The organism is Qipengyuania profundimaris (genome assembly GCF_030717945.1).
Taxonomy (GTDB): Bacteria; Pseudomonadota; Alphaproteobacteria; order Sphingomonadales; family Sphingomonadaceae; genus Qipengyuania; species Qipengyuania profundimaris.
In genome coordinates this window covers 394,817-450,527 of sequence record NZ_JAVAIM010000001.1, presented here as the reverse complement: position 1 = coordinate 450,527, position 55,711 = coordinate 394,817, and the positions used below count along the sequence as shown (strand labels likewise).

The window sequence follows — 55,711 nt, the reverse complement described above, 5'->3', positions numbered from 1 at the left end:
CGACCAGTCCGGCGAGCGCATTGAGCCGCGCGATCTCCGCCCCGCGCCGCGCCTCGTCCACCTCGGCCAGCCGCTGGCGCGCCGTGGCGAAATCGCCAGCACCCCAGAACATGGTCGCGCGGGCCGGATCGCCGTCACGCCCGGCGCGGCCCGTCTCCTGGTAATAGCCCTCGATCGACTTGGGCACGCCGACATGGGCAACGAAGCGCACGTCGGGCTTGTCGATCCCCATGCCGAAAGCGACCGTGGCTACGATGACCATGTCCTCGCTCGCCACGAAGGCGGCCTGGTTGGCAGCGCGGGTCTGCGGGTCGAGCCCTGCATGATAGGGCAGCACCGCCCTGCCCGTCGCCGCCCCTAGCTTCTCCGCGAGATCCTCGACCTTGCGGCGGGTCGGCGCGTAGACGATGCCCGGCCCCGGCTGCTCGGCCATCAGCGCGGCGAGCTGGCGAACCGGATTGTCGCGAAGGCGAATGGCGTAGCGGATGTTCGGCCGGTCGAAGCCCGCCAGCACGAGCCCGCCGTCGGGAATGCCCAGCTGCGCCATCACGTCGCGGCGCGTCTGGCTGTCGGCAGTGGCGGTCAGCGCGAGGCGCGGGACGTCCGGAAAGGCGTCCATCAATCCGCGCAGCATGCGATAGTCCGGGCGGAAATCGTGCCCCCATTCGGAAACGCAATGCGCCTCGTCCACCGCGAATAGCGCGAGCGGGGCGGTGCCCAAGAAGTCGCGGAAGGCTGGCTGGCTGGCGCGTTCGGGCGCGACGTAGAGCAAGTCGAGTTCACCGGCGCGATAGGCGTCCTGCGTTTCACGCCAGTCGGCATCGGCGCTGGTCATCGTGGCCGCGCGAATGCCATTGGCGCGCGCGCTGCGCAGCTGGTCGTGCATCAGCGCGATCAGCGGGCTGATGACCACGCAGGTGCCATCCAGCATCGTCGCGGGCAGCTGGTAAGTGAGCGATTTGCCCGCCCCGGTCGGCATAACCGCCAGCGTCGACTGGCCGGAGAGTACGCGGTCGACTACTTCCGCCTGTCGCCCACGGAAATCGTCGAAGCCGAAGATGGCTTTCAGGCGCTCGCGCGCGGAGTCGAGCAGGGGAATGGCGGTTTCGACCATATCCCCTGATCGCTGCCTGCGGCTTCCGGCGCAACCGGCGCGCGGGCATTTTCCCCTTGCTCCGTATGCGGGAGTCGCGCTTAACACCCTGCGACTTCCAACGCTTCTTAGAGGAGACACCACCATGAACCTGCGCATCGCCTTGGCTGCGACCGCCACTTTCGCCCTTGCCGCCTGCGGCAGTTCCGAAGACGCATCGACCGAAGCCGAAGCCGACACGGTCGAAATTCCCGCCGACGAAGCGCTGCAAGGCGTCGATGAAGAGCCGGTGGAAGACCCGGCCGCCATGGAATCCGACCCCGCTCCCGTCACCACCGCCGGCGATGGTGACGCCGCCGAAGCGGAAGCCGCATCGGTACAGGAAGCGGGCGACAATGCCGCTGCCACCGCCGAAGCCGCCATGGATGCGATGAGCGAAGACGACTTCGAAAATTGAGCTTTCGGCGCGGGGGTGTGGCACGCCGTACCCCCGCCAGGCCGGAGTTACGTAACGTTCTTCGCATGTCGCCCCCGAGCAGCTAAAGCTGCGGTATGATCCGACTCGCCCTCGCGCTTTGCAGCACCGCCGCCCTGACCGCTTGCTCAAACAACGAGCCGCAGGACTTGCGGGCGATATCCGCCAGCGAGGCCGAAGCGCTCGACGACGCAGCCTCGATGATCGACGAGCGCCGCCTGCCGCCCGAAGCCTTGGGCGAGGAGGCCGATACCGAAACGGCAGACACACCGCAGGAGACCCCGACCCAGTGACCGTAGCAGCAGCCGACAACCCCGGGATGGACCCGGACACCTTCGACCAGTTCCTCGAACAGCTCGACCGCTATGTGCGCGAGCGGCTGATCCCGGCAGAGAAAGACGTCATCGAAAACGATGCTTTGCCGCCGGTGATCATCGACGAGATGAAGGAGATGGGGCTGTTCGGCCTCACCGTGCCGGAGGACTATGGTGGCGCGGGCCTCAACGTCACGCAATATGCCAAGGTCGTGCAGACCATGGCCTATGCCGCGCCTGCTTTCCGCAGCATCTTCTCGATCAACGTCGGCATGTTCAATTCTGCGATCAAGAACGGTGGTACCGATGCGCAGAAGGCCGAATGGTGGCCGAAGATCGCCGAAGGCGCGATCGCCTGCTTCGGTCTGACCGAGCCCGGTAGCGGGTCCGACAGCGCGGCCATGGCGACCTTCGCCAAGCCCGATCCCGACGGCAACGGCTGGATCCTCAACGGCACCAAGCGCTACATCACCAACGCGCCCTACGCCGATGTCGGCCTGATTATGGCGCGGACCGAAAAGGATGCGCAGCCCAAGAACGCGCATGTCAGCGCCTTCATCGTGCCGATGGACGCGCCCGGCGTATCGGTCGGCAGCCCGGACAAGAAGATGGGCCAGTCGGGCAGCCACATCGCCGACATCATGCTCGACGATGTTCATGTGCCGGGCGACGCCCTGCTCGGCGGGGAAACCGGCCAGGGCTTCCGCTTCGCCATGATGAGCCTCGACAACGGGCGTATCTCGGTCGGCGCGGCGAGCACCGGCTATGCCCGCCGCGCGCTCGACAGTGCGGTCCGCTATGCCAATGAGCGCAAGGCCTTCGGCGAACCGATCGCGAACTTTCAGCTGATCCAGCAGATGCTGTCCGAAAGCTGGACCGAGATTTACGCCGCCGAAGCGATGATGGCGGACGTCACCGCGCGCGTCGATCGCGGCGAGAATACGGTGAAGCACGCCGCCGCCTTCAAGGTTTTCGCCAGCGAGATGTGCGGCCGCGTGGTCGACCGGGTGGTGCAGGTCTATGGCGGCGCTGGGTATCTCGCCGAATACGATGCCGAGCGCTTCTTCCGCGATGCGCGCATCTACCGCATCTATGAGGGCACGACGCAGATCCTCCAGCTCCAGATCGCCAAGCACATGATGCGGGATTTCGCGAATAGTGTCTGATCGGCTTGGCTGACGGCTCGGCTGTTCCGTCCCGCTCCCCCACCCGGCCACCCATAAAATACCGTGGCGTGGGTGGCCGGGTGGGGGAGCGGGATGGAACAGCAAGGGCTGGACGGATGTCCAGCCCGCACGCAACAAGGACTCTCCCATGTACGACTTCCTCTCCGGCCTCTCCGTCCTCGAAGTCTCCAGCTTCGTCGCCTCGCCGACGGTCGGCCTGTACTGCGGGCAGTTCGGGGCCGAGGTCATTCGCGTCGACCACAAGGAAGGCGGGCTCGATTACGATCGCTACATGCTGGCGGACAACGGCCGTTCGCTCGCGTGGGAGAACCTCAACCGCGCGAAGAAATCGGTCGCGCTGGACTTGCGCAGCGGCGAGGGGCGGGAGCTGTGCGTCGAGCTTGCCAACGCCGTGGGCCAGTGCGTCACCAATTTGCCGGAGAGAAGCTTCCTCAGCCACGCCGCCATGGCGAAAGCACGCGAGGATATGATCTCCGTCCGTATCATGGGCTGGCACGACGGGCGCCAAGCGATGGATTTCACCGTCAATGCCGCCAGCGGCTATCCGCTGATGACCGGACCCGCAGACTGGGATCCAGAGACCGCGCCCCCAGTCAATCAGTTGGTGCCGGCCTGGGACTTTCTCACCGGCGCCTACTGCGCCTTCACCCTGCTCGCGGCGCTGCGCCACCGTGACGCCACCGGCGAAGGCGCGGAAATCCGCGTGCCGCTGGGCGACGTCGCCATCGGCACGCTCGCCAATAGCGGCACGATCGCGGAAATGCTGTTCCGCGGCGGCGACCGGGAGCGGCTCGGCAACGCCATCTGGGGCGCATTCGGCAGCGACATGATTACGCGCGATGGCGTACGTTTCATGGTCGCGGCGCTGACCGCCAAGCAATGGCACGGCATCGTCGAGGCCTTCGGACTTTCCGACGAAATCGCCGCGCTCGAGGCAGAGCTCGGTGTGCGCTTCGCCGCTGGCGACACGCCGCGCTTCCAGCACCGTGACCGGCTGCTCGGCCTGTTCCAGTCCGTTGCCGGCCAGCACGATTATGCCGAGCTCGAAAAGCGCATGGCGGCGGCAGGCACGACCTACGAACGCTACCGCACGCCTTACGAAGCGGCGCAGGACCCGCAGTTGGTCGGCGACAATCCGCTGTTCGGGCGCACGCCGGACAATCCCAGCGGTTTCGATTATCCGGTCGCCCGCAGCTTCGCCAATATGCCCGACAAACCGCGCGGCGAGCCGCAGCGCGCGCCCTATCTGGGCGAACATACCGAACAGGTGCTCGCCGACACGCTCCGCCTGTCCTCCGGGGCCATCGGCAAACTGATCGACAGCGGTATTGCCGCCCCGAGCGACGAAGCCCACGACTACTCGAAAACCAGGATTATGCCATGACGTCACCCAGCCAGTCCCTCCGCCGCGTCGCCATCTGCAAGCCGCTGCGCACGCCGGTGGGCAAGTTCCTCGGCACGCTCTCCCCGCTGGAGGCAGGCGAGCTCGGCGCGATCATCATCAAGGCGCTGGTCGAGCGCAGCGGTGTCGATCCGATGCGCGTGGACGATGTCGTCTTCAGCCAGGGATACGGCAGCGGCGAGGCACCGGCCATCGGGCGCTGGAGCTGGCTGGCGGCAGGCTATCCGATCGAAGTGCCCGGCTTCCAGCTCGACCGGCGCTGCGGCTCCGGCCTGCAGGCCGTCGCGACGGCAGCGATGATGGTGCAGACCGGCGTCGCCGATTGCGTGCTGGCGGGCGGCGTCGAAAGCATGTCCAATGTCGAGCACTATACCACCAAGGCCCGCATGGGCGCGCGCATGGGCGACATGGTGCTGTGGGACCGCCTGACGCGCGGGCGCCTGATGAGCCAGCCGATCGAGCGCTTCGGCGTCATCACCGGCATGATCGAAACGGCGGAAAATCTCGCCAAGGATTACGATATTTCGCGCGAGGCCTCCGATGCGTTTGCCGTACGCAGCCACCAGAACGCCGCCAAGGCCTGGGAGGAGGGCAAGTTCGACGAGCAGCTGGTACCGGTCGAGATTCCGCAGCGCCGCGGCGATCCGGTCGTCTTCGCCAAAGACGAAGGCTTCCGCGCCGATGCCGACATGGAGACGCTGGGCAAATTGCGCGCGATCGATCTGAAGCGCGATCCCGATGCCATCGTGACGGCAGGCAACGCCAGCCAGCAGAATGACGCCGCGGCGGCCTGCCTCGTGGTGGCGGAGAACAAGGTCGAGGAACTCGGCCTCGAACCGATCCTGTGGTTCAACAGCTGGAGCGCGGCGGGTTGCGACCCCAGCCGCATGGGCATCGGCCCGGTGCCGGCGGTCGAGAAGCTGTTCGAACGCACCGGCATGAACTGGGACGACATTGGCCTCATCGAATTGAACGAAGCTTTCGCGCCGCAGGCACTCGCCGTGCTGAATGGCTGGGGTTTTGCCGAGGACGATAGCCGCCGCGAAATCGTCAACGTCAACGGGTCCGGCATCTCGCTCGGCCATCCGATCGGCGCGACCGGCATCCGCATCCTCGCCGACATGGCGCACGAGATGCAGCGCCGCGAAGTCCGTTATGGTCTCGAGACCATGTGCATCGGCGGCGGACAAGGCATGGCGGCCATCTTCGAACGCGCTGCCTGATGGGCGACGCCGCCACGCATGACTGGTCCGGCTGGCTGGGTCGCGAGCAGGTCTCGCACGACCTGCTCGACCCGGCGCTAGCGGCCCGCTGGGCGGGCACCTTCGACCTTGCGGCTCCTGACGCCGGTGCTATGCCACAGGGGATCCACCTGTGCCTGTGCACACCCGATGCACCGTCCGCGGCCTTGGGCGAGGACGGTCACCCCGAGCGCAACGACAGGGCCGACAGTTTTTTCCCGCCGGTGCCGCTCCCGCGCCGGATGTGGGCGGCGAGCAAGATGCAGTTCCATGCGCCCTTGGTCATTGGCGCGCAAATCGAACGCGTGTCCCGGATCGCATCGATCGAGGAGAAATCGGGCCGCAGCGGCACTCTCGTCTTCGTCGACGTCGATCACCGCACCAGTGCCGACGGCGCGCTGGCAGTTACCGAGCGACAGACGCTGGTCTATCGCGAGGCGGCCGCAAGCGATGCTCCGCTCAGCCCGCCGCCCGCGACAGTCGATCAATTCGACCCAGCGGATTGGGACACGCATCATACGCTGGTGCCAGATCCCCGCTTGCTGTTCCGCTATTCGGCGCTGACCTTCAACACCCACCGCATCCATTACGATGCGCCCTATGCGCGCGATGTGGAGCGGTATCGCGGGCTGGTGGTGCATGGGCCGCTGATGGCGAGCCTGTTGCTGCAACTGGCGGCGCGCGAGTTCGGCGACAATCGCCTCGCCAGCTTCGGCTTCCGCGCGATCAGCCCGGCCATTGCCGACGAGCCGCTCCATCTGGCGCTGCGGCAGGGTGAGGCGGGCATCGAACTCGCCGCGATCGCTGCCGACGGGCGCGAATGCTTGAAGGCCCGCGCCAGCCTCACCTAGTCGAGCGGATAGGGCGCGATCGGCTCCAGCACCGAGTAGCTTTCTGCGGAGGGATCGCGGCCCAGCCCGGGAAAATCGATCGCGGGCGGATCGACATGTGTGTCGGGCAGGCGGTCGAGCAGGTCACGCACCAGCGTCAGCCGGCCGCGTTTCTGGTCGTTGAAATTCACCAGCGTCCAGGGCGCATGCTCGGTATGCGTCGCGGCCAGCATGGCCTCGCGCGCCGCCGTATAGGCATCGTATTTTGCGCGCGCGGCGAGATCGATCGGCGACAGCTTCCACCGCTTCAGCGGATCTTCGAGTCGTTCGCGCAGGCGCTCTTCCTGCTGCACCTGATCGGTGGTCAGCCAGTATTTGAACAGCAGGATGCCGTCGTCGATCAGCATCTTTTCGAACACCGGCGCCTGTTCCAGAAATGCATCGACCTCGGCCTGCGAGGCATAGCCCATCACTTGCTCCACCCCGGCGCGATTGTACCAGCTGCGGTCGAACAGGACGATCTCGCCTGCGCTGGGCAGGTGCTGGGCATAGCGCTGGAAATACCACTGCGTCTGCTCGGCCTCGGTGGGCTTGGACAACGCGACCACGCGGCACTGGCGCGGATTGAGCCGTTCGCGAACCGCCTTGATTGCGCCGCCCTTGCCTGCCGTGTCGCGGCCCTCGAACAGCACCACGATGCGCTGCCCGGTCGTGCGCGCCCAGCGGGCCATGCCGACGAGCTCTTCCTCCATCGGGTCGAGCGCGGCTTCGTATTGCTTGCGTTTCATCTGGCGATCTCCGGCTTCGTTTGAACAAAGGACGCAAACCCAGTATCACCGGTAACGATATGGCAACACTTACAGATAGCGCACAGGCCGATTCCGACCAGGACTTTAGCCGGCTGCCGCACCTTCCGGCAGATGTATTCACCGCTCCGCTAAAACGGCCCGAGCACGTCGGCGAGGACTGGCTGGAGCCGAAGCAGACCGAATACGACAGCGAAGACGATGCGATCTGGGACGATCTCTTCGCGCGCCAGATGAAGGTGCTGCCCGGCCGCGCGGCGTCGGCCTTCATGGAAGGCACCGAAAAGCTCGATCTCGGCCGTGGCGGTGTGCCCGAATTCGGCACGCTGAGCGAGGAGCTGGACAAGCTCACCGGCTGGAGCGTGGTGCCAGTGCCGATGCTGATCCCCGATCACGTTTTCTTCTGGCACCTCGCCAATCGCCGCTTCCCGGCCGGCAACTTCATTCGGACGCGCGAGACTTTCGACTACATCCAGGAGCCGGACGTCTTCCACGACGTCTTCGGTCATGTGCCGATGCTGACCGATCCGGTCTATGCCGATTACATGCAGGAATATGGCCGCGCCGGATGGAAGGCGATGCGCTACAACCGACTGAAGGCGCTGGGCGCGTTGTACTGGTACACGGTCGAATTCGGGCTGCTGCTGGAGGCGCCGGGCGATATCCGCGCCTATGGTGCCGGTATTCTCTCCGGCCCGACGGAAGTGGTCTATGCGACCGAGGCGCAGAGCCCCAACCGCATCATGCTCAACGTCGACCGCGTCATGCGCACCGATTACGTGATCAGCGATCTGCAGCCGACCTATTTCGTGATCGAGAGCTTCGAGGATCTCTACCGCCAGACGGTGGAACGCGATTTCGACAAGCTCTATCGCAGCCTGGGCCCGGGCTTCACCTATGCCAATACGGCGGTGATCGACGTCGATTACGTGGTCAACGAAGGCACGCTGGAATATACGCTACGCGGCGGGCGCGGGAGCGGTGCCGACGCGGTCTGACGCAAGGCGAGACAGCCACTTCATGCAGCAAAAAAGGGGCGCCGGATCGCTCCGGCCCCCCTTGATCAGCGTGACGCTGAGATGGACGCTTACGGCGTGTCCATGTCGTCAGCGGTTTCTTCCATGCTTTCTTCCATGGCGTCGGTCTGATCGTCCATGGCGTCGGCCTGTTCGTCGGTGATTTCACCCGAAGCTTCCATGTCGTTGACCATCGCGTCACGATTGTCTTCCATCTGCTCCGCTTCTGCTTCCATCGCGTTTTCCTGCGGGCCATCGCAAGCCGCGAGGCCAAGGCTCAGCGCGGCGGCCGAAGCGACGATCGAGAATTTGTTGAACTTCATGTTTATTCCCCTTGTATTGGCGAGCCGCTGCAGCATGCGACAGCTCCTTTCGTGGTACGATTGCAGTCTATCGTTCAATGATAGGCGCGTTGGCGCACGAAATTGAAAATGCCGATTGCAACGGCAGCTCCGACAACGGCCCACAACAGGGCGATGCCGCTGACCGCGCCGACCACGGATCCGCCGCTGGCAACGAGGCCGGCGAGCAGTGATCCGAGGACGCCGACACCTGCGTTCATCGCAATGGTGCGGCCGTCTTCGATCCTGAGAACGATGGTCGCCAACCATCCGAGGATGGCACCGACGACGATCAGGATGAGAAGACCCATGACAGGCGTTCCTTCGTGACTACATTCGCGAAAGAAAGTCTTCTCGCGACAAAAGGTTCCGCAATTGTGTCAGGAAAATGTCGCCTGCTGGCCGAATTGCCACGGTGTCAGAAGAGCAGCAGCAGCGCGGTTCCCAAGATAACGCGATAGACCACGAACACCATCATCGATGCCTTCTTGAGGAAATTCATCAGGAACATCATCGTCGCAAGAGCCGCGAAAAAGGTCATCACGCCAGCGCCGAATGCATCGAGCTGCATCTCGCGCGTTGCTTCGGCCAGGTCGAGCGCGGCGATCAGGCCCGCCCCTGCAACTGCGGGTATGGCGAGCAGAAAGGAGAAGCGCGCCGATTCCACCCGATCGTATCCGAGGAAGCGGGCCGCGGTCATGGTCGCGCCGGAACGGCTGGTGCCCGGAATCAGCGCCATCGCCTGTGCCACGCCGACGATGATGGCATCGCGTAGGCTCAGGTCTTCATAGGTTTTCGTTGCCTTGCCGATCCGGTCGGCGATGCCGAGCAGGATGCCGAAGACGATGAGGTTGATTGCCACCAGCTGCGTCGAGCGCAGGCTTTCGAGATGCCCGCCGAGCTTGAGATAGAGCCCTGCGATCACCGCCGGGATCGTGCCTGCCAGCACGAAGAGGAACAGTCGCCGCTGCTCCGGATCCTCGCCCAGCCCGACAGTGGCGAAGCCGCCCCGCGCGAGACCGATCACGTCCTTGCGGAAATAGAGGATGATCGCCAGCAGCGAGCCGACATGGACCGCCACGTCGATCAGCGGACCCTGGTCAGGCCAGTCGGTCAGCTTCGGAATCAGGATCAAATGCCCCGAGGAGGAAATCGGGAGGAATTCCGTGATCCCCTGGACGATGGCGATGATGAATTGCTGCAGGAAGGTCATAGCGGGCCAATGGAGAAAGGGCGGGACAAGTCAAGTGACCCGCCCCGCCCGTTCGATGTTTTTGCGGCAAGCCGCGCTATTACCAGATGCGGATGCGCTCTTCCGGCGGCAGGTAGAGATTGTCCTCCGGCGTCACGTTGAACGCTTCATACCATTCGTCGAAGTTCCGCACGACACCGTTCACCCGGTAATAGGGCGGGCTGTGTGGATCGGTGCGCAGCTGCTGGCGCAGCGCATCGTCGCGCTGGGCCGTACGCCAGACCTGTGCCCAGGCTAGGAAGAAGCGCTGATCGCCGGTCAGGCCATCGATCACCGGCACGTCCTTGCCCTCGGTCGCCAGCTTGTAGGCGCGGTAGGCCATCGAGAGACCGCCGAGGTCCCCGATGTTCTCGCCCAGCGTGAGGCGGCCGTTGACGCAGGTTTCGCCATCGTCGAGCGGGCAGAAGCCGTTGTACTGCTCCACCAACGCATCGGTAAGGCCGTCGAAATTGTCGCGATCCTCGTCCGTCCACCAGTTCTCGAGCGCGCCGGTGGCGCTGAACTTCGATCCCTGGTCGTCGAAACCGTGGCCGATCTCGTGCCCGATCACGCCGCCGATCGCGCCGTAGTTGACCGCGAGGTCCGCATTCGGCCCGAAGAACGGCTGCTGCAAGATACCGGCGGGGAAAACGATCTCGTTCTTCAGCGGGTTGTAATAGGCGTTCACCGTCTGCGGCAACATACCCCATTCCGTCCGGTCGATCGGACCGCCCAGCTTGTCGAGCATGTCGCGCCACGCCCAGTGCGCCGCTGCCATCCGGTTGCCGAGCGGATCGCCCGCCTTCACATCCAGACCCTCGTAAGTCTCGAGATTGTCGCGGTATCCGATCTTCGGATCGAAGCTGTCGAGCTTGGCCATGGCCTGCTCTTTCGAAGCTTCGCTCATCCAGTCGATCTCGGCGAGCGATTCGGCGAGTGCGATGCGCAGGTTCGCGACCAGTTCGTCCATCGCTTCCTTGCTGGCGGGCGGGAAATACCGCTCGACGTAGGATGCGCCGAGCAGTTCGCCGAACTGGCTTTCCGTCTCGCCGATGGCGCGCTTCCAACGCGGGCGCTGTTCGGGCGTGCCGCGCAGCAGCGTGCCGTAGAACGCGAAGTCGGCTTCATCGATGTCGGAGCCGAGGATGGCGGCGTTGTTGTCGAGGAACTCCTTGATCGTCCACGCCTTGAGCGTGGCGAGGTCGGTCGTCCCGAGCAGTTCGAGCATCCCGGTGAAGCCCTTGCCGAGCTTCGCCATGGCTTCCGCGTCGAGGCCGATTTCCTCGGCTCGCTCCGCACTCGGGCGCAGGTTGGTCACGACGAAGCGATCCGCTTCGCCGAAGCCCGAGGCCTCGATCATGGTCTCGATCGGAAAATCGCCCGCAAGCTCGCCGAGTTCGGCGGGGGTGAAGGGATTGTAGAACAGGTCGACATTGCGGCTGGCCGCGCGGTCGCTCGAAATCGTGCGGGCGATGGTGTCCTCGAAGGCATAAACCGCCATCGCGGCTGCACCGGGATCCTCGTAACCGGCCTTGCCCATCAGGAAGGTGAGGTACTCCTTGTACTTCGCCTTGATGTTTTCGCCCTTCTCGCTGGTGTCGGTATAATAATCGCGATCGGGCAGGCCGAGGCCGCCGGAGCTGAGATAGACCGAGTAGCGATCGGTTTCCTTGGCATCGACATTCACGCCGCCGCCAAGAGGTGAAGGGTATCCCGGAGTCGCCCACAGCGTCAGCAGAGCGTCGATGCTGTCGGCGGCCTGGATACGCTCCAGATACGGCTGGGCGGCAGACATGCCGGCGGCATCGATAGCATCCGTATCAAGGTAGGAATCGTAGACCGCCACGATTCGCTTCTCGTTCGCAGTCAGCGAGGCCGGGTCCTTGGCGTTCAGTTCGTCCACCAGCGTTTTCACGTCGCTGGTGGATTTTTCGCGCAACAGGTTGAAGGCGCCGAAACTGCTGAATTCGGCAGGCAGGGGGTTGGCGTCGAGCCATTCCTGGTTCGCATAGGCGAAGAAGTCGTCACCCGGATCGACATCCGGGGAAAGCGTCGCCGGATCGAAGCCCCATTCGCCGAAGCTCATGGTGGGCAGTTCATTGGTTTCCTCGGCCATGTTGGCTTCGGTATGGTCGTCGGCGAGGGCCGGGGTCGCCAGGCCGAGCGCAAGAGCGCTCGCACCGGCGGCAAGCATGGTACGGATCATTATGTGCAGTCTCCCAATCGCAGTCACCCGGCCGGGGGGCCGGAATCGGATAATCATTAACTAACAGCTTTCGTCGCGCGTGCGATGCAGTTTATCGGCTCAAACAACGCTTTGAGCGAGGAATCAGGCGGTTTCGAGCACGAATTGCAGCTTTGCGAGCCGCGCATAAAGGCCGCCGTTCGCCGAAAGCTGGTCATGCGTGCCCTGCTCGACGATCCGCCCGTCTTCCATCACCACGATGCGGTCGGCAGCGCGTACGGTCGACAGGCGATGCGCGATGACCAACGTGGTGCGCTCCGCCATCAGGTGCTCGAGCGCATCCTGCACCAGCCGCTCGCTTTCCGCATCGAGCGCGCTGGTCGCTTCGTCCAGCAACAGGATCGGCGCATCGCGTAGCAGGGCGCGAGCGATGGCCAGCCGCTGACGCTGGCCGCCCGATAGCTGCGTGCCGCTCTCGCCGAGATAGGTGTCGAGGCCCTTGGGCAGCTTCTCGAGAAACTCCGCCGCATTGGCCGCCCGCGCAGCGGACCAGATCGCCTCGTCGCTCGCGTCCCAATTGCCATAGCGCAAATTGTCGCGGGCATTTGCACTGAACAGCACGCCTTCCTGCGGGACGTAGGCCATGCGGCGGCGGATTTCCGCCGGATCCGCACCGGTCAGCGGCACGCCGTCGAGGCGGATCGAGCCGGCCTGCGGATCGTAGAAGCGCTCGGCCAGCTGAAAAATGGTCGACTTGCCCGCCCCGGAAGGACCGACGATTGCGACCGTTTCTCCCGGCTCGACTTCGAGGTTGAAGTCGATCAGCGCCGGTGCCTCCAGCCGGGTGGGGTAGCGGAACGTCACATTGCGGAACGACAGGCTGCCGCGTGGCGGCTCCGGCAGGGTCTGCGGGCGGGCTGGCGGAGTGATGGTCGGCGTTTCCTCGAGCAGTTCGGCGAGGCGGCTCGCCGCTCCGGAACCGCGCAGCAAGTCGCCATAAACTTCGGTCAGCGCGCCAAAGGCACCTGCCACGAGGCCTGCCGTCAGCACGAATGCGGCTATGGTACCGCCCGATATGGTGCCCTCGCCCACGGCCTCCGCGCCGCGCCAGACCAGCAGCGTGATCCCGCCGAAGACGCACAGAATGACGACCGCGGTCATGATCGCGCGGATGATGACGCGCCGCTTGGCGACGATGAAGGTCCGCTCGACGGCGGCCTCGAAGCGCTCGTGCTCGCGGTTTTCCTGGTTGAAGCCCTGCACGATCTTCATCGCTGAGAGCACCTCGGTCACCATGGCGCCGATATCGGCCACGCGGTCCTGGCTGGTGCGACTGACCTTGCGCAGACGCCGTCCGAAATAGGTGATCGGGACGACGATTGCCGGAATCACTAGGAACAACCCCATCGTGAGGCTCGGCACGAGCCAGAAGAGATAGGCGGTCCCGCCGATCGCCATCAGCGTGTTGCGCAGCGCCACAGAAATCGTGGTGCCGACCACCGTCTCGATCAGCGCCGTGTCGCTGGTCATCCGGCTGGAAATTTCCTTGGGGCTATTCTCTTCATAGAAGCCCGGGGCCAGCCGCAGCAAGTTGCGCTGCACGCGTAGGCGAATGTCGGCGACGACACGCTCACCCAGCCAGCTGACGAAATAGAACCGCATCGCCGTACCCACCGCGAGCACGCCGACGATACCGAGCAGGGACTGGAACCAGAAACGCATTTCGTCCGCATTGCCGCCTTCGGCAAAGCCGCGGTCGATCACCATCTTGAACCCCGCCGGGATGGCCAGGGTCGCGCCGGCGGTGATGAACAATGCGAGGATCGCCAGGGCGACATGGCCAGGGTATCGCTTCGCCGACTGCCAGACCATGCGCAGCGGTTTGAGCGAGCGGGGTTGCTGCTCGTCCCCGCGAGCTTTGCGCTGGAACAACCGCTTTTTCCGCGGTGCAGTATCGGCCGGCCCGTCCATGCGGGTCACGTAAGCGCGGCAGACGCGAAAATCCACTGCGGACGCGGCATTCGACACATTTCCTTCCCTTGTGCATTGCACAATGAGCGCACAGACGTCAGGATACCCGACTTTCAGGTCGCGGCACGGTAAAAGACGAACCACCGGCCAGCAGGGGACGAACATGTTATACCACGCCTACGAACTCCAGCGCAGCTGGCTCAATTCCGCCAGTGCCTGGGCTTCGATCGGGGCGGAGATGCTCTCCAACCCGTCGAACCCGATGAACTACGTTGGCCCGATGGGCTATATGGGCCTTGGCTCGACCGCTGCGAGTGCGCTGGAAGTCTTCGCCCATGCCGCCGCGCCTTATGGCAAGCCCGCCTGGGGGATCGAGACGGTCGAGGTGGACGGCGAAGCGGATCCGGTGATCGAGGCGACTGTCGTCAATCGCCCCTTCGGCGATCTGAAAGAGTTCTACCGCGAAGGCCTGCCGGCGGATGCGCCGCGCCTCTTGGTGGTCGCCCCGATGAGCGGCCATTTCGCCACCTTGCTACGTGGCACGGTGGAGCGCATGCTGCAGAACTACCGCGTCTTCGTGACCGACTGGGCCGATGCCAAGACCGTCCCGATGCACGAGGGCGAGTTCGATCTCGACGATTACATCGACTATGTGATCGGCTTCCTCGAGCACATCGGTGAGGGCGCGAATGTGATGGCCGTATGCCAGCCGTCGGTGCCGGTCTTCGCCGCCACCGCAATAATGAACCGCGACGAGCATCCGTGCACGCCGAAGACGCTCACCATGATGGGCGGCCCGATCGACACCCGCTGTTCGCCGACCACGGTCAACGATCTCGCCATGGATCGCCCGATCGAGTGGTTCCGCCACAATGTCATCGCCACAGTGCCGATGCAGTATCGCGGCGCGGGGCGCCGGGTCTATCCCGGCTTCATGCAACTGGCCGGCTTCATGAGCATGAACCTCGGCAATCACCTCATGAGCCATTACGAGATGTTCAAGCACCTCACCGCAGGCGACGACGAAAGCGCGCAGGCGACCAAGGATTTCTACGACGAATATCGCAGCGTCGCCGACATGACGGCGGAATTCTATCTCCAGACCGTCGAGGTCGTGTTCCAGGACCATGCCCTGCCGAACGGCACCTTCGCCCATCGCGGCAAGCGCGTCGATCTCGGCGATATCGCCGAGACCGCGATCCTCGCCATTGAGGGCGAGCGCGACGATATTTCGGGGCTAGGCCAGACGCGCGCCGCGCTGGAACTGACGCCGGGTCTCGACGCGTCGAAAAAACGCTACTTCATGGCGGAAGGCGCAGGCCACTACGGCATCTTCAACGGTAGCCGCTGGCGCACGAAAATCGCCCCGGTGGTCGAGGAATTCATCGCCGCGCACGGCTAGGCGGCTCAGGCGACCGGTGGCTCGTTGCGGCGCCCGAGCAGCTTGCCGATGATGCGCCGGGCGATCACCAAAAGCCAGATCGTCAGGCCGAGCAGCACGACTGCGATACCCGCTGCGATCAGCGGAAATTCGTAAGCGAGATAGAGCAAGCCCACTGTCGCGACGTCCTCGGCAGTCGATACGGCGACGTTGCTGACCGGCTCGGGGCTCGCATTGACCACGCCGCGCGCCCCGGCCTTGCCTGCGTGCGCAGCAAAGCTGGCACCGCCGCCGAGCAGGAACGCGACGACCTGAACTGCCGGATCGGACGGGTCGACGATGGCTAGTGCCAACAGCGCACCGCCAATGGGTCGCACGAAGGTATGCACCGCATCCCAGATCGAATCGAGCCACATCACCTTGTCGGCGAAGAACTCCGCCACTGCAGCCAGCGCGGCGATGCTCATCACCCACGGGCTGGCGAGCACATCAAGGCTCGCAAGATGCTCGGGCAGGGGAACGACGTCCATCCGCATGGCGAGGCCGGTGGCGAAGATGCAGAGATAGAGCCGCCAGCCGGCCAGCAGGCTGACGCTTCCGGCGATGCCGATGATTTCCATGATGCCCATGGATCGGCAGCATAAGCCTGAACGGCGCGCTTCGTCCAACGACATTGACCGCCCGACGGATTGCCGATCCGCCGATTGACTGTCGCACATTCGGCGCCTTAACGTTTACACCTGTAAACATGTGGAGACCGATGATGACAAAACTCAAGATTTTGACCGCGACCTGCGGCGCACTTGTCGCGCTGGCGGCCTGCGGAGGAGCGACAGCGGGCGACAAGGGCGTTTGGAAAGCCTCGAGCTACGGTTACGGCAAAAACCTGATCATCGGTTCGGGTGAGCTCGTGACGGAAAACCGCTCCATCGGCAGCTTCGACCGCTTGGCGATCGACGGCCCGGTCGATGTCGTGATCCGTCAGGGCTCGACCCGGTCGCTAATGATTACCGCGGAGGACAATCTGATCGGCCTAGTCCGCGCCCGCAGCGAGGGCGGGACGTTGTCGCTCGACACTACCGGCAGCTTCCGCACACGTATCGGTATCCGCGCGGTGCTGACGGTGCCGAGCCTCGATGCGGTCGCAATCAATGCCAGCGCCGACGTGCGTTTGGAAGGCTGGAATGCCCGCGCGATCGACCTTGTGATCGGCGGGTCGGGCGACATCGAGCTGGGCGGCGAGGTGGGCGACGTTCGCGCGCTGATCGTTGGCTCCGGCGATATCGACCTTGCTCCTACGCGCTTGTCCTATGTCGACGCCGACATCGAAGGCTCGGGCGAGATCCGCATGGGCTCGCTGCGCAAGCTGGACGCGACGCTGAACGGCTCGGGCAAGATCGAGGCGGGCGATGTGCGGGAACTCGACGCGGTACTCAACGGCTCGGGCGAAATCCGTTACCGTTCGGCGAAGCGCATCCTGCGTCAGGAACGCAACGGCTCGGGCCGTATCGCGCGCAGATAGTCCGGCAGTCTCTCAGCCGATGCGCGCGCCCTGACCGCCGTCGACCGGCAAGAGCACACCGGTCACGAATGAACTCTCGTCGCTGGCGAGATAGAGCGCCGCATTGGCCACATCCTGTGCTTGCCCCATGGCTCCGCGCAGAGGCACCATGGCCGCCCTCGCCGCGCGCTGTTCCTCCAAGCTGCGGCCGTCGCGGCTTGCGGTGCCGCCGACCCCCATCGGCGTGTCGATAAGGCCGGGCAGGATCGCGTTGCAGCGCACCCCTTTTGCTGCCGAACCCAGAGCAGTCGCAATCGTCAGCCGGTTGAGCGCAGCTTTGGACACTTCGTAGGCGATCATATTGGCACCGGCGGTCGATGCCAGAGAACTGATGTTCACGATACTGCCCCTACCGGCTTCGCGCATCGCCGGAAGCGCTGCGGCAATCACCCGCCGCGCTCCCGTAAAATTGACAGCGAAGACCTCGTGGAAGGCGTCATCGTCGCAGCGGTGCGCAGGGCCATCGTTGCGATGGCCGATGCCGACATTGTTGACGAGGATATCGATGCGGCCCCACTGGTCGTGCGCCCGCGCAATGATAAGGGGCGCCTGCGTCACGATATCGGCTGCGAGGGCAAAGGCCCCCTCGCCGATCTCGTTCGCTACCGCTTCCGCACGCTCGTCATCGCGATCGACGCACAGGACATTAGCGCCTTCCTGCGCAAACCGCAGGGCAATCGCGCGGCCGTTGCCCATGGTGTCGCCGGGCTGCTGCCCCGCCCCGACGACGACTGCCGTCTTGCCTGACAGGCGACCGGTCACCGGTGGTCGAGATCGGGATCGAGCGTCTGGCCTTCGTCCAGCTGCACGCCCAGCGAGTTGAGGAACATCGACACCTGCGTATACTGGCCGACGGTCATCACGAGGTCCATGCGCCCCTTGTCGCCGAGCGGCTCGAGCGCGGACCAGGTCGTCGGCTGAACATACTGATCTGCGTGCAGTTCGTCGCACGCTTGCAGTGAAGCACGATCGAGAGCGTCCCACGCCGGATCGCCGGGGCCTGTCTTGACTCGTGCGATTTCCTCGTCGGTCAGACCGGCGCGTTGGCCGATGGGGACGTGCTGCGTCCATTCATATCCGCTCCGGCAATTGAAGCCGGTCCGCAGGATCACGAGTTCCCGTCGCCGCGCGTCGAGAGCGTTGCGCGGAGAAAGGATGTAGCCGCCCCACGCGAGGAAAGCCCGCGCCGCGTCGGGAAAGCGGGCAAAGGTCTTGAAGACGTTGAGGGAAGGTCGCCCGCCACTGGCGAGCGACTCCAGCAATTCCTTCTGGTCTGCATCGGCCTGCCCCGCATCGACCGGGGCGATGCGGGGTGAGCCGATACGCATCAGAAGATCTCGAACAGCCCTGCTGCGCCCATGCCGCCGCCGACGCACATGGTGACGACGCCGTACTTGGCACCACGACGCTTGCCTTCGAGCAGGACGTGGCCGGTGCAGCGTGCGCCGGTCATGCCGTAGGGGTGGCCGATCGAGATCGAGCCGCCGCTGACGTTGAGCTTGTCGTTGTCGATGCCGAGCTTGTCGCGGCAGTAGAGCACCTGCACCGCGAAGGCTTCGTTCAGCTCCCAGATGCCGATGTCGTCGACGCTAAGGTCGAAGCGCTTGAGCAGTTTGGGGATCGCGAAGATCGGGCCGATGCCCATCTCGTCGGGCTCGGTCCCGGCGACCGCCATGCCGACATAACGACCGAGCGGCTCGAGACCCTTTTGTTCGGCAACCTTGGCTTCCATCAGGATCGAGGCCGACGAACCGTCCGACAGCTGCGAAGCGTTGCCGGCGGTGATCGTGGTGCCCTCGCCCATCACCGGCTTCAGGCCCTGCAGGCCTTCCAGCGTAGTCGAGGGGCGGTTGCCCTCGTCCTTGGTAATGGTGATGTCGACGTCCGAAATCTCGCCGGTTTCCTTGTCCTGCACCTTGTGGGTGGTGCTGACGGGCACGATCTCGTCGTCGAAGCGGCCTTCTTCCTGAGCCTTGGCAGTACGCTGCTGGCTCTGGAGGGCGTATTCGTCCTGCGCGTCGCGCGAAATGCCATAGCGCTGGGCGACCGTCTCTGCGGTCTGCAGCATCGGCATGTAGATGGCACCGTGCATCGCGATCAGCTCGGGATCCGGCATCACGCGCATTTCCTTGGTCTGGACCAGCGAAATGCTTTCCTGACCGCCTGCCGCGACCACGTCCATGCGGTCGGTAATGATCTGCTTCGCCGCCGTGGCAATGCTCATCAGGCCGGACGAGCACTGGCGGTCGATGGTCATACCGCTGGTGCCGATCGGGCAGCCGGCGCGAAGCGCGACCTGGCGGGCGAGGTTGCCGGCCTGCGTGCCCTGCTGGAGCGCTGCGCCCCACAGCACGTCGTCGACTTCGCCGGCTTCGATACCGGCGCGTTCGATCGCGGGCTTCAGGGAGTAGGAGCCGAGCGTCGGGCCCTTGGTGTCGTTGAACCCGCCCTTGTAGGCGCGGCCGATGGCGGTGCGGGCGGTGGAGACGATGACTGCGTCACGCATGGGTATTTCCTTGAATTGCTATTGGGGTCCGATGCCTCTTGGGGAGGAGGGGAAATCAGACGAAAAGCTGGGTGATCCATTCGGTGATCAGGGCGGGCTTGTCCTCGCCTTCGATCTCCATCGTGATCTCGCTGGTCTGCTGCCACTGGCCGGGGCGCTTCTCGATCATTTCGACCAGCTTCCAGTGGCCGCGGATGCGCTTGCCGCTGCGAACGGGGCTGATGAAGCGCGTCTTGTTGCCGCCGTAGTTCACGCCCATCTTCACGCCGTCGATCTTCGGCATGTCCGAATTCGCGCCGAGATAGGGGATCATCGACAGGGTCAGGAAGCCGTGCGCGATGGTGCCGCCGAACGGCGTCATCTTGGCCTTTTCCTCATCGATATGGATGAACTGGTGATCGCCGGTCGCATCGGCGAACTGGTTGATGCGTTCCTGGCTCATCTCGACCCATTCGCTGGTGCCGATATTCTCGCCGACTTTCTCTGCCAGTTCCTGCGGGCTCATAGACGCGTCTCCTCTTCGCGAAATCCTAGGGTTTGCGCGACTCCGCAGCCGCGCATGCGGCGCGACTCATGGCGCATGGACAGGACCGGCGCAACCGCGCCGATGCTGCCCTTACGGCATCGCGGGATTGGCCGAGGCAGCCGCGCGGCGGGCGTCGCGCGCGGCCTTGCGGGCGAGCTCGACCTTGGCCGACTCGCGCTTCTTGCAATAGGTCCACAGGCCGATCTGCAGGCCGACCAGCATCAGGACGAAAGGCTGGAAGGCGATACCCTGGAAGGTCGCGCCGACAAGGTAGACGATCTGCGCGAACTGCAATGCGCTGGCGAGTGGGGCCTGCCACTGCTCGCCCACCGCTTTGCGTTCGCGCCAGCGCTTGCGGATCTTTTCCATCTGCCACAGTCCGATGGCGTGCAAGGCCAACCACAGGAAGAGGCCCGGCCAGCCCTGTTCGCCGAGCATTTCGAAGATCGAGCTGTGATAGGCCCGCCCGCCGTCGGTGATCTCCTTGTACTCGACCGAGGTCGTAGTGCCGTCGGTCTCGACCACCGGCAGGTTGTAAGTGAAGCTATTGCCGCGATAAGCGTCGAAGCCGCCACCCAGCGGCCGCTCAGAAACATAGTCGAGCGTCCAGCCCCAGACCTGCATGCGTGTGGAAGCCGACTGGTCCTGCTGGACCGAGCCCAGAGTCGACATGCGCTCGTAATAGCTCGCCGGGAGGAACGGCAACGCGGCAAGCCCCAACACTGCCGCCCCGGTGAGGTAAAGCATGCGTTTCTTCACGTCGCGCAGCATAAGCACGCCCAGCACGGCGATGCAGACGAGGCCCGTGCGCGCTTCGGTCCCTACGGGGATCGTCAGACAGGCGAAGATCAGCAGGGCGGCAAAGGTCTTCACGCGCCAGTCGGGCGGATAGATCGTCGAGTGCTTCGCCAGCCACAGGATGATCGGGATGATCGCGATGGCCACCGTGGCCAGGGTCGAGCTTTCGTACATGTTCGAATTGTCGTTCACGAACAGGTAAAGGTCGCCATAGCCTCCGCCTCCGAGCACGGTCTTCATGCCGGCGGAAATGATAATCGCGCCTGCCGTCAGCACCATGACCAGGGTCGCCACCTCAATCCGCAGCCGCGTGATCAGTGTGACCGGCAGGAAGATGCCGAATACCAGCGCCTTCCACACCCAGTCCCACTTGGCCTGCGCCGAATCCGGGAAATCGGCCCATTGCAGCGTCATGAAACACCAGCCGAGCAGCGCCAGCAGGATGCCTTGTCGCACAGTGAACTGCGTGTTCGCCTTGGTATCGCCGATCATCCACCCGGCGAAGGCGAGCAGGAAGGCGATCAGCGAAATCGGCAGCGACTGGAGCAGCGACCAGCTCATCTTCTGCGGGGCGAGAATATCGATATAGAGATAGGCGAGCACCCAGATGAAGGGCCGCCTGATTCCCAAGGCGAGCATTATCGCCACCGTCAGGAACAGCGCGATATCAAGCACCGCCGCTTCGCTTTCCGGCCTGGCGCGCCCGCCGCTTGTCGCGCGGCGAGGGCGGCGGCGCGGGGATAGTCTCCGGCTCGTCCGCCAGCGGGTCCTCGCGGTCGAGATCGGGCCGCACAAGCACGCGGAGCAGCGCCAGCATGATGAGCGCATGCGTCAATCCGAGGGCGATGTAGTCGATCAAGCTGCTGTCCGTCCTTTGCGCGGCCACTACCAGCTTACGGTTGACGCGCTCTTAAGCCTGTTGTGTCACAAGCCGATACAAATGACACGCGTCCTGCACATCCTCGACCATTCGCTGCCGCTGCATTCGGGCTACACCTTCCGCACCCGCGCGATCATGAAGGCGCAGGCGGCGGCCGGGCTGGAAGTGCGTGGCATCACCGGGCAGCGGCACTTCGCCGAGGGGCCTGCGATTGAGCAGGCAGAGGGTCTGACTTTTCATCGTACTTCCGGAAGCGCCTCCGGCCTTCCCGGCCTTCGCGAATGGCGTGAGATCGATGCGCTACGAGAGGCGATCGATGCGCTCGCCGCCGAGTGGCAGCCGGACGTAATCCACGCCCACTCGCCCGCCCTGTGCGGCATGGCGGGGATGCGCGCGGCAAGGCACCTCGGCCTACCGCTAGTCTATGAAATCCGCGCCTTCTGGGAGGATGCGGCGGTCGGCAATGGCACGGGCCGGGAAGGATCGCTCAAATACCGGCTGACGCGCTGGCTGGAGGATCGGGTGGTACGCGGCGCGGATGCGGTCTTCACCATCGCCAAGGGCCTGCGCGACGATCTCGTCGCCCGAGGGCACGACGGCGCTAGCATCGGGCTCTCGCCCAATGGTGTGGACCTGACGCTGTTCGGCGAGCCGGTGCCGCGCGACGAGGCGCTGGCTACCGAAATCGGAATCGGCAACGGTCCGGTGATCGGCTTCGTCGGCAGCTTCTACGATTACGAGGGGCTCGACGACCTTATCGCCGCGCTCCCGCTGCTGCGCGAGCACCATCCGCAAGCCCAGCTGCTGCTGATCGGCGGCGGGCCGATGGGCGACGCCCTGCGCGCGCAGGCGGCGGCATCACGGGCGGCAGACGCGATAGTATTCACTGGCCGAGTCCCGCATGGCGAGGTCGAGCGCTATTATTCGCTGATCGATATCCTCGCCTATCCGCGCAAACGGTCGCGGCTGACCGAACTGGTCACCCCGCTCAAGCCGCTCGAGGCGATGGCGCAGGGCCGGATCGTGGCGGCGAGCGATGTCGGCGGCCATCGCGAGCTGATCGCGGACGGCGAGACCGGCATGCTTTTCCCGCCCGACGACCCCAGCGCACTCGCCAACTCGCTCGGCGGGCTGGTGGAGGCGAAAACCGGCTGGCCTGCCATGCGCGAAGCAGCGCGCAGCCATGTGGCCCAGAACCACGACTGGGCGCGGAACGTGGATCGTTATCTCGGCGTTTACCAAAAACTGCTAGACGCGAAGGCCGATCAGGCGAGCCGAAACGCTTGCGCGCACCATGCGAAGGAATAACGACGAGAGATGAGCGGCACCGAGACCAGAATGCCGATCAGCAGCCACCCCGCCTTTCCATGGGTGGTGGGGCTTTATTTCGCTGTGCTGCTGGCCGGTGGCCTGTTCGTCATGCCGGATGCGGTCCATGTGAACCTGCGTAGCTGGTTGGGGATCGAAGCGCTGGTCGGCAATGCCCTTTCGGCCAAGCTGGTCTTGAGCGTTCTGGCGGGCATCCTCGGCCTGCTTGTGGGCGTCGCAATCGCCCGGCGCGTCTCGGGGGCGAAGGCGAAAAAGCTCTCCGACGAACGCAGCGACACCGAATTAGCCGCGCCGGCTATTGATCCCGACAACAGCGCCCACGACGACAGCGAACCGCATGAGGACGCCGTGTGGCTGGGTGACGATGATCTCGGCGAAGAACCAGAGAGGTCCGCGCCTGAGGAGGCCCCTCACCGGATGTTCAATCCCCGCGACTATCTGACCGAAGACGGTCTCGAAACCGGACCTGAAATAGAGCGCGACACCATCGTCAGCACCGAACCGGTCGACGCCGAATTCGAAGAGGTGGAGGTCGCCGCGGAGTCCGGCCATCTCGAACCCGAAGATCACGACCGAGAGGCCGAACCAGAGCTTACGAACGAATGGTTCGACGTCGGGTCGGAGCAAGGCTCGGAAGAGCTTGAAGAGCCGGCAGCAACTACCGCCGATATGCCCGAAGTCGTTGAGCCTGAAACACAGCCCGCGCTGCCCAGAAGCGAAGCGATGGGCGACCTGTCGCTGGCCGAACTCACCGGACGGCTCGAAAGGGCGCTCGCCGCACAGCGCAAGGCAGAGGACGGGGACGCACAATCGATTGCTCCCGATGCCGACCCGGTGATCGCCTTCCTGCGTCGCGAAGCCGACCGCAAGGCCCCTCCGGCATCGGCCGAGGGCGAGGACAAGGAAGATACGCAAACCAGCCTGAGAAGCGCGCTTGAGCGTTTGTCGCAGGTCAGTAAGCGGTCCTGAACCGCTCAATGCGACCCTTCGCGATTACAAATTTTCCATCGAACGCGGCGTAATATTGGCACCAAACCGTGCGGAAATCTTCGTGCGGGTGAAATATTGCTTCTCTCTTCGCAGTTGCAAAATAGCGAGTGCGCCGCCATGACGAGGCTTCGCGCAATTTTGCGGTGCCGACTGGGCACCTGGAAACCTGTCCCCGGTTCGCTTCGTTGAGGAAGCGTATGCGCGGGCACGGAGGAGGACGCTTCGCTTATGGGCAGTCAGCCGCCCCTCGATCATGGTGGTCTTTACGATCCCCGCAACGAACACGACGCCTGCGGCGTCGGCATGGTCGCGCATATCAAGGGCGCAAAAAGCCACAACATCGTCACCCAGGCGCTGGAGATTCTCGCCAATCTCGACCACCGCGGCGCGGTCGGTGCGGACCCCCTGCTCGGCGATGGTGCGGGCATCCTGCTGCAAATCCCCGATCCCTTGTTCCGCAAATGGGCCGAGGCGAGGGATTACGACCTCCCCGCGCCAGGCGATTACGCGGTGGCCATGTGTTTCCTGCCGCAAGCCGACGAAGCGCGTGAGTTCGTCGAGCGGCAGCTGGAACGATTCGCCGAGAAGGAAGGCCAGCGCGTCATCGGCTGGCGCGACGTACCTGTCACGCTGGACGGGCTCGGCAAGGCCGTGGTCGATTCCATGCCGGTCATCCGCCAATGCGTGATCGGGCGCGGCACCAATTGCACCGACCAGGACGCCTTCGAGCGCAAGCTGGTCGTGATCCGCAAGCAGACGCTGAACCCGCTTGCGGCGCTTGAGCAGAAGCACGGCATCCCGACCCTTTCGACCGCCTATATCCCGAGCTTTTCGAGCCGGACCGTCGTCTACAAGGGCCTGCTGCTCGCCAACCAGGTCGGCAGTTTCTACGACGATCTGCGCGATTCCGATTGCGTGTCCGCACTGGGCCTCGTCCACCAGCGCTTCAGCACCAACACCTTCCCCAGCTGGCGGCTGGCGCACCCCTATCGCTTCATGGCGCATAATGGCGAGATCAACACGGTTCGGGGCAATGTGAACTGGATGGAAGCGCGCCGCCGCACGATGGAAAGCGACCTGCTAGGCGCGGACCTCGACAAGATGTGGCCGCTGATCCCGCACGGCCAGTCCGACACTGCCTGCCTCGACAATGCGCTCGAGCTGCTGATTACCGGCGGCTACAGCCTCGCGCATTCGATGATGATGCTGATGCCGGAAGCATGGGCGAAGAACACGCTTATGGATCCAGCGCGCCGCGCTTTCTACGAATATCACGCCGCGCTGATGGAGCCCTGGGATGGACCGGCTGCGGTGTGCTTCACCGACGGTCGCCAGATCGGTGCCTGCCTCGACCGCAACGGCCTGCGCCCGGCGCGCTGGTGCACGACGAAGGACGACCTCGTCGTCCTCGCCTCGGAAAGCGGTGTGCTGCCGTTTAAGGACGAGGACATCACGCGCAAGTGGCGCCTCCAGCCCGGCAAGATGCTGCTGATCGACCTCGAGGAAGGCCGCATCGTCGAGGACGAGGAGGTCAAGGCAGACCTCGCTGCGGCGGAGCCTTACGAGGCGTGGCTGAAGAAGGCGCAGTACAAGCTCGCCGATCTCGACCATATCGATGCCGAGCTGTCGGATTTTCCCGCGGCTGAAGGCTCCCTGTCGGCCAGCGACCTGCTTACGCGCCAGCAGGCGTTCGGCTACACGCAGGAGGACATCTCCCGCTTCCTCGAGCCGATGGCGCGCGGCAGCGAGGACCCGATCGGGTCGATGGGCACCGACACGCCGATCGCCGTATTGTCCGACCGCAGCCGCCCGCTTTACGACTACTTCAAGCAGAACTTCGCGCAGGTGACCAACCCGCCGATCGATCCGATCCGCGAGGAACTGGTGATGAGCCTGCTCTCCATGATTGGCCCGCGCCCCAACCTGCTGGGCCGCGACGGGGGTACGCACAAGCGCCTCGAAGTCAGCCAGCCGATCCTCACGAACGAGGACCTTGCCAAGATCCGCTCGGTCGAAGCCGCACTCGACGGTGCGTTCCGCACCGCCACGATCGACATCACCTGGGATGCAAGCACCGGGGCCGACGGCCTCGCGATGGCGCTGAAGGAAATGTGCTGGGCCGCGACCGAAGCGGTTCTCGGCGATGCAAACATCCTGATCCTGTCCGACCGGGCGCAGGGGCCGGACCGGATCGCCATGCCCGCCCTGCTGGCGACGGCAGCCGTGCACCACCAGCTCGTACGCCAGGGCCTGCGGATGCAGACCGGCCTCGTCATCGAGACCGGCGAGGCGCGCGAAGTGCACCATTTCTGCGCGCTGGCAGGCTATGGCGCGGAAGGCATCAACCCCTACGTCGCCTTCGAGACGCTGGAGCACTTGCGCGCGGATCGCTTCCCCGATCTCGAACCGGGTGATGTCGCGAAGAACTATGTGAAAGCCATCGGCAAGGGCATTCTCAAGGTCATGTCCAAGATGGGCATCTCGACCTACCAGTCCTATTGCGGGGCGCAGATCTTCGACGCGGTCGGACTCAATTCCGATTTCATCGACACCTATTTCACCGGCACCGCGACCACGATCGAGGGCATCGGCCTGAAGGAAGTCGCGGAAGAAGCGGTCATGCGCCATGCGCAGGCCTATGGCGACAGCCCGCTCTACAAGGGCATGCTCGATGTCGGCGGCATCTACCAGTATCGCATCCGGGGCGAGGCGCATGCCTGGACCCCGCAATCGGTCGCACAGCTGCAGCATGCGGTGCGTGGCAAGGATGCGAAGAATTACGAGGAATTCGCTCGCTCGGTAAACGAGCAGAGCGAACGCCTGCTGACCATCCGCGGCTTGATGGAGCTGACCCCGGCGGAGCAGCCGCTCGACATCGACGAGGTCGAACCGGCAGTCGAGATCGTGAAGCGTTTCAGCACGGGCGCGATGAGCTTCGGCTCGATCAGCCACGAGGCGCATTCGACGCTGGCCATCGCCATGAACCGCCTCGGCGGGCGCTCGAACACCGGTGAGGGTGGCGAGGAGCCTGAGCGCTTCGTGCCGCTGGATAATGGCGACTCGATGCGCAGCCGGATCAAGCAGGTGGCGAGTGGCCGCTTCGGCGTGACCACGGAATATCTCGTCAATTCGGACGATATCCAGATCAAGATGGCGCAGGGTGCCAAGCCCGGCGAAGGCGGCCAGCTGCCCGGTCACAAGGTCGACAAGCGCATCGGCAAGGTGCGGCATTCGACCCCGGGCGTGGGCCTGATTTCGCCCCCGCCGCATCACGACATCTATTCGATCGAGGATCTGGCGCAGCTGATCCACGACCTCAAGAACGTGCAACCGAAGAGCCGTATCTCGGTAAAGCTGGTTTCCGAGGTCGGCGTCGGCACGGTCGCTGCGGGCGTCTCCAAGTCCAAAGCGGACCATATCACGATCTCGGGCTACGAAGGCGGCACGGGCGCGAGCCCGCTGACCAGCCTGACGCATGCCGGGTCCCCGTGGGAAATCGGCCTTGCCGAAACGCAGCAGACGCTGCTGCTCAACGATCTGCGCAGCCGCATCGCGGTGCAGGTCGACGGCGGGCTGCGCACGGGCCGCGATGTTGCCATCGGCGCGCTGCTGGGCGCGGACGAGTTCGGCTTCGCCACGGCCCCGCTGATCGCGGCGGGTTGCATCATGATGCGCAAGTGCCACCTCAATACCTGCCCGGTCGGTGTCGCGACGCAGGATCCGGTGCTGCGCAAGCGCTTCGTCGGCACGCCCGAGCACGTCATCAACTACTTCTTCTTCGTCGCGGAAGAGCTGCGCCAGATCATGGCGACCATGGGCTTCCGCACGGTCGAAGAAATGATCGGCCGCGTCGAGCGGATCGACATGCGCCGGGTGGAACGTCACTGGAAGGCGCATGGCGTAGACTTGAAGCGCATTCTCCATGCCGTGCCGCTGGAGGAGGGCCGCAAGCCCTATCACACCGAAACCCAGGACCACGGGCTCGCCGCGGCCATGGATGTCGAGCTGATCGACGCCTGCAAGCCCGCCATCGAGAGCGGACAAGCAGTCCAGCTGACCCGCACCATCCGCAATGTGAACCGCACCGTTGGCGCCATGCTGTCAGGCCGGATCGCCGAGGCGCATGGGCATGCCGGCCTCGCCCCTGAAACGATCCGGATCGACTTCACCGGTGTGGCCGGCCAGAGCTTCGGCGCGTGGCTGGCCCACGGCGTCACGCTGAGCCTGACGGGCGATGCCAACGACTATGTCGGCAAAGGCCTTTCGGGCGGTCGGATCGTGGTGCGCCAGCCGGACGAAGCTCCGCGCAAGCCGGGCAACAACATCATCGTCGGCAATACCGTCCTTTACGGCGCCATCGCGGGCGAGGCCTATTTCGAAGGCGTCGCGGGCGAGCGCTTCGGCGTACGCAATTCGGGCGCGGTCGCAGTGGTCGAAGGCACCGGCGATCACGGCTGCGAATACATGACCGGCGGGGTGGTCTGCGTGCTCGGCAGCACGGGCCGCAACTTCGCCGCGGGCATGAGCGGCGGGATCGCCTATGTCTACGATCCCGAAGGCACCTTCGAAAAGCTCCTGAACCACGCCCAGGTCGATTTGCTCGACGTCACGCCCGGCGATGGCGAAGGCGCGGAGAAGAGCTGGGGCGAACCCCAGCAACGCGGCCGGTCGGTCGACGATGCAGGCATGGGCGACCCGCTCTATCACGATGCCGCGCGGCTCAAGATCCTCGTCGAGCGGCACCAGCTGCACACCGGCTCGGCCAAGGCGAAGGCGTTGCTCGACAACTGGGCCGGCGAGCTCAAGCATTTCCGCAAGGTCATGCCGCGCGACTACGCCAAGGCGCTCAAGGCTCTCGAAGACGAACGCGAGAATGCAGCGATGGAGGCTGCGGAATAATGGGCAAGGAAACCGGCTTTCTCGAATACGAGCGCGAGGATCGCACTTATCGCGATCCCGAAGAACGCCTGAACCATTACAAGGAATTCGTCGTCCCGCTGTCGGAGGACCAGCTCCGCACGCAGGCGGCGCGCTGCATGAACTGCGGCATTCCCTACTGCCACAACGGCTGTCCGGTGAACAACATCATCCCGGACTGGAACCACCTCGTCTACGAGGACGACTGGAAGAACGCGCTCGAGGTCCTGCACTCGACCAACAACTTCCCGGAGTTCACCGGCCGCGTCTGCCCCGCCCCGTGCGAGGCGGCCTGCACGCTGAACCTCATCGACAGCCCGGTCACCATCAAGTCCATCGAATGCGCGATCATCGATCGCGGCTTCCAGGAAGGCTGGGTCAAGCCTCAGCTGCCGGAGAAGCGGACCGGAAAGTCGGTGGCGGTAATCGGCAGCGGCCCTGCCGGCCTCGCCTGCGCGCAGCAGCTGGCGCGTGCTGGCCATGCCGTTACGGTGTTCGAAAAGAGCGACCGCATCGGCGGGCTGCTGCGCTACGGCATCCCCGACTTCAAGATGGAGAAGCACCTCATCAATCGCCGCGCGGTGCAGATGGAGGCCGAAGGCGTCCAGTTCCGCACCAGCAGCGAAGTGGGTGTCGAGGTCAGCTTCCAGGCGCTGCAGGAGAATTTCGACGCGGTCGTCCTCGCGGGCGGCGCGGAAGAGGCCCGCATGCTCGACATTCCCGGCTCCGAGCTCAACGGCGTGCGTCTCGCGATGGAATTTCTCACTCAGCAGAACAAGCGCAATGCGGGCGACGACGAAGTGCGCGCCGCGCCGCGTGGTTCACTCACGGCAACCGGTAAGCACGTGATCGTGATCGGCGGCGGCGACACCGGCAGTGACTGCGTCGGCACCAGCAACCGCCAGGGCGCGGCCAGCGTCACTCAGCTGGAAATCATGCCCAAGCCGCCCGAAAGCGAAGACAAGGCGCTGACCTGGCCCGACTGGCCGGTGAAGCTGCGCACCTCGTCCAGCCACGAAGAGGGCGTCGACCGCGACTGGGCCGTGCTGACCAAGCGCGTGGTCGAGGAAAACGGCGATGTCGCCGGGCTCGAATGCGTCCGCGTCGAGTGGAAAGACGGCAAGATGCAGGAGATCGAGGGCAGCGAGTTCACGCTCAGGGCCGATCTGATCCTGCTGGCGATGGGCTTCACCGGCCCCAAGCGGCGCGGGCTGCTCGACCGGGCAGGCGTCGATCTCGACGGGCGCGGCAACGTGGCGGCGGATACCGAATGGTACCTCACCAGCGAGCCGAACGTGTTCGCCTGCGGCGACATGCGACGCGGGCAGAGCCTGGTCGTCTGGGCCATTCGCGAGGGCCGGCAGGCGGCGCATGCAGTCGACAAGGCGCTGATGGGCGAGACCCAGCTGCCGCGCTAGGCGCGTGGCCGACATCCTTATCACGGGCTGTTCGGGCGGCGGCAAGTCGACGCTGCTCGATGAACTGGAACGGCGCGGCCACACTGTCGTGCGCGAACCCGGGCGGCGCCTGATAGCGGCGGGTGTAACCCCGTGGGGTCATCTGCGCGGTTTTCTTACCGCCGCCGCCGACATGGCCCGCGCCGATCTCGGCTGGCACGCAGAGGCCACACGGCCGGTGTTCTACGATCGCGGGCTGATCGACGCGCTTGCCGGATTGGAGCGGGACGGAGGGCCGACGGTTGCAGAGGCGCTCGGTGCGGATCGGCCTTATGCAGGTGGGGTCTTTCTCGCACCGCCGTGGGCCGAAATCTATGCAAAGGACTCGATGCGCCAACACGACTTCGAAGCAGCCGTGGCCGAATTTAAGCATCTGGCATCGCTGCTTCCCACGCTCGGTTACAAGCCCGTCGAGCTACCATTCGTCAGCGTCGAGGAGCGCGCCGATTTCGTACTGGCGCACCTAGCCGCGTAGCTGCGGCACGCGATCCTCTAGCGCACCGAGAAATGCGGCGCTCTCATCGATCCGCAGCGCGATCCGGCGGACCCGCTGCTCCGCGCCAAGTAGCGGGCGCACTGTCAGTTCGCGATCCAGCTCAAGCATCGCATTGGGCCAGGACAGCATCGCGTGGTCGAACGTGTCGGCCGCCTTCACGTGCTCCGCACCGAAACTGGGCACGATGCACGCGATCGCATCGTAGGGCACTAGCAGGTCCACCATCGCGCCGCTGCGCACCCGCAGGCCGTGCTCGGTCAACAGCACCGGGTGGATGCGGAAGCCTTGCGCCAGGCCGACGATCCACAAGCCGCCCGCAATGCCGAGGCCGAACCAGATCCACGCGACGGTCGCATTCCACTGCATGAGGAGGAAATGTACCATCGCCAGCTCGATCGCCTGCAGCGCGAGGAACACATAGATCATCGGCAGCAGGAAGCGGTGATAGGAGAAGCCTTGCGCGCCTGCGGGAACGTCCTGAGCGCGCCACCAGCCACATAGTGCGAGCCGCATGATGCGTGATTCGGCGCTTATGAAGCGGACGAGCTTGGGCGGCAGGACGATCGCGGCGGCTTCCTCGACCGAAGCGCCACCAGACAGCGTGTGGACGATCAGCGCGCCGCTCCACGCCACGAACAGTGCCAGTGTCAGCGCGGCAGCAGCGAGTAGCGGAGGCATGCCGTGGATCGCTTCGCGCACCGGCGCGGCGGCTCCGACCAGCACGACGACGCTCGCCGCCGCGCCTGCGCCCAGCATCGCGCGCAGGCCGGGCTTGCGGTCCTCGGCCTTCGCGATGGTTGCGAGCAGCAGGCTTTCGGCGACGATCCAGGCGAACAGCAGCGCGGCGAGCGCGGCATTGGCCGCCGCCCAATCGGTAAAGGTCATCGCGCGCGCGAACGCTATGGCAAGCAGGGGGAGGACGATCGGCGCGAGGCGGATCAGGCGGGCGGGAAGCTGCCGTTCCATGTCCCCTACCTACACCTTTCCCGATGTCAGGCGAAGCGCTTACCCGTCATCGCCTGTTGCGTCAGGCGCATCAGCCTTGGGTGCGGCCACGTGCCTGCACCGCCGTCCGGCGCGCCTCGACTTCCTCCGGGCTGACCGCGCTGTTCTTTGCGGAAGACAGCTTGTGCTCGATCGCAAGCCCCTCGCCGAAGCTCGCCGCATAGCCCTCGTCGATCAGCGCCTTGTATTGCGCGAGGAAGGCGGGATCGATGGTCGCCATATCGGCGGCGATGCGGCGTGCCTCGGGCAGCAGCTGATCGGGCGCGACCACGCGGTTGACGAGCCCCCAGCGCTCGGCCGTTTCGGCGTCGAGGAAATTGCCGGTGAAGCTCAATTCCTTGGCCCGGCTGATGCCGATCATGCGGCTGAGCTTTTGCGACAACCCCCAGCCCGGCACGATGCCGACTCGCGCATGGGTATCGGCGAACCGCGCATTGGTGCTGGCGATCAGCACGTCGCAGGCGAGCGCGACCTCGAAGCCGCCGGTAATCGCCACGCCGTTGATCGCCCCGATCACCGGCTTGCGGCACACTTCGATCGCCTTGACCGGGTTTTCGTCTGCGCCCTCGGCATTGGCGGCACCCAGCGCGCCCGCTTCGCTGCCGAGTTCCTTGAGGTCGAGGCCGGCCGTAAAAGCGCGCTCTCCCGCTCCGGTCAGGATCACCGCGCGCACCTCGTCGTCCGCGTCGAGCCCGGTCATCACCTCATAGAGCCGGTGGCGCAGCGCCTTCGACAGCGCATTCATCGCTTCGGGACGGTTGAGGGTGACGGTCGCGATGCCGTCGGCGATTTCGGTGAGGATGAGATCGGTCATGCCGTGCAGACTAGCGGATAGGTTGCAGCTTGCAATCGGCCCGTCACTCGCGTTGAGTGCGCGCGAGAGAAACGAGAGGAGACGCGCAGATGGCATTCCAACCCTTCGACCTCACCGGCAAGGTGGCCGTGGTGACCGGCGGCAATGGCGGCATCGGCCTTGGTATGGCCGAAGGGCTCGCCGCGGCCGGGGCGGATGTCGCCATCTGGGGCCGCAACGCGTCCAAGAACGCTTCCGCTCTGGATCGGCTGAAAGCGCATGGCACGCGCGTCGAGGCGCTGGAGGTCGATGTCGCCGACGAGCAGGCGGTGGTCGATGCCATGGCGGAAAGCCTTTCGCGCCTTGGCCGGATCGACACCTGCATCGCCAATGCCGGGGTGGGCGGCGGTGCCCCGCTCACCGAGCAGACCACCGAGCAGTGGCGCAAGGTTACTACGGTCAATCTCGACGCAGTTTTTTGGACGTTCCGCGAAGCATCGAAGCACATGGTCGAGCGCGCTGAGAGTGGCGACAAGGGCGGATCTCTGCTGGTCACCTCCAGCGTGTCCGCCATTCACGGCGCTCCGCAGAACCAGGCCTATGCCGCGACCAAGGCCGGGGTGCTGGCGATGGTGCGCGGTACGGCGGTAGAGCTCGCCCGCCACGGCATTCGCGCCAATGCGGTACTGCCCGGCTGGATCGCCACCGAAATGACCGAGCGCCTGCAAAACTGGGACGCTTTCAACGAAAAGGCCATCGGCCGCGTCCCTATGCGCCGCTGGGGCGAGGGCGAGGATTTCGCCGGCATCGCCGTCTATTTCGCCTCAGATGCCAGCAAGTTCCACACCGGCGATTCGGTGGTAATCGACGGGGGTTATTCGATTTTCTGATACATTAGGCTTGGCCGCTTTCCACGCGCGCTGCAGCACGGGCACCTCGGCGACCGGCATGTACCAGATCTGGTAAAGGCCTGCCGCTTCGCCGCGCTGTGGCCGGCTGCTGGTGAACACGATGTACTCGCCGTCCGGCGTCACCCGGGCCGCGAAATCGGCGTGGCGAGAATTGACCGCCGGACCGAGCGGTTCGGGGTCGGACCAGCCGCTCGGCAACCGAACCGAAACGAACACGTCCGATCCGCCTTCGCCGCCACGATCGGCATAGGACATCAGCATCAGCCGACCGTCGGGTCGCACCCACATGCCGTCGTCTTCGCCGATGGAGTTGATCGGGGCAGGCAGCGGCTGCGCCTTGCGGTAACCGCCCGCGCCGTCGCTCTTGGCGACATAGACGTCTCGCAAGCCAACGCCATCGGTCCGCTCGGTCCAGAAATAGAGGTCTCCCTCCGTGGTCAGACTCGGCGCGGTTTCGTTGTTCACGAAGCGCAATGTGCGGACCTTGCCGCCGCGGATGCGATTGATGTCGGGCTCGTCGATCGGGACCGGCTGTGCGTCGGGCTCTGTAAGATCGAGGCTGAAAAGATCGAAGTCGTTATCGACATTCTCGCCCCGATGCCGCGGGCGAGACGGCGACCACGAAAACAGCAATCTTTCGCCGTCGGGCGTAACGCTCGGATAGTCCACTCGGCCAGGCTTCGGCAAGTCGACACGCTCCGCCGCACTCCACCCCGTCGGTGTTCGGCGGGCCCGCATGAGCAATTGCGGGCAGTCGGGGATGAGGCGGCAATCGGCCTGGGCGAAATAGATCGTCCGGCCATCCGGGCTGAACCCCGGTGACAGGGTCGCGCGGCCCTCTTGCCCGAGCGCCTCGGGAGCAAAGAGCCGAGGCTGTTCGAAGGCGGTCGGCGGTTCGGCACTTTCGCGAGGAACCTCGTCGGTCGGGACACCGAAGAGGCTGGTGAAAAATACGATGAGGGCGTCAAGCATAGGATAATCCTTGCTGGAAGTGTCCGGTCTGGTCGTACCGATGTACTGCGCCTTCAAGCGTGGTAGCGCCCGATAGGACTTGCATGGCGATCGTTTTAGTTCAGGATTGCGTTCAAGATGAGCGAAATCGGCCAAAGCCCTCTCGATGCCGCAGACAAGCGCATTCTTCGCGAAGTGCAGACCGACCTGCGGCGACCGCCGGAGGACATCGCCCAGGCAGCGGGAATGTCCGTGTCCAGCCTGCGCCGACGGCTTGCGCGGCTGCGGGCAGAGGGCGTGATCCGGAAGGAAGTCGCGATCGTCGATCCCGCGAAGCTCGGTATCGAAATCATCGTTTCGGTCTTCATGCTGGAAGAGCACAGCGATGGCTACGACCGCTTCAAGCGCCGGATGAGAAACGCCGACGCGGTAACCCAATGCTACAGCGTGACCGGCGAGGCCGACCTGATCCTACATGTGGTCATGCCGGACATGCAAAGCTTCGAGGACTGGATCAACGCGGAAATACTGGCCGATCCCTCGGTGCGGCGCTGTACGTCGAATGTTGTCTATTCACGGATCAAATACGAGACTGCGGTTCCGGTTTGATCGCCAGCGCCACAAGTGGCCGGATACTGCACGGGGCTTTGCCCGCTCACAAAGCCCAGTCGATAGCTTGCCGCCCGTTGGCAGCGAGAAACGCATTGGTCCGGCTGAAGGGCTTCGACCCAAAGAACCCGCGATGGGCGGATAGCGGGCTGGGGTGCGGGCTTTCGATCACAAGGTTCCTCCCATCGCGCAGGCCGGGAATGCGCTTGGCCTTGGCCTGCGCGTGGCTACCCCAGAGGATGAAGACGCTCGGGGTCGGGCGCGCCGCGACTGCTGCAACGCAGGCATCGGTGATGGCGTCCCACCCGCGCCCGGCATGGCTGCCCGCCTGCCCCGCCTCGACCGTCAGCGCATTGTTGAGCAGCAGCACGCCTTGCCGTGCCCAGGCCGAGAGATCGCCGTGTGTGGGGCGCGGAATGCCGAGATCGCTTTCCAGTTCCTTGTAGATATTCACGAGGCTCGGTGGGACTTTCACGCCTTCCGGCACGGCGAAGCACAGGCCCATCGCCTGCCCCGGACCGTGGTAGGGGTCCTGCCCGAGAATGACGACCTTGACCGCTTCGAGCGGAGTGAGTTCCAGTGCCCTGAGACGACAACCGCGTGCGGGATAGATCGTCTTGCCGGCGTCTTCCTCGGCGCGCAGCCAGCCCCCGAGCCGCCGCGCCTCCTCGCTATCGAGGACCGGGTCGAGCACCGGTTTCCAACTGTCGGGTATGGTTTCTGCCAAGGCCATCGTCCTGCGGGATCGAGCGAAGCAGCGAGACGTGGACGTTGCCGCCCCGCCACTTCGCTCTCAAGCGAAAGGGATAGAGACAGGCGAACCGATGAACCAGCACCCCTTCCCAGCAATCCCCAATCGGCCTAAGGCTCCCGCCCATGGCAGTGCATTTCCACGAAGAAGACCTCCCCGCAGGCGTGCTCGCCGATGGCCCGGTGGCCGTCGATACCGAAACGATGGGGCTGATTACCAAGCGCGACCGGCTGTGCCTGGTCCAGATCAGCGATGGCCAGGGGGACGAGCATCTCGTCCGCTTCGGGCCGGAGAGCAATTACGATGCGCCCAATCTCAAGGCGGTGCTGGGCGATCAGAACCGCCTCAAGCTCTACCATTTCGCGCGCTTCGACCTCGCGGCGATCGAGCATTACCTCGGCGTGATGGCCGCGCCCTGCTATTGCACCAAGATCGCCAGCAAGCTGGTGCGCACCTATACCGATCGGCACGGGCTCAAGAATCTCGTCGACGAACTGCTCGGCGAAAGCATGTCGAAGGTCCAGCAAAGCTCCGACTGGGGCGGTCCGGACATCAACGAGGCGCAGCGCGAATATGCGGCGAGCGACGTTCGCTTCCTCCATCGTATGCGCGAGGAATTGAATCGGCGGCTCGAACGCGAAGGCCGAATGGAAATGGCGCAGGCCTGTTTCGACTTCCTGCCCACTCGCGCCCGGCTCGATATCGCCGGATGGGCGGATCACGACATCTTCAGCCACGCGTAAGGAGCGAAAGGGCAAGCCCGCGCCATGGTGTTCCGGCAACGCAGGATCGAAACGGACGATGCGAAGGCGCTGCGGGGCCGGCGGCAGGACTGGGCCGAACCGGGCGGGTCGCACGACAAGCTCGTTGGATTCCTCGCCAAGGCGCTGCCGATGGCGGTGGGTGTCCTTGCAGCCTTCATGGTCATCACGCCGCTCAGCCCGCGCGGCGAGATCAGCTTCCTGCTCGACCGGGACAAGGTCGCGGTAATCGACGAGCGCTTGCGGGTCGATAATGCGCTCTATCGCGGCGAGGACGACGACGGACGACCGTTCTCGCTTACGGCAGGCGAGGCGGTGCAGCGATCGAGCGCGGAAGGCATCGTGCGGATGAACGATCTGGTCGCCCGATTGCTGCTGAACGACGGGCCTGCGCGCGTTTCTGCCAATGGTGGCCAATATGAACTCGACGATCAGATCGTGTCGGTGAACGGCCCGCTGCTGATGGTGGCTGCCGATGGCTATCGCATGGTGGCGCGCGGCGTGTCGGTGAACCTTGCGGAGAAGACCGTAACCGGCGAAGGCGGTGTCGAGGGAGCAATTCCTGCAGGGACGTTCAGCGGCAATCGCTTCGATGCAGATCTCGAAGCGCGTACCATTTCCCTGTCCGGCAATGCGCGCTTGCGCATGGTGCCCGGCAAGCTGAGAATGCCGAATTGAGGATGCCTGAGATGACCAAGCTCGTTCCCACCATGGCCCGCTGGGGCATCGCCGGTTTCGTGGCCACGCTTGCTGCCGTCGGCGGGATGCAATTGCAGGCGCAGGCGATCGCTGGGCACAATTCCAACGCGCCCGTTTCCTACGCCGCCGACCGGATCGAACTGCAGGACCGGCAGAACCGCGTGGTGCTGTCAGGTAGCGTCCGCATCACGCAGGCCGGTCTGTCGCTCACCGCCGGTCGCACCATCGTCAATTATTCGGACGCGGGCAGCCTCCAAATCCAGCGGATCATGGCCACCGGCGGCGTCGACGTGCAGCGCGGCAACGAGCGCGCGCGCGGCGACACGGCGGTCTACGACTTCAACCGGCGGATCATCACCATGGCCGGCAACGTCCGCCTCAATCGCGGCGGGGACACGCTGAACGGCGGACGGCTGGTGATCGATCTTGCGAGCGGCGTCTCCAGCGTGGACGGCAGCGCGAGCGGCTCGTCTTCCGTCACCGGGCAGAGCTCAACAACTTCGGGTGGCCGCGTGACCGGGACCTTCTCCGTTCCCGAAAACTGAGGCACGGCCCATGGAGGGGCTGCCGATAAACCCGAAGCTGGCCAAGCTTGGTGGCCGACGGTCGCATTTACGGCAGTGGCCCCGTCTTGCGATATACGGCTATAAGGCGCTCGACGACTGGCTTCGCGCCTAGCGCCGCCCGGCGCCTGCCAGCTGGGCGATATTGGTGAGGCCCTGCGCCAGCAAAAGTTCGGCAGCTTGGCTGTTGGTCAGCAAATCGCGATGCATCTTGGTAAGCCCATGGGTCAGCCGGTCGAGCCGCCCCTTGCCGCGCCAGCGCGAGACCTGTTGACCGATCTCGCGATCCTCCTTCCAGAAGATACCCAGCCGCGCCTTCTCGCCCTTGTCGAGATCGCCATAACCACGCGATCCCAGCGCCGCCGCGATCCGCGCCAGTTGCGCCGCGCGCCGCTCGAACGCCAGCAGCACCCCCACAGGGTTGAGGCCAAGCTGCTTCATCCGCGCGATCTCCGGGGCGACCTTCGCGCTCTGCCCGCCCATCACCGCATTCACGAGCGGCATGAAGCCATCCTCTTCGCTCACCGCGCCGACCGCGTCGAGGTCTTCGGCGGTCGCGGGTTTCGGGCTTTGCGGGCTGGCGTCGAGATAGGTGGCGAGCTTGGTCACTTCGCTTTGCGCCAGCCGCACATCGAGATTGGCCCCGCGCGCCACGCGCTCCGCAAGATCACCGCCAAGCCGCACGCCCGCTGCATCGCCCATCGCGCGCACGCTCTGCGAAACCGAGCGCAGGTCGGGCGGATAGAACAATGCCACGACCGCATCCTTGCGCTTTTCCAGCAGCTTGGCGGTGCGCGATTTGTCGGTGGCGGAGGTGGCGACGACGATCACCGGGCACGCCTCGCCCGCGCCCATGTCGCCGGTCTCAAGGAGCGTCTTGAGCGCATCATGCGCCTCGTCGCCGCTTGCCCTGACCCAAATGTGGCGCTTGTCGCCGAACAGTGAGGTGGAGCGGGCTTCATCGCCTAACCGGGCAGGATCGCCGCGCAGGTCGGCGCCGCTCATCTCCACGCGTTCGCCCGGTTCGGGAAGCCAGCTGGCGAGGTCGCTGGCCGCCGCGCTCGCCCCGGCTTCGTCCTGGCCGCAGAAGAAGAACACGCCGCAATCCTGCGCCGCATTGCGGCCCTTGGCGGCGAAGTCCTTACTGGTGAGCTTCACGATTCCCCGCGCAACGTCAGCGCCACGCGCGTGACGATCCGCTGCGCCACATCCTCGGCGAGGTTCTCGAGCGCGGTCTGCTCGGCGGCGATGGTGGCGTATTCGCTGGAGACGACATCGATCCCGGCATCCGATCCGGCAGTCGCATCCAGCACGATCTCTCCGTTGGCGAGGTCGATCAGCTGGTAGCGCGCGCGCAGGGTGCGCCTCTCACGGCTGACGGTGTCGTCGCGCAGGATCGCGAGCCCTTCGAGCTGGTCGTCGAGTCGGACGTCGAGGCGATATTGGGGGCTGGCCGCGCCTGCCGCGCCGAGCCGGTCGTTCAGCGCATTGCGGACCAGCCAGCCGGCCTGCCCCTCGATCGGCGCGACATCGACCGCGGCCAGTCCGCGCGCCACTACGCCATCGCCGCCGCCCGCATACATCGGCGAGAGGCCGCAGGCGGTCAGCAACAGGGCGGAAAGGGAGACAAAAAAGGCGCGCATCACGTGACGATATTCACCAATCTGTCGGGCACGACAATGACCTTCCGAATCTCGGCCCCGTCAATCGAGCGCTGCACTTTCTCGCTGGCGAGCGCCATCGCTTCGAGATCCTCCTTGGCCGCGCCTTTCGGAGCGGTGAGCGTATCGCGCAGCTTGCCCTTGTGCTGGACCGCGATGGTCACTTCATCTTCGACCAGCAGCGCCGGATCGACCTCGGGCCAGCCTGCGTTTGCAATCAAGGAACCTTCACCAATCGAGGTCCACGCTTCTTCTGCAAGATGCGGCATCATCGGCGCGACGATTTGCATGAGCGTACGAATGGCTACTGAGCGGCTGAATGATGGATCTGCCTTCTCCACCGCTCCGGTCAGTTCGTAGATGCGCGCAACGGCTTTGTTAAATCCGAGTGATTCGATGTCTTCCGCCACCGCTGCGACAGTTTGGTGCGTCTTGCGATCAAGCGCTTTGTCTTCACCTCCGGCCGTCTCATCAAATGCCAAGAACAGCCGCCACAGACGGTGGACGAAGCGGCTGCATCCCTCGATACCGGCTTCCGACCACGGGAGGTCGCGCTCGGGCGGGCTGTCGGAGAGCATGAACCAGCGCACCGCGTCTGCGCCGTAGCTGTCGATGATCGTGTCGGGGTCGACGACGTTCTTCTTCGACTTCGACATCTTGATGACGCGGCCGATCTCGACCTCGCCGCCATCGGCGGTCAGCAGCGCGCGATCGGCCTCGCGACTGATCTCGTCGGGTGCGTAATAGACGGTCTTGCCACCTTCTTTCCGGCTGTAGGTCTCGTGCGTGACCATGCCTTGCGTGAACAGCGAGGCGAACGGCTCCTTTACTTCGATCTGCCCCATATGCGCCAGCGCGCGGGTCCAGAAGCGGGCGTAGAGCAGGTGCAGGATCGCGTGCTCGATGCCGCCGATATACTGCTCGACCGGCAGCCACTTGGCGACTTCTTCCGCATCGAACGGCTTGTCCGCGGGCTGGCTCGCGAAGCGCAGGAAATACCAGCTCGAGTCTACGAAGGTGTCGAGCGTGTCGGTCTCGCGTTCCGCCTTGCCGCCGCACTTGGGGCAGTCGACATGCTTCCACGTATCGTGGCGGACGAGTGGATTGCCGGGCGTCTGGAAGTCGACGTCCTCGGGCAAGGTGATCGGCAGGCTGTCCTTGGGCGCAGGCACGACGCCGCAGGCATCGCAGTGGATGAAGGGAATGGGCGTGCCCCAGTATCGCTGACGCGAAACGCCCCAGTCGCGCAGGCGCCAGACGGTCTTGCCTGTCCCCCGGCCCTGCTCCTCGACGCGGCGGATGACCTCGCGCTTGGCGTCTTCAACGCTCATGCCGTCGAGGAAATCCGAATTGACGATCACACCCTCACCCGCCTCCGCCTCGCCGTCGAAAGAGTTGCCAGCCTCCTTGACGCTCGGGGCAACGACGCGCGGTATGGGCAGGCCGTATTTGGTCGCGAATTCGAAGTCGCGCTGATCGTGACCGGGCACCGCCATGATGGCACCGGTGCCGTAATCCATCAGCACGAAGTTCGCGATGTAGACCTGCAAATCCGCGCCGGTGAAGGGGTGCTTGGCGGTGATGCCGGTGTCGAAGCCAAGCTTTTCGGCGGTTTCGAGTTCGGCAGCCGTCGTGCCGCCGCGCTTGCACAGCGCGATGAAATCACGCGCTTCCTCGCTGTCGATCGCTTGCGCCACCGGATGGTCGGCGGCGACCGCGACGAAGCTCGCGCCGAAAATCGTGTCTGGGCGCGTGGTGTAGACCGGCAGCTTCTCGCCATTCGAGAGGTCGAAGCTGAATTCGAGCCCCTTCGACTTGCCGATCCAGTTTTCCTGCATCAGCCGGACCTTGTCGGGCCAGTTCTCGAGGCTCCCGAGACCCTCCAGCAATTCTTCGGCGAAGTCGGTGATCTTGAGGAACCACTGGTTAAGCTTGCGCTTCTCGACCTCCGCGCCGCTGCGCCAGCCCTTGCCGTCGATCACCTGCTCGTTGGCGAGCACGGTCATGTCGACCGGGTCCCAGTTGACCTCGCTCTCCTTGCGGTAAACGAGGCCCGCTTCGTATAAATCGATGAACAGCGCCTGCTCGTGGCCGTAATAGTCCGGCTCGCAGGTCGCCAGCTCGCGGCTCCAGTCGAGCGCGAAGCCGAGGCGCTTAAGCTGCGCCTTCATGTGCTCGATATTGTCGCGGGTCCAGCCGCCCGGATGCACGCCCTTCTCCATCGCGGCGTTTTCCGCCGGCATGCCGAAGGCGTCCCAACCCATAGGGTGCAGCACCTCGTGCCCGGTCGCCTTCTTGTAGCGCGCCAGCACGTCGCCCATCGTGTAATTGCGCACGTGGCCGATATGGATGCGCCCCGAGGGATAGGGAAACATCTCCAGCACGTAGCTCTTGGGCTTGGGAGAATCGCTGTCGGCGCGGAAGGTCTCCGCCTCCTCCCACGCATTTTGCCAGCGCGCATCGGCGCTGGCGGGATCGAAACGGGTATCGCTGCTCATGCGAGCGGCCTTACCCGTTTTGCGCGTGATTTAAAGGCGGTTTAGCTGACGGCCTGGCGGCGCAATTCGCGCGCCTTGGTCAGGATGATGTCTTCCAGCTTCTGCACGGTCGCCGCCTGCACCGGTGCATCGACCCAGCCACCGCCCTGCGCAACTTGGCGGCTGGCGGCAACACGCAGCGCATCGGCGCGCAAATCCTGGTCGAGGATCGTAATCGTCACCTTCACGCGCTCGCCCGGATTGCTGGGATTGGCGTACCAGTCGGTCACGATCACACCACCATTGCTATCCGCCTGCAGCAGCGGGGCGAAGCTGACCGCTTCGAGCGAAGCGCGCCAGAGATAGGAATTCACGCCGATCGTCGTGACCTGCGAGGCGGCCAGATCGGCCTCGGGCCGCTCGCCACCGCCGCACGCTGCGAGGGTGGCGCTGGCGGCCAGCGCCATGGCGAGGGTGGCAGGGCGGGGGAGATTGGCGAAAGCGCTCATGTTCATCCTTAGCATTTCCAGCCGCTTTTCCACGGCGATGATCTTTCCGGCTCTATAAAGCCTGAGAAGGCGCGGGCAAGTTTTCCCAACCGCCCGCACCGTTCTGCCACGGGCAGCCGTGAATGCGTCCTGAATTTCCAGGCCGCCGAAGCCTTTGTGGGCAAAGCGCAACACTTTCTCGCAATCGAAAGGCGGGCCCTGTGGAAAAGCTGGCCATGCGTGCAAAGCGTCCATAGGTTGTCGAAACGATAACGACTGCGGAACGAGTCGCGTCAGGGTGCATTCAGGCCCTGTTCGATAAATTCCGATGTTTCTGATGGTCGCCGACAGGGAAGAGTGAACGGATAATGGGACGCAAGGTCAACAGCATCAGCGCAAGGCGGGCGATCCCCGTGGCGTTGGCCGCTGCCGGGCTTGCACTGGCCATTCCGGGCGCGGGCCTTGCGGTCGGCACAGGTAATAGCGCAATCGAAGCGGCCGACATCGTGTCGCTGCCTTTCACCCCCGCCAATATCGATCCGCAGCTGGCTCGCCAAGTGGCCGCGATCATCGGCGAGGATGGCCTGCGCTTCACTCCCGCCACCAAGATCCAGCGCCAGGCCGAGCGCACGGTCACCGTGGCGGTGCGGGTCGACGATGCGACGGCGCGGGCGATTTCCTTCCGCACCGCACCCACCTCCGTCGGTGCAGAGCAAGGCCGTGAACGCGCGCTCGAAATCGCGCCGACTCGCTACAATCTGGGCATCGCCCGCGGTTATCAGGGCTTCGCCCAGCCGGAGAAGACTGCGACGCTGCCAACTGGCGTGCGTGACCTGTCGATGCCCGACCTGTCGACCTATCGCCCGGCGGAAGAAACCTCCGGCAAGCCCAGCCGCTTCGGATCGCGCCTCGCGATCGAGAGCGACAGCAAGGCTGGACGCTCGCCCCGCACTCTGGAAGGCCTCGGCGAACAGAGCGTCGATCTGCAGGGTTCGTATCGCGTGAAGGGCAATCTCAACGTGACCGCAGGCGTCCGCCTGTCGCAGGATCGCAATCGCCTCTCGCCGCTGACCGATGGGGTCGAGGACGACCAGGCCGTCTACGTCGGAACGCAGCTGCGCTTCTGATCGGGCTTTAGCCCTCCGTAACAGATTGAATACGATTGTTCGGAGCCCCCGCGCTGCCGAATGGCTTTGCGTGCTTTCGATTCTCTGCCAAGACCGTTCGCAAACGCTACGGAAAGCTTGGGAGAGCGAAATATGGGACGTGTTGCTATCGTAACCGGAGGAACGCGCGGAATCGGTCGCGCGATCTGCGAACGGCTACGCGACGAGCGCGGCTGCACCGTCGTCGCCAATTATGCTGGCAATGACGACGCGGCGAAGAAGTTCACCGACGACACCGGCATCCCGACGGTCAAGTTCGATGTCGGCGATTACGAGGCCGTGCAAGCCGCGTGCAAGACCGTCGAGGAAAAGCACGGACCGATCGAAATCGTCGTCAATAATGCCGGCATCACACGCGACGGCACGCTTCTCAAGATGAGCTACGAGGATTGGGACGCGGTCATGCGCACCAATCTCGGTGGCTGCTTTAACATGGCCAAGGCGACTTTCGCGGGGATGAAGGAGCGCGGCTGGGGCCGGATCGTCAACATCGGATCGATCAACGGGCAGGCAGGGCAATACGGCCAGGTCAATTATGCCGCTGCCAAGTCCGGGATCCACGGCTTTACCAAGGCCTTGGCCCAGGAAGGCGCGCGCTTCGGCATTACGGTGAATGCCATCGCTCCGGGTTATATCGACACCGACATGGTGGCCGCCGTGCCCGAGCCGGTGCTGGAAAAGATAGTCGCCAAGATCCCCGTCGGCCGCCTCGGCCAGGCCAGCGAAATCGCGCGCGGGGTGAGCTTCCTGTGCTCCGAACATGCCGAATTCGTGACCGGCTCGACCATGAGCATCAATGGCGGCCAGCACATGTATTGATCGCAACAGGGCGCGTGCACCCTTGGTGCGGCGCTCCCTGCACGTGCTTCACGTCACATAGATGCCGGCAACTTTCCAAACGCCATCCTCGGACACCATCGACACTGTCTCCGTCATGCCGGGACTATTTGCGTAGTCTGTGCGAAATCTGACAATTACGATTCCTTGCGGCGAAGGCACATCGTCGACGCCGAGAAACTGCCGCGACTTGGTAGCACCGAGATTTCCCTGAACCTGATTCGCCGTTTCGCTCCATAGCTCGAGCGTGTTCGCGTTCCGAAAAGAAGCGGCGGTCTCGGCGTAGCTTGCTTTCCAGTCGCGCGCATCGACCAAGGCAAGCCAATCGCGTGCTGCGGCCTCGATTGCAGTATCTCGAGCCTGCAAGTCGGTGTCCGCCGAACCGGCCTCGCCATTCGCGAGCGGGGTACCAAGCAGTAGTATTGCAGCAAAGATGGACATGGCAAAACCTCCAATTACCAGGGCGACGCCGCGCCCGTTTGCCCACCTGCCTGACTGACGGGTTTCGGGCACATCACCGAAATCGGGTTTTCCCCCACGCCCGGCATCCCCCAAATCCTTGTCCGCAAAACTTTCGTAGCCCCCGCCCTCGCTCTCGAACAGCAGCCGCGCCGCCTCGCGGCTGCTCGTCACGCCCAGCTTGCGGCGCGCCACGCGCAGGCGTTCGTTGATCGTGTGCACCGACAGGTCGAGCTCTGCCGCCATGCTCTTTGCGTCGTGCCCGCGCACGATCAGGCGCAGCGTCTGCTTTTCTTTGTCGGTCAGCTCATCCAGCGCCTGCTCCATGCCCCAGACCTACGATTGCCACCTCTGGCCAGCCACCCCAAAAAATTCGTGGGCGCGGGGTCCGGTGGTTTGTAGAGGGAGGGCGATGATTCCCCCCTACCATCCACCCAAGAAGTATTCCGTCCGGATCGCCGGACATCGCACCTCGATCAGTCTCGAGCCGCTGTTCTGGGAAATGCTCGGCAAGGCGGCTTATGCCCGCGCACAGTCCATCAACGCGCTGGTCGCAGAAATCGATGCCGAGCGTATCCAGGCTGAAAACCCGCCAGGTCTCGCGGGGGCGATCCGGATCTGGCTGGTCACCCACGAAAAAAGCGGCTGGATCGCTCCAGCCGCTCTTCCGTCCGGCAACTAGCCGGAAAATGATTACGCCGCGTCAGTATTTCGCGGTAGCGTCGCTCGCCGGATAGGTCTCGTCGAGCGCTTCGTCGGTCGAGCTCATCCGGTCGTGCGACGCAGTCGAGGCTGCGCCTGCATTGCGGAACTTGCCTTCCGGTTCACCGCCGGCAAAGGCAACGCCGTTTTCGTCGACACGGTTCTTTTCGTAATAGCGATATCCGGCGTATCCGAGACCGCCGAGGGCGAGAAGCTTGAGCAACATGATTACGACTCCTTGAATTGGGTTACCCCAAAGCAACGAGTGCGCGGCGGGAAAGGTCCTGACACAGTGCTCAGTCGTCGCCCACACGTTCGATATCAGCGCCGACCAGCTGAAGTTTCTCCTCCAGCCGCTCGTAACCGCGGTCGAGGTGGTAGAGGCGACGGACGGTCGTCTCTCCTTGTGCTGCCAGCCCGGCGATCACCAGGCTCATCGAAGCGCGCAAGTCTGTCGCCATGACTTCCGCCCCGGTCAGCTCGCATGGGCCGCGCACGATCGCGGTGCGTCCTTCGGTTTCGATATCTGCGCCCATCCGTGCCAGTTCGGGCACATGCATGAAGCGATTTTCGAAGATCGTTTCCTTGAGCACGCTGGTGCCTTCGGCCTTGCACAGCAGGCTCATCAATTGCGCCTGCATGTCGGTCGCAAGGCCCGGGAAAGGGGCCGTCGTCAGATTGTATGCCTTCAGCGGTCCGTTGGCGGCTATTTTCACGCCGTCCTTTTCGGTTTCGACCTCGACGCCGATGTTACGCAGGGCATGCAGCGTAGAGCCCATGTCCCCCGCATCCGCGCCTTGCAGCATCACCTCGCCGCCCGTTATTGCGGCGGCGCAGGCGTAGGACCCGGCTTCGATCCGATCGGGCATCACGCGATAGGTCGCCCCGTGGAGCTTCTTCACCCCGTGGATCGTCAGTTCGGACGTACCCACACCCTCGATCTCCGCGCCCATGCCGGTGAGCAGATTGCACAAGTCCACGATTTCCGGCTCGCGCGCGGCATTGCGCAGCACGCTGGTACCATTGCACAGCACCGCGGCCATCACCGCATTCTCGGTCGCGCCGACCGACACCACGGGAAAATCGAAATCCCCGCCCGGCAGGCCGCCGTCGGGCGCACTGGCCTTCACATAGCCCTGCGCCAGTTCGATCTGCGCACCGAACGCCTCCAGCGCCTTCAGGTGCAGGTCGATCGGCCGGTTGCCGATGGCGCAGCCGCCCGGCAGCGAAACCGTCGCCTCGCCGGTGCGCGCCAGCAGTGGGCCGAGCACGAGAATCGAGGCGCGCATCTTGCGCACCAGATCGTAAGGCGCGACCGAGCTGGTGATGCGCATGGCTTCAAGCGTGACGTTCCGTCCGAATTCCTCCGGCCGCTTGCCCGGAATCGTGTGGCTGACGCCGAATTGCGTCATCAGATGCTGGAAGCCATCGATATCCGCCAGCCGCGGCAGGTTGCGCAGGGTCACCGCCTCTTCGGTCAACAGCGCACAGGGTATCAGCGTGAGCGCGGCGTTTTTCGCGCCCGAAATGGGAATGGTCCCGGAAAGGCGATTGCCGCCGCGTACGATCAGTTTGTCCATGCCGTCTCCTTAGTCGCACGCGCGCCGCTGGCAAGCGTCACACCGGTGTTACAAAAAGCATCCAGCTGGCCGCGCGCTTAACCTATGGCAATTGACCCCCTTCGATAGCGGACCTACGCCCTCGCCCATGACCCACCACGAAACTTCGCAGCATAAACCCATCAGGAAGGCGGTGTTTCCCGTCGCCGGCTTGGGCACTCGCTTCCTTCCCGCGACCAAGGCCATCCCGAAAGAACTGCTGCCCATCGTCGATCGCCCGCTGATCCAGTATGCGGTGGACGAGGCGCGCGAGGCGGGGATCGAACAGATCATCTTCGTTACCGGCCGCGGCAAGACCGCGATCGTCGAACATTTCGACGTCGCCTACGAGCTCGAGTCGACGTTGGAAGAGCGCGGCAAGGACATGACCGTGCTGGACCCGACACGAGCCACGCCGGGCGATATCATCACCGTGCGCCAGCAGGTGCCGCTGGGCCTCGGCCACGCGATCTGGTGCGCCCGCGCCATCGTCGGCGACGAGCCCTTCGCCATTCTTCTGCCCGACGAGCTGATGGTCGCGCAGAAGGGCGGCGGGACCGGCTGCATGAAACAGATGGTCGACGCCTACAACGAAGTCGGCGGCAATCTGATCTCGGTGCTCGAAGTGCCGCAGGACGAGGTTTCCAGCTATGGCGTGATCGCGCCGGGCGAAACCAAGTCGGACACACTGACCGAGGTTACCGGCCTGGTGGAAAAGCCGCCGGTCGCGGATGCCCCGTCGAACAAGATCATCTCCGGCCGCTACATTCTCCAGCCCGAAGTCATGCGTGTGCTGGAAGACCAGGAAAAGGGCGCGGGCGGGGAGATCCAGCTGACCGATGCGATGGCCCGGATGATCGGCAATCAGGCCTTCCACGCGGTGACCTTTGCCGGCCGCCGCTTCGACTGCGGCAGCAAGACCGGCTTCGTCGAGGCGACGCTGGCGCTGGCGCTGGAGCGGGAGGACATGGGCGAAGAGGTCCGCGAGATGGCGGAGCGGTTGCTGGCGGAGTAGAGTTAAGCACTCCCTGATTTGCCGATCATGTCGACAGCATCCGCGAACAGCCGCATGTCGTTCGCGTAGAAGCCGGCCGAGGAAACCGAATTGGTCTCGATGATCTTGAGGCCGGCCGGTGTATCGGCGACGTCGATGCAGATCGCACGGCGGGGCTGCCATTCTGCGACCCGTTCCTCGACGAATCGGACGATCCGGTTACCGACCTCGGGAGATTCCGCCCAGGTTTTGCCTGTCCTGTATCGCGACCCCGTCACGAACCGACCATCGACTATTATGCAGCGGTATTCTGACCAGATGGGGATGGCCGGAGCTGCAATGACGGCGGTTTCGGTTGTCGCCTTCGATCGCCCCGGATCGTCGAGGATATCCCGCCGCCAGTTCTCAAAATCGTCCGTCTTGAGCACCGTTCCTGAGAACGCCTTGCCCGCCTGATCGGGCCGGATGAAGAATTCGTCGCAGGCGGGCGGTTCGATCGTTCCGAGTTTACCGAAACGAGCTCCGGCATTCAGCATGTGCTCGCCCCAGTTATCGATACATTCCTCCTGCGAGGGTGCGTCGATGAAGCCAGGTTGCCAGCCATGCGCGTCGCTAACCGCCCGCATGGACGTCGTCCCGAGAACGAAAACGGGTCCTTCGATGGGATCAAGCATGATCGGCTTGTGCTGTCCGGTCTCGTCCAGATCGTCGTGCATCGCGATCAGATAGCCGACTTCCGGCGGCTTTCTCACCAGTGTGTAGGGAATTGCACGCAATTCCAGATGATCCAGAAGTATCGGGAAGCTGGGTTCCCGCCTCAAGCCTTCATTGATTATCCAATGCATTTCGACCCCTTTCCACTTTTTCCATAAATTGCTCGGGTTATGGAACTGTTGCACTCGGGGTGTTGGCCGAGAATGCAAAAAAGGGGACGCCGTGGCGCCCCCTTTCCCGTTGAGATCCCTTAATCAGGCTTTGGATGCGTCGCCTTCGCCATTCGTCTTGGCGGGCTTCTCGGCTTTCGTTTCGACCTCTTCGACCTGCTCGGCAATGTCGTCGAGCACTTCGGCCAGGCGCGGGGTCTCTTTGGGAGCCTCGGCCTGCGCCGGGCCCTTCACCAGCCCGTCGAGCGAGGAGCCGTCCAGCCCCAGCTCCTTCATCAGCCCGTCGAGCACCGGAGCCTGCGCACGGTAGGCCAGCGCGGCGCTGACCGCATCGGTCGCGAGGTTGCCGGAACCGCCGCCCGATCCGCCTGCACCGCCCGACGACTTTCCGCCGCCATTGGTGAGGCCGTCGACCTGGACGATCTTGATGCTCTCGATCGCTTCCATCGGCTTGGCGCTCTCGCGCACCAAGTCGGGCATGACCTTGAGCAGGGCCAGCTTGGTCTGCAGGCTGATCTGGTCGGACGACAGGATGTTCGCCGCCTCGTTGATCGCCCGCTGACCGGCGGCCTCGACTTCGAAGCGCACGCGGGCGGCTTCGGCCCGCAGCTTCTCGGCCTCGGCCTCGCCCTGCGCTTCCAGCCGCAGTGCTTCGGCGCGGTTGGTCGCGGCGTCCTTTTCCGCCTCGGCTTCGACGCGGACGCTGATCGCATCGCGCTCCGCCTGCTTGGAGGCTTCGATCAGTTCGATCCGCTTCTGACGCTCGGCGATCTCGGTCTCCCGGCTGGTCGCGACCTGTTCTTCGGCTGCGACGGCCTTGGCACGGGCCTCGTCGGCTTCGGCCTTGGCCTGGCTTTCCTCGCGAGACTTGTTTTGCACCGCGATCTGCTGTTCCTGCCGCGCGATTTCGAGGGCGCGCTGCTGGTCGATCCGGGCCTCTTCGACGAGCCGGTCCGCCTCGATCTGCTGGGCATCGACCTGCTTCTTGGCCTCGATCCGCGCAGCATCGGCTTCGCGGGTCCGCTCGGCCTGTTCGCGGGCGATCTCCGAGCTCTGCGCGGCACGCCGGACCTCGACCTCGCGCTCCTGCTCCAGCCGTGCATACTCGGTGTCGCGGCTGATCTGGAAGCTGCGCGCATCGGCTTCGAGGTTCTTGGCCTCCATCTGCACGCGCGTGTCCTGCTCGATGTCGTTGCGCAGCTTTTTGCGCGCCTCGATCTGCTCGGTCAGCTTGGTCAGGCCTTCGGCGTCGAAGGCATTGTTGGCGTTGAAGTGCTCGATGCTCGTCTGGTCGAGCCCGGTCAACGAGACCGACTCCAGCTCCAGCCCGTTCATGGCAAGGTCGTTGGACGACACCTGCTGCACCTTTTGCACGAAGTCGGCACGCTGTTCGTGCAGCTCGTTCATGGTCATGCCCGCCGCGACCGAGCGCAGCGCGTCGACGAACTTGCCCTCGACCAGGTCCTTGAGCATTTCCGGCTGCATCGTGCGCTGGCCGAGCGTCTGCGCCGCCATGGCGATCGCTTCGCTATCGGGCTTCACGCGGACGTAGAATTCCGCCTTCACGTCGATCCGCAGGCGGTCGAGCGTGATGAGCGCCTCGCCGTCGCGGCGGACGACCGAGAGTACCAGCGTGTTCATGTTCACCGGCATGGTCTCATGGAACACCGGCAGCACCAGCGCGCCGCCGTTCATCACGACCTTCTCGCCGCCGACACCGGTCCGCACGAAGGCGATTTCCTTCGACGCACGGCGGTACATCTTCAGCAGGAAGGTGATGATGATGATGCCGAGTAGAGTGGCACCTCCGATCATGACCAGCGATGTTCCAAACAGATTGTCCATTACCCCTCCTTCTTACGAACTGTGTGTTGGCGACAGGCGGCGCTCGGCAAGCGCGGTCGCATAGAACTGGTTGCCCTCGCGGCGGACGAGCAGCACCTCGTCTCCCGCGTGGATTTCGGACGCTGCCTCATGCGGTTCCACCATTACGTGATGGGTCTGCCCGTGAATGTCCTTCACCTTGGCGCGAGCGGGCGAATTAACCCGCGCCACGCCATCGGTGATCGTCGCCCGGCGACCGATCAGGCTTTCGGTGCTGACGGCCGTCGTGTGATCCTTGGGCATGACATGCCCCAGCGGCCGCGCGAAGACGCCCGTCACGGGGAGGGCTGCCGCCCCGGCGAAAAGGGCCGCGAGCCAGCTGTAGAGCGGGCTGCCGGTGAGGCTTTGCGCAAGCTCCTGGATCGACAGGCCGATGCCGGCGAACAGGAACAGGAACAGCGCCAGCCAAATGGTCAGCGGCACGCGCCCGATGCCGAGCAGCGTCAGCAGCCCGTCGAACATGCTGGCGTCCGGCATGCCGTCGGCGTCGCCGCCCGAATCGAGATCCGCATCGCCGAAATCCGCGACACCGATCAGCTGGACGACGGCCAGGACGAGCATCACCACCAACGCCGCCGCAAAGGGCAGGTTGTGCGGTTCGAGCAATGTCATGTGACCCCCTTCCAGATGCGCAGGACTATCCATCTCCGACCGGGCCGAAAGCGCGTCGTCCTACTGTTTTAATCATGTGGAACACTTAGCAGAATTCGCGCGAATTGGCGAGGAGAATCGGAACTCACGCGTACGATTTTCGCCGCGATTACTGGGCGCGAGGTGTGGCGCGACTTGGACCGCGACGCCGCCGCGAGCCTCGGGACTTCAGGCGGCGGTGAAGCGCAGCGGCAGCGTCTTCAAACCGCCGACGAAGGTTGATTTCGACCGCGCCGGTTCGCCTGCCAGTTCGATGCTGTCGATCCGGTCGAGCAGGGTTTCGAACAGGATGCGCATCTCCAGCCGTGCGAGATGCAGGCCGAGGCATTGGTGCGCGCCCGCCCCGAAGGCGAGGTGGCGATTGGGGCTTCGCGCCGCATCGAACTTGCGCGGGTCATCGAACACGCTGGGATCGTGGTTGGCGGCGACATAGTTCATCATCAGCCAGTCGCCCTTGGCGATCGCCTGCCCGCCAACTTCGGTGTCTTCCGCCGCCGTGCGCATGAAATGCTGCACCGGAGTAGTCCAGCGGATGGCTTCCTCGACGATCCCGCCGAGGAGCGAGCGGTCGGCCTTGACCCGCGCCCATTGCTCGGGGTCCTGCGCCAATGCGAGCATGGCGCCCGCCGTGCTGGCGCTGGTGGTGTCGTGCCCGGCAGCGGCGAGGATGATGTAATAGCCCATCATGTCGCGATCGTTGAGCGGTTCCCCGTCGATCACCGCATTGGCGATCGTGCTGGCGACATCGTCGGTCGGATTGGCGCGCCTTTCCGCGGTCAACTTGGCGAAATAGGCTTCGAAATCCGCGACGGCTCCGGCCACCAGCTGGGTGACAGCCTCGGGCGGCAGGTCCTTGATGCCCGACTGGTTGAGATCGTCGTCCTGCCCGCCGAACAATTGCTGGGTCAGCATCAGCATGCGCGGCTCGTCCTCCTCGGGCACGCCCATGATCTGCATGACGACGTGCAGCGGATAGGGCGCGCTGACGAGCTTGCAGAAATCGGCTTCCGGACCTGCCGCAATCAACCGATCGACTGCATCCTGCGCAATTCCGCGGATCTCATCTTCGACGGTGCGCAGATTCTTGGGCATGAACCAGTCCTGCGTCAGCTTGCGATATTTTCGGTGCGTATCGCCGTCGAAGGTGACGAGGCTGGCGACGAGATGCTCGCTACCGCCGGTCATCGCCTTGGCGAATTCGATCCCCTCGGTCAGGCTGAAGACCACCGTATGCGGATTGTTGAGGAAGGTCGCATTGTCCTTCGACATGCGCATGACGTCATCATACCGCGTGACCAGCCAGAAGGGCGGATGGGCATGGTCGTTCTGCGATTCGACCCAGGCGACCGGCGTTTCCTCCCGCAGGCGGTCGAACGTATCGAGCAGCGGATCCCATGCGGCATAGCTGGCCGGATCGATGACCGTCCGTGCAGTCGCCGGGTCGAGCGTGGGCCGGTCCCTGGTCGCCATCATGCCTGCTCCGTCTGTTCTTCGGCCATCGCCAAATACTCGTCGCGCAGCTCGCGCTTGTAGAGCTTGCCGTTCGCCTCGCGCGGCAGGTCGGGCCGGAAGTCGAACAGCTTGGGCATCTTGATCTTGGCGAGGCTGGGCGCGAGGAAATCGCGCAGTTCCGCCTCGAGCCCGTCCCCGGCCTCGCCCATATCCATCGGCTGCACCACGGCGACGACCTTCTCGCCGAAATCGGGGCAGGGCGCACCGATCACGGCAGCGTCCATCACCTTGTCATGGGTGACGAGCAGGTTCTCGATCTCCTGCGGGTAGATGTTCACCCCGCCGCTGATGATCATGTGGCTCTTGCGGTCGGTGAGGTAGAGATAGCCGTCTTCGTCCACGTGGCCGATATCGCCAAGCGTCATCCAGCCCTTGGGATGCATCGCCTCGCGCGTTTTTTCCGGGTCGTTGTGATAGGTCGGGATGAGGTCGTTTTCGAAGTAGAGAAGCCCGTCGTGCCCGGCAGGCACTTCCTCGCCATTCTCGTCGCAGACATGCAGCGTGCCGTGGATCGCCTTGCCGACGCTGCCGGGATGGTCGAGCCAGTCTTCCGCCTTGATCAGAGTCATGCCGATACCTTCGGACCCGGCGTAATATTCGTTGATGATCGGCCCCCACCATTCGATCATCTCGCGCTTGATCGGCACGGGGCAGGGCGCGGCGGCGTGGAGCGCGCGCTGGTGGCTCGACAGATCGTAGCCCTCGCGCTGTTCCGGTTCGAGCTTGAGCATGCGGACGAAATGCGTCGGCACCCACTGGCTGTCGGTCACTTTGTATTTCTCGATGGTCGCCAGCGCGCTTTCGGGATCGAATTTCTCCATCACCACGACCGTGCCGCCAAGACGATGCGCGGTCGTGCACCAGCCGAGCGGGGCGGCGTGATAGAGCGGCGCGGGCGACAGATAGACCATCGAGCCGTCGGCCGGCATGCCTGCGCCCATCACTGCCAGGCCGACCAGCGGGTTCACGGCCTGGATGTCGTCATCCGCCGGCGGAGCGGGGCGCACGCCCTTTGGCCGCCCGGTCGTGCCGCTGGAATAGAGCATGTACTGCCCGGGCAACTGGTCCGCGATCGGCTCTGCGGGCTGGGCTGCGAGCGCATCCTCCAGGCTCTCGTCGCCCTCCCCGCCAGCAATCAGCATGGGTATATCCGGGCACTCGCCGCGGATGTCGCCCAGCACGTCGTCGAAATAGGTCGAAGTGAGCAGCAGCTTCGTATCGCTGTCCTGCAGGATGTAGCAGATCTCCGGCGCAGTCAGGCGGGTGGAGATCGGCACCATCATAATGCCGCTGCGCTGCGCGCCCCAGACCATTTGCAGATAATGCGGGCTGTTCTCCATCAGGATCGCGACGTGATCGCCGCGGCCCAATCCGCGCGCGCGCATCAGCTGGGCGAAGCGGTTGGCATAGGCATCGAGCTCACCGTATGTGACGGTCTCTCCGCTCGAGGCCATGATGAGGGCGGGATGGTCGGGGCGCGCCTGCGCGTGAACGATCGGGTGCATGGGCTTCCTCTCTTTTCCGTCGGTCCGCATCTATCGGCGGGACTCGTCCGGTTGCCGGATGAAACCTACCCGACATGCGCGCATGAGCAAGGAAAATTGGGGCGCATGAGAAAAGGGGCCGCGGATCGCTCCGCAGCCCCTTTTCATCAATCCCGAAAGGCGTTTGCCTTATTCGTCGCCGCCGCCCTGGCCGCCTTCACCCATAGCAAGGGCATAGGCGCGCTGCGCTTCCGATTCGACCATGTAGGGAACCGGATTGACCGGCTTGCCGGCGATGCGGACTTCATAATGCAGGTGCGGGCCAGTCGAGCGGCCGGTCGAACCGACGTAACCGATCAGCTGGCCCTTCTTGACGCGCGTCCCCGAAGTAACGGCGATATCCGACATGTGGGCGAAGCGCGTCTGCAGGTCTGCGCCATGTTCGATCGAGACGTACTTGCCGTAGCTGGAGAACCACTCGGCCTTGCTGACGTAGCCGTCGGCAGTGGCGTAGATCGGCGTGCCGGTCGGCGCGGCGAGATCGACGCCATTGTGCGAGCGACGGCCGCCGAGCACCGGATGGGTGCGCATGCCGTAATCGCTGGTCAGGCGGGTATCGTCGAGCGGCATACGGCTCGGCACGGAAACCACGGCCTGCGCCGGTGCGGGGCGATCCAGTTCTTCCCACTTGGCGAACAACTGCTGGAACTGCGCGTCGTCACCCTTCTCGGTAACGCCGGAAACCTTCGACATGTCGATGGCGCCAACTGCGGCGGCGGTGTTCGTTTCGCCGGCATGTGCCGGTGCGGCGGCGATCGTAAGTCCTGCAGACATGATCGCCAGTGCGAGCGTGGTGCGCTTCGTAGCCATTGCTAAACCCGTCCGACGCCTCGGGGCGCCTTTTCCCGAGATGATCGAAGCGACGTCCCTGACGCCCC

54 protein-coding genes (1 of these 54 only partly in view) are annotated in these 55,711 nt (G+C 64.5%); 23 read left to right on the top strand and 31 right to left on the bottom strand.

The features are described 5' to 3' along the window. Positions 1 to 1,114, bottom strand: partial view of a DNA helicase RecQ gene (recQ, locus tag Q9K02_RS02260; RefSeq protein ID WP_305931419.1) — the 5' portion only. It extends 671 nt beyond the left edge of the window; only the first 1,114 of its 1,785 coding nucleotides appear in the window; the start codon lies at positions 1,112 to 1,114; the stop codon falls past the left edge of the window. A 124-nt stretch (positions 1,115 to 1,238) separates the two neighbouring features. Here recQ and Q9K02_RS02255 point away from each other — a divergent pair, with 124 nt between their 5' ends. From Q9K02_RS02255 to Q9K02_RS02230, 6 genes are all read left to right on the top strand, one after another. Then, entirely contained in the window at positions 1,239 to 1,550 is a 312-nt protein-coding gene (locus Q9K02_RS02255) for a hypothetical protein (RefSeq protein ID WP_305931418.1), read from the top strand. 95 nt (positions 1,551 to 1,645) lie between these two features. Then, complete coding sequence (locus Q9K02_RS02250) at positions 1,646 to 1,861, top strand: hypothetical protein (protein ID WP_305931417.1); 216 nt, start codon at positions 1,646 to 1,648, stop codon at positions 1,859 to 1,861. Positions 1,862 to 1,887: 26 nt separating this feature from the next. Then, positions 1,888 to 3,048, top strand: coding sequence for an acyl-CoA dehydrogenase family protein (locus tag Q9K02_RS02245; protein ID WP_305933427.1), 1,161 nt, complete (start codon positions 1,888 to 1,890; stop codon positions 3,046 to 3,048). Positions 3,049 to 3,196: 148 nt separating this feature from the next. Next, positions 3,197 to 4,453, top strand: a complete 1,257-nt coding sequence (locus Q9K02_RS02240) for a CoA transferase (RefSeq protein WP_305931416.1) — start codon at positions 3,197 to 3,199, stop codon at positions 4,451 to 4,453. Next, positions 4,450 to 5,694, top strand: a complete 1,245-nt coding sequence (locus Q9K02_RS02235) for an acetyl-CoA C-acetyltransferase (RefSeq protein WP_305931415.1) — start codon at positions 4,450 to 4,452, stop codon at positions 5,692 to 5,694. The genes Q9K02_RS02240 and Q9K02_RS02235 overlap by 4 nt, the downstream gene beginning before the upstream one ends. Beyond that, positions 5,694 to 6,563, top strand: coding sequence for an HTD2 family dehydratase (locus tag Q9K02_RS02230; protein WP_305931414.1), 870 nt, complete (start codon positions 5,694 to 5,696; stop codon positions 6,561 to 6,563). Before Q9K02_RS02235 ends, Q9K02_RS02230 begins: the two co-directional genes overlap by 1 nt. On the opposite strand, the gene ppk2 is transcribed toward Q9K02_RS02230, so the two are convergent. Beyond that, the gene (gene ppk2, locus Q9K02_RS02225) at positions 6,560 to 7,330 is read right to left on the bottom strand and encodes a polyphosphate kinase 2 (protein WP_305931413.1); all 771 of its coding nucleotides are present in this window, start codon (positions 7,328 to 7,330) and stop codon (positions 6,560 to 6,562) included. The two genes, Q9K02_RS02230 and ppk2, sit on opposite strands and share 4 nt — an antisense overlap. A gap of 59 nt (positions 7,331 to 7,389) precedes the next feature. On the opposite strand from ppk2, the gene phhA reads away from it, so the two are divergent. After that, a complete protein-coding gene (phhA, locus tag Q9K02_RS02220) occupies positions 7,390 to 8,346 on the top strand; it encodes a phenylalanine 4-monooxygenase (RefSeq protein WP_305931412.1) in 957 nt (318 codons plus the stop codon). Positions 8,347 to 8,435: 89 nt separating this feature from the next. Here the strand turns inward: phhA and Q9K02_RS02215 are convergent, their stop codons facing one another. The 5 genes from Q9K02_RS02215 to Q9K02_RS02195 all read right to left on the bottom strand — a co-directional run bounded on the left by Q9K02_RS02215 (position 8,436) and on the right by Q9K02_RS02195 (position 13,993). After that, entirely contained in the window at positions 8,436 to 8,687 is a 252-nt protein-coding gene (locus tag Q9K02_RS02215; protein WP_305931411.1) for a DUF2680 domain-containing protein, read from the bottom strand. A 74-nt stretch (positions 8,688 to 8,761) separates the two neighbouring features. After that, positions 8,762 to 9,016 carry a GlsB/YeaQ/YmgE family stress response membrane protein gene (locus tag Q9K02_RS02210; protein WP_305931410.1) on the bottom strand — a complete coding sequence of 85 codons (255 nt, stop codon included), beginning with the start codon at positions 9,014 to 9,016 and terminating at the stop codon, positions 8,762 to 8,764. Positions 9,017 to 9,123: 107 nt separating this feature from the next. Then, the gene (locus Q9K02_RS02205; protein WP_305931409.1) at positions 9,124 to 9,918 is read right to left on the bottom strand and encodes an undecaprenyl-diphosphate phosphatase; all 795 of its coding nucleotides are present in this window, start codon (positions 9,916 to 9,918) and stop codon (positions 9,124 to 9,126) included. 79 nt (positions 9,919 to 9,997) lie between these two features. Further along, positions 9,998 to 12,142: a M13 family metallopeptidase gene (locus Q9K02_RS02200; protein ID WP_305931408.1), complete on the bottom strand. Its 2,145-nt coding sequence runs from the start codon at positions 12,140 to 12,142 to the stop codon at positions 9,998 to 10,000. 123 nt (positions 12,143 to 12,265) lie between these two features. After that, the gene (locus Q9K02_RS02195; RefSeq protein WP_305933426.1) at positions 12,266 to 13,993 is read right to left on the bottom strand and encodes an ABC transporter transmembrane domain-containing protein; all 1,728 of its coding nucleotides are present in this window, start codon (positions 13,991 to 13,993) and stop codon (positions 12,266 to 12,268) included. Between the two features lie 262 nt (positions 13,994 to 14,255). Here Q9K02_RS02195 and Q9K02_RS02190 point away from each other — a divergent pair, with 262 nt between their 5' ends. Beyond that, complete coding sequence (locus tag Q9K02_RS02190; RefSeq protein ID WP_305931407.1) at positions 14,256 to 15,494, top strand: polyhydroxyalkanoate depolymerase; 1,239 nt, start codon at positions 14,256 to 14,258, stop codon at positions 15,492 to 15,494. A 5-nt stretch (positions 15,495 to 15,499) separates the two neighbouring features. On the opposite strand, the gene Q9K02_RS02185 is transcribed toward Q9K02_RS02190, so the two are convergent. Then, entirely contained in the window at positions 15,500 to 16,102 is a 603-nt protein-coding gene (locus tag Q9K02_RS02185; protein WP_305931406.1) for a DUF4126 domain-containing protein, read from the bottom strand. Between the two features lie 134 nt (positions 16,103 to 16,236). Between Q9K02_RS02185 and Q9K02_RS02180 the strand changes: the two genes are divergently transcribed. Further along, positions 16,237 to 16,995, top strand: coding sequence for a head GIN domain-containing protein (locus Q9K02_RS02180; RefSeq protein WP_305931405.1), 759 nt, complete (start codon positions 16,237 to 16,239; stop codon positions 16,993 to 16,995). Between the two features lie 12 nt (positions 16,996 to 17,007). Here the strand turns inward: Q9K02_RS02180 and Q9K02_RS02175 are convergent, their stop codons facing one another. The 6 genes from Q9K02_RS02175 to Q9K02_RS02150 form a co-directional block, all read right to left on the bottom strand. Continuing rightward, a complete protein-coding gene (locus Q9K02_RS02175) occupies positions 17,008 to 17,796 on the bottom strand; it encodes an SDR family NAD(P)-dependent oxidoreductase (protein WP_305931404.1) in 789 nt (262 codons plus the stop codon). Next, a complete protein-coding gene (locus Q9K02_RS02170; protein ID WP_305931403.1) occupies positions 17,793 to 18,362 on the bottom strand; it encodes a carboxymuconolactone decarboxylase family protein in 570 nt (189 codons plus the stop codon). The genes Q9K02_RS02175 and Q9K02_RS02170 overlap by 4 nt, the downstream gene beginning before the upstream one ends. Next, complete coding sequence (locus Q9K02_RS02165) at positions 18,362 to 19,540, bottom strand: acetyl-CoA C-acyltransferase (protein WP_305931402.1); 1,179 nt, start codon at positions 19,538 to 19,540, stop codon at positions 18,362 to 18,364. Before Q9K02_RS02165 ends, Q9K02_RS02170 begins: the two co-directional genes overlap by 1 nt. Positions 19,541 to 19,595: 55 nt before the next feature. Further along, entirely contained in the window at positions 19,596 to 20,045 is a 450-nt protein-coding gene (locus tag Q9K02_RS02160; RefSeq protein WP_278329160.1) for a MaoC family dehydratase, read from the bottom strand. A 111-nt stretch (positions 20,046 to 20,156) separates the two neighbouring features. Then, entirely contained in the window at positions 20,157 to 21,539 is a 1,383-nt protein-coding gene (locus Q9K02_RS02155) for a DUF5935 domain-containing protein (RefSeq protein WP_305931401.1), read from the bottom strand. Continuing rightward, positions 21,532 to 21,723 (bottom strand): hypothetical protein, encoded by a 192-nt coding sequence (locus Q9K02_RS02150; protein ID WP_305931400.1) that lies wholly within the window; start codon positions 21,721 to 21,723, stop codon positions 21,532 to 21,534. The genes Q9K02_RS02155 and Q9K02_RS02150 overlap by 8 nt, the downstream gene beginning before the upstream one ends. Positions 21,724 to 21,804: 81 nt before the next feature. Between Q9K02_RS02150 and Q9K02_RS02145 the strand changes: the two genes are divergently transcribed. The 5 genes from Q9K02_RS02145 to Q9K02_RS02125 all read left to right on the top strand — a co-directional run bounded on the left by Q9K02_RS02145 (position 21,805) and on the right by Q9K02_RS02125 (position 30,912). After that, positions 21,805 to 23,052 (top strand): TIGR04063 family PEP-CTERM/XrtA system glycosyltransferase, encoded by a 1,248-nt coding sequence (locus tag Q9K02_RS02145; RefSeq protein WP_305931399.1) that lies wholly within the window; start codon positions 21,805 to 21,807, stop codon positions 23,050 to 23,052. Positions 23,053 to 23,061: 9 nt separating this feature from the next. Further along, on the top strand, positions 23,062 to 24,042 hold the full coding sequence (locus Q9K02_RS02140) for a hypothetical protein (RefSeq protein WP_305931398.1): 981 nt from the start codon (positions 23,062 to 23,064) through the stop codon (positions 24,040 to 24,042). A gap of 249 nt (positions 24,043 to 24,291) precedes the next feature. After that, a complete protein-coding gene (gltB, locus tag Q9K02_RS02135; RefSeq protein ID WP_305931397.1) occupies positions 24,292 to 28,962 on the top strand; it encodes a glutamate synthase large subunit in 4,671 nt (1,556 codons plus the stop codon). Continuing rightward, positions 28,962 to 30,398, top strand: a complete 1,437-nt coding sequence (locus Q9K02_RS02130; RefSeq protein WP_305931396.1) for a glutamate synthase subunit beta — start codon at positions 28,962 to 28,964, stop codon at positions 30,396 to 30,398. Before gltB ends, Q9K02_RS02130 begins: the two co-directional genes overlap by 1 nt. Before the next feature lie 4 nt (positions 30,399 to 30,402). Then, on the top strand, positions 30,403 to 30,912 hold the full coding sequence (locus Q9K02_RS02125; RefSeq protein ID WP_305931395.1) for an AAA family ATPase: 510 nt from the start codon (positions 30,403 to 30,405) through the stop codon (positions 30,910 to 30,912). Here Q9K02_RS02125 and Q9K02_RS02120 read toward each other — a convergent pair. Together Q9K02_RS02120 and Q9K02_RS02115 are read right to left on the bottom strand one after the other, a co-directional pair. After that, a complete protein-coding gene (locus Q9K02_RS02120) occupies positions 30,901 to 31,899 on the bottom strand; it encodes a hypothetical protein (protein ID WP_305931394.1) in 999 nt (332 codons plus the stop codon). The two genes, Q9K02_RS02125 and Q9K02_RS02120, sit on opposite strands and share 12 nt — an antisense overlap. Positions 31,900 to 31,969: 70 nt before the next feature. Next, positions 31,970 to 32,752: an enoyl-CoA hydratase gene (locus Q9K02_RS02115; protein WP_305931393.1), complete on the bottom strand. Its 783-nt coding sequence runs from the start codon at positions 32,750 to 32,752 to the stop codon at positions 31,970 to 31,972. A gap of 89 nt (positions 32,753 to 32,841) precedes the next feature. On the opposite strand from Q9K02_RS02115, the gene Q9K02_RS02110 reads away from it, so the two are divergent. Then, positions 32,842 to 33,621: an SDR family NAD(P)-dependent oxidoreductase gene (locus tag Q9K02_RS02110; RefSeq protein WP_305931392.1), complete on the top strand. Its 780-nt coding sequence runs from the start codon at positions 32,842 to 32,844 to the stop codon at positions 33,619 to 33,621. On the opposite strand, the gene Q9K02_RS02105 is transcribed toward Q9K02_RS02110, so the two are convergent. Continuing rightward, on the bottom strand, positions 33,556 to 34,614 hold the full coding sequence (locus tag Q9K02_RS02105) for a TolB-like translocation protein (RefSeq protein WP_305931391.1): 1,059 nt from the start codon (positions 34,612 to 34,614) through the stop codon (positions 33,556 to 33,558). The genes Q9K02_RS02110 and Q9K02_RS02105 overlap by 66 nt on opposite strands. Positions 34,615 to 34,731: 117 nt before the next feature. Between Q9K02_RS02105 and Q9K02_RS02100 the strand changes: the two genes are divergently transcribed. After that, positions 34,732 to 35,202, top strand: coding sequence for an Lrp/AsnC family transcriptional regulator (locus Q9K02_RS02100; RefSeq protein WP_305931390.1), 471 nt, complete (start codon positions 34,732 to 34,734; stop codon positions 35,200 to 35,202). Positions 35,203 to 35,248: 46 nt separating this feature from the next. Here the strand turns inward: Q9K02_RS02100 and ung are convergent, their stop codons facing one another. Further along, the gene (gene ung / locus Q9K02_RS02095; RefSeq protein WP_305931389.1) at positions 35,249 to 35,929 is read right to left on the bottom strand and encodes a uracil-DNA glycosylase; all 681 of its coding nucleotides are present in this window, start codon (positions 35,927 to 35,929) and stop codon (positions 35,249 to 35,251) included. A gap of 149 nt (positions 35,930 to 36,078) precedes the next feature. On the opposite strand from ung, the gene Q9K02_RS02090 reads away from it, so the two are divergent. From Q9K02_RS02090 to Q9K02_RS02080, 3 genes are read left to right on the top strand one after another with little or no spacing between them, the layout of a single operon-like run. Next, a complete protein-coding gene (locus Q9K02_RS02090) occupies positions 36,079 to 36,696 on the top strand; it encodes a ribonuclease D (RefSeq protein WP_305931388.1) in 618 nt (205 codons plus the stop codon). 24 nt (positions 36,697 to 36,720) lie between these two features. After that, positions 36,721 to 37,392 (top strand): LPS export ABC transporter periplasmic protein LptC, encoded by a 672-nt coding sequence (gene lptC / locus Q9K02_RS02085; protein WP_305931387.1) that lies wholly within the window; start codon positions 36,721 to 36,723, stop codon positions 37,390 to 37,392. A gap of 11 nt (positions 37,393 to 37,403) precedes the next feature. Continuing rightward, positions 37,404 to 37,958 carry an LptA/OstA family protein gene (locus Q9K02_RS02080; protein ID WP_305931386.1) on the top strand — a complete coding sequence of 185 codons (555 nt, stop codon included), beginning with the start codon at positions 37,404 to 37,406 and terminating at the stop codon, positions 37,956 to 37,958. A 129-nt stretch (positions 37,959 to 38,087) separates the two neighbouring features. Here the strand turns inward: Q9K02_RS02080 and holA are convergent, their stop codons facing one another. Genes holA through Q9K02_RS02060 form a run of 4 tightly spaced genes read right to left on the bottom strand, consistent with a single transcriptional unit; the run spans position 38,088 to position 42,623 of the window. Further along, positions 38,088 to 39,134 carry a DNA polymerase III subunit delta gene (gene holA, locus Q9K02_RS02075; RefSeq protein ID WP_305931385.1) on the bottom strand — a complete coding sequence of 349 codons (1,047 nt, stop codon included), beginning with the start codon at positions 39,132 to 39,134 and terminating at the stop codon, positions 38,088 to 38,090. Further along, entirely contained in the window at positions 39,131 to 39,619 is a 489-nt protein-coding gene (gene lptE / locus Q9K02_RS02070; protein WP_305931384.1) for an LPS assembly lipoprotein LptE, read from the bottom strand. The genes holA and lptE overlap by 4 nt, the downstream gene beginning before the upstream one ends. Then, positions 39,619 to 42,135, bottom strand: coding sequence for a leucine--tRNA ligase (gene leuS / locus Q9K02_RS02065; RefSeq protein WP_305931383.1), 2,517 nt, complete (start codon positions 42,133 to 42,135; stop codon positions 39,619 to 39,621). The genes lptE and leuS overlap by 1 nt, the downstream gene beginning before the upstream one ends. Positions 42,136 to 42,176: 41 nt before the next feature. Next, complete coding sequence (locus tag Q9K02_RS02060) at positions 42,177 to 42,623, bottom strand: DUF3576 domain-containing protein (RefSeq protein ID WP_278329141.1); 447 nt, start codon at positions 42,621 to 42,623, stop codon at positions 42,177 to 42,179. A 347-nt stretch (positions 42,624 to 42,970) separates the two neighbouring features. Between Q9K02_RS02060 and Q9K02_RS02055 the strand changes: the two genes are divergently transcribed. Further along, complete coding sequence (locus Q9K02_RS02055) at positions 42,971 to 43,729, top strand: hypothetical protein (RefSeq protein WP_305931382.1); 759 nt, start codon at positions 42,971 to 42,973, stop codon at positions 43,727 to 43,729. 132 nt (positions 43,730 to 43,861) lie between these two features. After that, a complete protein-coding gene (gene phbB, locus Q9K02_RS02050; protein WP_305931381.1) occupies positions 43,862 to 44,587 on the top strand; it encodes an acetoacetyl-CoA reductase in 726 nt (241 codons plus the stop codon). A gap of 48 nt (positions 44,588 to 44,635) precedes the next feature. Here phbB and Q9K02_RS02045 read toward each other — a convergent pair whose 3' ends face one another. Then, entirely contained in the window at positions 44,636 to 45,391 is a 756-nt protein-coding gene (locus Q9K02_RS02045; protein WP_305931380.1) for a helix-turn-helix domain-containing protein, read from the bottom strand. An 85-nt stretch (positions 45,392 to 45,476) separates the two neighbouring features. Between Q9K02_RS02045 and Q9K02_RS02040 the strand changes: the two genes are divergently transcribed. After that, positions 45,477 to 45,746, top strand: a complete 270-nt coding sequence (locus Q9K02_RS02040) for a ribbon-helix-helix domain-containing protein (protein ID WP_305931379.1) — start codon at positions 45,477 to 45,479, stop codon at positions 45,744 to 45,746. Positions 45,747 to 45,767: 21 nt separating this feature from the next. Here Q9K02_RS02040 and Q9K02_RS02035 read toward each other — a convergent pair whose 3' ends face one another. Both Q9K02_RS02035 and murA read right to left on the bottom strand, forming a co-directional pair. After that, on the bottom strand, positions 45,768 to 45,992 hold the full coding sequence (locus Q9K02_RS02035; protein ID WP_305931378.1) for a hypothetical protein: 225 nt from the start codon (positions 45,990 to 45,992) through the stop codon (positions 45,768 to 45,770). A gap of 70 nt (positions 45,993 to 46,062) precedes the next feature. Next, on the bottom strand, positions 46,063 to 47,346 hold the full coding sequence (gene murA, locus Q9K02_RS02030) for a UDP-N-acetylglucosamine 1-carboxyvinyltransferase (protein WP_305931377.1): 1,284 nt from the start codon (positions 47,344 to 47,346) through the stop codon (positions 46,063 to 46,065). A 127-nt stretch (positions 47,347 to 47,473) separates the two neighbouring features. On the opposite strand from murA, the gene galU reads away from it, so the two are divergent. Then, on the top strand, positions 47,474 to 48,379 hold the full coding sequence (gene galU, locus Q9K02_RS02025) for a UTP--glucose-1-phosphate uridylyltransferase GalU (RefSeq protein WP_305931376.1): 906 nt from the start codon (positions 47,474 to 47,476) through the stop codon (positions 48,377 to 48,379). A gap of 2 nt (positions 48,380 to 48,381) precedes the next feature. On the opposite strand, the gene Q9K02_RS02020 is transcribed toward galU, so the two are convergent. The 6 genes from Q9K02_RS02020 to Q9K02_RS01995 form a co-directional block, all read right to left on the bottom strand. Then, positions 48,382 to 49,281 (bottom strand): ATP-grasp domain-containing protein, encoded by a 900-nt coding sequence (locus tag Q9K02_RS02020; protein ID WP_305931375.1) that lies wholly within the window; start codon positions 49,279 to 49,281, stop codon positions 48,382 to 48,384. Positions 49,282 to 49,326: 45 nt separating this feature from the next. Beyond that, positions 49,327 to 51,057, bottom strand: a complete 1,731-nt coding sequence (locus Q9K02_RS02015; RefSeq protein WP_422785438.1) for a flotillin family protein — start codon at positions 51,055 to 51,057, stop codon at positions 49,327 to 49,329. Between the two features lie 42 nt (positions 51,058 to 51,099). Next, positions 51,100 to 51,738, bottom strand: a complete 639-nt coding sequence (locus Q9K02_RS02010) for a YqiJ family protein (protein ID WP_305931373.1) — start codon at positions 51,736 to 51,738, stop codon at positions 51,100 to 51,102. 207 nt (positions 51,739 to 51,945) lie between these two features. Beyond that, positions 51,946 to 53,247 (bottom strand): cytochrome P450, encoded by a 1,302-nt coding sequence (locus tag Q9K02_RS02005; RefSeq protein WP_305933425.1) that lies wholly within the window; start codon positions 53,245 to 53,247, stop codon positions 51,946 to 51,948. Continuing rightward, positions 53,247 to 54,794 (bottom strand): acyl-CoA synthetase, encoded by a 1,548-nt coding sequence (locus Q9K02_RS02000; protein WP_305931372.1) that lies wholly within the window; start codon positions 54,792 to 54,794, stop codon positions 53,247 to 53,249. Before Q9K02_RS02000 ends, Q9K02_RS02005 begins: the two co-directional genes overlap by 1 nt. A 168-nt stretch (positions 54,795 to 54,962) precedes the next feature. Beyond that, positions 54,963 to 55,643, bottom strand: coding sequence for a M23 family metallopeptidase (locus Q9K02_RS01995; RefSeq protein ID WP_305931371.1), 681 nt, complete (start codon positions 55,641 to 55,643; stop codon positions 54,963 to 54,965). Positions 55,644 to 55,711: the final 68 nt, after the last annotated feature.

Excerpts from the sequence above, each read along its gene's own strand:
- Q9K02_RS02255 (WP_305931418.1), top strand. The coding sequence starts at position 1,239 with ATGAACCTGCGCATCGCCTTGGCTGCGACCGCCACTTTCGCCCTTGCC.
- Q9K02_RS02250 (WP_305931417.1), top strand. The coding sequence starts at position 1,646 with ATGATCCGACTCGCCCTCGCGCTTTGCAGCACCGCCGCCCTGACCGCT.
- Q9K02_RS02245 (WP_305933427.1), top strand. The coding sequence starts at position 1,888 with ATGGACCCGGACACCTTCGACCAGTTCCTCGAACAGCTCGACCGCTAT.
- Q9K02_RS02240 (WP_305931416.1), top strand. The coding sequence starts at position 3,197 with ATGTACGACTTCCTCTCCGGCCTCTCCGTCCTCGAAGTCTCCAGCTTC.
- Q9K02_RS02235 (WP_305931415.1), top strand. The coding sequence starts at position 4,450 with ATGACGTCACCCAGCCAGTCCCTCCGCCGCGTCGCCATCTGCAAGCCG.
- Q9K02_RS02230 (WP_305931414.1), top strand. The coding sequence starts at position 5,694 with ATGGGCGACGCCGCCACGCATGACTGGTCCGGCTGGCTGGGTCGCGAG.
- ppk2 (WP_305931413.1), bottom strand. The coding sequence starts at position 7,330 with ATGAAACGCAAGCAATACGAAGCCGCGCTCGACCCGATGGAGGAAGAG.
- phhA (WP_305931412.1), top strand. The coding sequence starts at position 7,390 with ATGGCAACACTTACAGATAGCGCACAGGCCGATTCCGACCAGGACTTT.
- Q9K02_RS02215 (WP_305931411.1), bottom strand. The coding sequence starts at position 8,687 with ATGAAGTTCAACAAATTCTCGATCGTCGCTTCGGCCGCCGCGCTGAGC.
- Q9K02_RS02210 (WP_305931410.1), bottom strand. The coding sequence starts at position 9,016 with ATGGGTCTTCTCATCCTGATCGTCGTCGGTGCCATCCTCGGATGGTTG.
- Q9K02_RS02205 (WP_305931409.1), bottom strand. The coding sequence starts at position 9,918 with ATGACCTTCCTGCAGCAATTCATCATCGCCATCGTCCAGGGGATCACG.
- Q9K02_RS02200 (WP_305931408.1), bottom strand. The coding sequence starts at position 12,142 with ATGATCCGTACCATGCTTGCCGCCGGTGCGAGCGCTCTTGCGCTCGGC.
- Q9K02_RS02195 (WP_305933426.1), bottom strand. The coding sequence starts at position 13,993 with ATGGTCTGGCAGTCGGCGAAGCGATACCCTGGCCATGTCGCCCTGGCG.
- Q9K02_RS02190 (WP_305931407.1), top strand. The coding sequence starts at position 14,256 with ATGTTATACCACGCCTACGAACTCCAGCGCAGCTGGCTCAATTCCGCC.
- Q9K02_RS02185 (WP_305931406.1), bottom strand. The coding sequence starts at position 16,102 with ATGGGCATCATGGAAATCATCGGCATCGCCGGAAGCGTCAGCCTGCTG.
- Q9K02_RS02180 (WP_305931405.1), top strand. The coding sequence starts at position 16,237 with ATGACAAAACTCAAGATTTTGACCGCGACCTGCGGCGCACTTGTCGCG.
- Q9K02_RS02170 (WP_305931403.1), bottom strand. The coding sequence starts at position 18,362 with ATGCGTATCGGCTCACCCCGCATCGCCCCGGTCGATGCGGGGCAGGCC.
- Q9K02_RS02165 (WP_305931402.1), bottom strand. The coding sequence starts at position 19,540 with ATGCGTGACGCAGTCATCGTCTCCACCGCCCGCACCGCCATCGGCCGC.
- Q9K02_RS02160 (WP_278329160.1), bottom strand. The coding sequence starts at position 20,045 with ATGAGCCCGCAGGAACTGGCAGAGAAAGTCGGCGAGAATATCGGCACC.
- Q9K02_RS02145 (WP_305931399.1), top strand. The coding sequence starts at position 21,805 with ATGACACGCGTCCTGCACATCCTCGACCATTCGCTGCCGCTGCATTCG.
- Q9K02_RS02140 (WP_305931398.1), top strand. The coding sequence starts at position 23,062 with ATGAGCGGCACCGAGACCAGAATGCCGATCAGCAGCCACCCCGCCTTT.
- gltB (WP_305931397.1), top strand. The coding sequence starts at position 24,292 with ATGGGCAGTCAGCCGCCCCTCGATCATGGTGGTCTTTACGATCCCCGC.
- Q9K02_RS02130 (WP_305931396.1), top strand. The coding sequence starts at position 28,962 with ATGGGCAAGGAAACCGGCTTTCTCGAATACGAGCGCGAGGATCGCACT.
- Q9K02_RS02120 (WP_305931394.1), bottom strand. The coding sequence starts at position 31,899 with ATGGAACGGCAGCTTCCCGCCCGCCTGATCCGCCTCGCGCCGATCGTC.
- Q9K02_RS02115 (WP_305931393.1), bottom strand. The coding sequence starts at position 32,752 with ATGACCGATCTCATCCTCACCGAAATCGCCGACGGCATCGCGACCGTC.
- Q9K02_RS02110 (WP_305931392.1), top strand. The coding sequence starts at position 32,842 with ATGGCATTCCAACCCTTCGACCTCACCGGCAAGGTGGCCGTGGTGACC.
- Q9K02_RS02105 (WP_305931391.1), bottom strand. The coding sequence starts at position 34,614 with ATGCTTGACGCCCTCATCGTATTTTTCACCAGCCTCTTCGGTGTCCCG.
- Q9K02_RS02100 (WP_305931390.1), top strand. The coding sequence starts at position 34,732 with ATGAGCGAAATCGGCCAAAGCCCTCTCGATGCCGCAGACAAGCGCATT.
- Q9K02_RS02090 (WP_305931388.1), top strand. The coding sequence starts at position 36,079 with ATGGCAGTGCATTTCCACGAAGAAGACCTCCCCGCAGGCGTGCTCGCC.
- lptC (WP_305931387.1), top strand. The coding sequence starts at position 36,721 with ATGGTGTTCCGGCAACGCAGGATCGAAACGGACGATGCGAAGGCGCTG.
- Q9K02_RS02080 (WP_305931386.1), top strand. The coding sequence starts at position 37,404 with ATGACCAAGCTCGTTCCCACCATGGCCCGCTGGGGCATCGCCGGTTTC.
- lptE (WP_305931384.1), bottom strand. The coding sequence starts at position 39,619 with ATGCGCGCCTTTTTTGTCTCCCTTTCCGCCCTGTTGCTGACCGCCTGC.
- leuS (WP_305931383.1), bottom strand. The coding sequence starts at position 42,135 with ATGAGCAGCGATACCCGTTTCGATCCCGCCAGCGCCGATGCGCGCTGG.
- Q9K02_RS02060 (WP_278329141.1), bottom strand. The coding sequence starts at position 42,623 with ATGAGCGCTTTCGCCAATCTCCCCCGCCCTGCCACCCTCGCCATGGCG.
- Q9K02_RS02055 (WP_305931382.1), top strand. The coding sequence starts at position 42,971 with ATGGGACGCAAGGTCAACAGCATCAGCGCAAGGCGGGCGATCCCCGTG.
- phbB (WP_305931381.1), top strand. The coding sequence starts at position 43,862 with ATGGGACGTGTTGCTATCGTAACCGGAGGAACGCGCGGAATCGGTCGC.
- Q9K02_RS02045 (WP_305931380.1), bottom strand. The coding sequence starts at position 45,391 with ATGGAGCAGGCGCTGGATGAGCTGACCGACAAAGAAAAGCAGACGCTG.
- Q9K02_RS02040 (WP_305931379.1), top strand. The coding sequence starts at position 45,477 with ATGATTCCCCCCTACCATCCACCCAAGAAGTATTCCGTCCGGATCGCC.
- Q9K02_RS02035 (WP_305931378.1), bottom strand. The coding sequence starts at position 45,992 with ATGTTGCTCAAGCTTCTCGCCCTCGGCGGTCTCGGATACGCCGGATAT.
- murA (WP_305931377.1), bottom strand. The coding sequence starts at position 47,346 with ATGGACAAACTGATCGTACGCGGCGGCAATCGCCTTTCCGGGACCATT.
- galU (WP_305931376.1), top strand. The coding sequence starts at position 47,474 with ATGACCCACCACGAAACTTCGCAGCATAAACCCATCAGGAAGGCGGTG.
- Q9K02_RS02015 (WP_422785438.1), bottom strand. The coding sequence starts at position 51,057 with ATGATCGGAGGTGCCACTCTACTCGGCATCATCATCATCACCTTCCTG.
- Q9K02_RS02010 (WP_305931373.1), bottom strand. The coding sequence starts at position 51,738 with ATGACATTGCTCGAACCGCACAACCTGCCCTTTGCGGCGGCGTTGGTG.
- Q9K02_RS02005 (WP_305933425.1), bottom strand. The coding sequence starts at position 53,247 with ATGGCGACCAGGGACCGGCCCACGCTCGACCCGGCGACTGCACGGACG.
- Q9K02_RS02000 (WP_305931372.1), bottom strand. The coding sequence starts at position 54,794 with ATGCACCCGATCGTTCACGCGCAGGCGCGCCCCGACCATCCCGCCCTC.
- Q9K02_RS01995 (WP_305931371.1), bottom strand. The coding sequence starts at position 55,643 with ATGGCTACGAAGCGCACCACGCTCGCACTGGCGATCATGTCTGCAGGA.